The sequence below is a fragment of the Leucothrix pacifica genome (assembly GCF_003172875.1).
Taxonomy (GTDB): Bacteria; Pseudomonadota; Gammaproteobacteria; order Thiotrichales; family Thiotrichaceae; genus Leucothrix; species Leucothrix pacifica.
Map to the genome: position 1 here is coordinate 1 of NZ_QGKM01000029.1, position 51,739 is coordinate 51,739.

Consider the following 51,739-nt stretch of genomic DNA (forward strand, 5'->3'; position numbering starts at 1 on the left):
TTTTTTGTCGTGTACAGAGATCTTTACCTAACAACAACTCATCCACGCATACCAAATGACAAGGAAGCAATTTGCATTATTCTTTATGGCATGGGGGTGGTTAAAGCCCACAGTAATGACTTTTTAGCTGACGATATATTTGCGAGTTTAAGTCATAACATAGAAATTAGTGAAGCACTTGATATAGCAACTGCTATTAGCCAGACAAGACAACCATTTGATCGGCATGAATTAGCTTATGGCGGTTTAATTAAAAGCAAGTTTGATTGGCAAACACTAGATGGCTCCTACCACTCCATATCTCACTACCCTAGCTCTAGAATTTATGGCCACTATGGACTTTCATCACTCCTTTCATTCGCCTTCAAGACTCAACCTAAATTAGTACTCCAATGGTTGGAGAACAAGCCAGAGAATACAAACGCTGTGATGCCCATAGAGCTTATAACCCAAACTCTGGCATTTAAACAAGAGTTGCCGCTAATTTGCTTATTACTGGAAAGCAGGAATAGCTATCTTCAACTTTTGGGGGCAGCAGGTTTAATCTACAAGCTTCAGGAAAATGATTTATGTACTGATAAAGCTTTTAGTATTCTAAATGAATCACTAATTGATAAAGCTGATATTGCTTGGATAATAGCTCGATATTACAAAGAACTTACCCATAGCTCGCATCGTTTATCATCGCGCATTGAAGCCGAAGCCAAACGTTTAGCTAATATTTCACTCTACCCTGAAACTTCATGGGGAGGTGAGGAGTACGCTGCCCAAGAAAAAAAGCGTTTAGAAGAGTCGCTAACCAATAGCAAGGATAGTCTTAAAGCTAACACTGAAAAAGCAGACAAGTTTATCAATGCTTGGAGCGAGTCAATTTCTTCCACTGCGATTAATGATAAGCAATTTCAATTTCTAGTACAGAACCTAGTAAACTCAGGAGAGCATTGTCACAAACTAGCCAATGGTCTTCCCAGAAGTAATACACTTCGAACTAAGCTGCTTCAAGAAAATATTACTGCCGTAAAAAAACTGATGGGTAGTGATGATATCAACTTATTTTCAGACCATACTGAAACGATGAAATGGGGTGTAATGTCATTCATTGCATTAAATGATAACAAAGACTTAGGCAAAAAAATTGGTCAGTTTGTCAGTCCTTATGATAAGAAGTTGAGTACACAGGTTGCTGCCCCCTATCTCCATGTTTTATCATCAACTGAGTGGCGAGATCATGTTGCTCAATTAGCTTTCACAAACTTATTTCCACTATTGTCTATCGACTACTCAGACAAAGATCGACATGATTTATCTCTGCTAGCGAATTACAGCATTGATGGAGTTAGGGGTGTTTTATTACTAGCACAAAATAATTGGGCAGCTCCCCATGACACTAGAAACTTACTTGATACCCTTCTAGGGCAGCTGATATGGCTCTCTTGGAGTTTTAGCGAGAAATTAAAACTTAAGGACTTCAGAACCGAGTGGCTTAAAAACCCTCACCTTCCTTGTCATGTAAAAGCACTTACTATATGGAGTTCGGCAAGACATGTTTTAAAAAATACTAACCATGCCACCTCTCTGTTGCAAGAGTTAGCAGAGATACCATTAAATGACTCATTGGAAACACAGCAGCTCAACAGGATCTTGACTGTTATTGATGTAGGTATTGCTAGTGCCTTCAAAGAAAATGAATTAAGAGTTCTCCCTCTTTTGCATGATTTTTGGCAAAAAATTACAGTCACATGGGGGAATAAGCTGCCAGTATATCTACTGAAGGTAACTCACGACCTAGTCGAGTCCATTGAGAAAAAAGACACCAATCACGGCATCCTATCCGAAGATGGATTTAGAGAATCCTACAGCCTCGCTTACCTCAGAGAATATTCTGGTTGACTCTGCCTAGAATCGTAAATACAATTTTAAAAAAACGTATTTACGGGAAAACCATGAAATCACCTACCAACTTTAGACTAGAAGAAACGACGCTCTCACTATTGGCTCAACTAGCGAATCAACTACACACCACCCGAACAGATATCGTGGAGCAAGCAATTGCGAATTATGCAAAGTTAAAAATGGCGAAACATAATCGCCTGATGGCTCTAGCTGGCTCATATGATGAAGAAACAGCAGATAATATGCTGGATGACATCAAGCAGTCACGACGCAACAAAGACCGGGACTTTGCAGAATGAGTTATGTAATTGATACAGATATATTAATCTACTTTCTCAAGAACAATTCAAATGTTGTCGAGCAGTTTTCAAAACACTCATTATCTGTATTAGCGACAACTCGCATCAATGCTACAGAGTTGCTTTTCGGTGCTCACAACTCGAACAATCCGCAACGAAGTCTAATGGTTCATCGGAGTTTATTAGCCGAACTAGACATTTATGAATTTGGTGAAAGCGCCTCAGAGATTTACGCGTCTGAAAAGGCATGGCTGCGGCAACAAGGCAATATGATGGATGATATGGACTTATTGATTGCCAGCATTTGCTTGGCGGAATCAAAAACGCTGGTTACAAATAACACAAAGCACTTTCAGCGGGTTCGTGGTCTAAACTTGGAAAATTGGGCACAAGTTGCAAAATGAATAAATTATCGAAAGCCGGAGTTATGCCTCGTGATCAATTCCAAAAGCGTATCCTTGACATTGCAGCTGGACGAATCACATTAGATAAGAATGACCCTAAAACCTGGTTCAGCTCTGAGCAGTCACTAAGAAAATCGCGAAGGCGAGGCAAAAATGAGTTCAACTTTGATAAATAACCTGTAGAGACAAGCTCAAGCCCAAGCTTTCCAACACAACCTCTGCCGCTAAATCACTGTAAACATGCAACAACCATTCGTCCTGTCCAACTCGGTGGAAATGCTCAACCAGTATCGCAGAAGGGTCAACCAGCAAATAATCTTGTAGTCCCGCAATCGAACGATAATGCGCGAACTTCCCACCCCGATCATAATCCCGAGTACTCGGAGAAAGCACCTCAATAATCAGGATTGGATTCAGCAATGTCGTGTCATTATCCCCTAGCTGAGGATCACCACAATAAACCGAAATATCGGGGTATGTGTCTAGGCCAGAAGGTGTGTGTACACGCATATCACTATTCATAGGTTGACAAGGCTTACCTTTCAACGCCTGTCGTAACTCTCCATACACATCGCCAGCCACTTGAGCATGTTTGAAAGTGCCTCCCGCCATAGCAAATATCTGGCCTTCAAAAAACTCCAGTTTAGTTTCGCTCTGGGCATCTTGTATCAGATAGTCATCGCGACTCGTTTCAACATTTGGCTGGGGCATGTTAACCGCCTTCTAGTAGAATACTTTTAATGATTATGCCTATATTGCCATAAATGCTACCCCATGATTTAAAACATTTTTACGCGCATAAAAATGTAGTTTTTCACACTTTATTGCGCATAAAAGTGTGGGAGGTATAATAAAACCAATCATATGCTGCAAGCCCATACCCATGAAGCGACTATTACTCGACAAGCTTTTACTCTGGAAAGACAAACCAACTCGCAAACCCATGCTTATCGATGGCGCCCGACAAACTGGCAAAACCTACCTGCTAACAGAGCTGCTAGGCAGCGAGTTCGAGAATGTACTGCGTCTGGATTTCCTCGAAAACCCAGAGCTTGCCGATGCGTTTGAGGGCTCACTAAGCCCGGCTGATGTACTCTCAAACATTGAGTTACTCACCGGTCAGGTTTTTAATGCAGAATCAGATCTGCTAATCCTCGACGAGATTGGCGAATGCCCAAGAGCGGTCACCGCCCTAAAGTACTTCGCCGAGAAGTCTCCACATATGTTTGTCGCGGCCAGCGGATCAAATATTAGGCTATTAAACGCCTTCCCTGTTGGCAAAGTTGAGCAACATAATTTAAGGCCCCTCACCTTCCACGAATTCTTATGGGCATCTGAAGAACCTGCGTTAATAAAAGCGTTTGAAGGTCAAGTCAACTCAGCTGCAGCGCATACCAAACTATTTGATAAGCTCACCGATTACTACTTCACTGGCGGAATGCCAGAGGCCGTTTCTAGTTGGTTTGATGATTCTCAGGATAGTATTTTAGATCGCGTTGCAACTGTTACTGAAGTGCAAGCGAATTTGGTCGAAGGCTATAAACGCGATTTTGGTAAATACTCCGGAAAGTTAGATGCTCAGCTCATTGAGTCTATATTTAATAACATACCTTCTCAGCTATCATCGGTTTTTGATGATTCAGTGAAGCGCTTTAAATTCAAAGGTGTATTTGAACGAAGGTCTCGTTATGCAGATTTTGAAAGCGCTATTTCATGGCTTCATCGCTGTCGTCTGGTTCTGAAGAATTACCCTGTCGAAGGTACACCAAGATCACCATTAGCCGCTTATCAAAAAGACAGTCGAGTGAAGTTATTCTTATTCGATGTCGGTTTGCTAAATCACATGCTTGGAACAGGCTATAAGGAAACCAAACAGCAAGCCTATGAATATAAAGGCTATATCGCAGAGAACTTTGTGCAGCAAGAGTTCGCATCAATGGGCATCGAACCCAGTTTTTCATGGGGTGATGCACGCGCTGAAATCGAATTTATTATTGCGAATAATGAAGGCTTCATTGTGCCAGTAGAGGTCAAAAGTGGGAACCGTACTCGCGCCAAGTCTTTGCGGTCTTATATGACAAAGTGCTCGCCTCACAAAACCATCAAACTTACCGGGACTCGTGGCTCATCTGCCTTGGAAAAGGAGCATATCGTTTTACCACTTTACTATGCTGAATATGTACCAAAGCTAATAGATCAAATATAGCACCTACGGCGCCAGCCAGTTCTTTCGATGAAGGCCCTGCAGGTGGTGTGTTAAACTGTACCCCAACAACCTAACAGCGGATTGCCCACATGCTATCTCCCAAGCAATTGGATCAGTTTAAAGTCGACGGCTACACCACCATTCCAAACGCCTTATCCCCAGACCAACTCGCCCAGCTAAAAACCCGCGCCAGCGAGATCGTCGCAGACTGGAAAGACGATAGCCAAAACCCTATTTTCACCACCAAAGACAACGACCGCACCGGCGACAGTTATTTCCTAAACTCCGCTGAAAAAGTCTGCTGCTTTTACGAGGAGGAAGCCTTTGATAGCGATGGCAATCTGGTACAAGCGCGCGAGGAGAGTATTAACAAAATTGGCCATGCCCTGCACGAGTTAGATCCAGTATTTTCTGAGGTCAGCCGCTCACAGTTGTTTGGTGAAATCGCCAAAGATCTTGGCATCGCGCAGCCTGAAATCCGCCAATCCATGTACATCTTCAAACAACCTCGTATAGGCGGAGAAGTGAAATGGCATCAGGATGCGACCTTCTTTTATACCGAACCATTAAGCGTGGTGACGTACTGGTTTGCGATCGAGGATGCAACTCTGGAAAATGGTTGCCTTTGGGTAGAGCCAGCTGGCCATGCTGGCCCGCTTCGTGAACGATTCAAGCGTGCGAGTGATATCATCACAATGGAAACACTGGATGAAACACCGTGGCCTGACAGCAATAGTGGCATCCCGCTTGAAGTAGCTGCTGGCACTTTAGTGTGTTTTCAGGGAAAGCTACCACATTACAGCGCGCCTAATCGTTCAGATAAATCACGTCAGGCATTCACACTGCATGTCACCGATGGTAAAACTGACTATGCTCAGTCCAATTGGCTTCAAAGCAATGAGTTACCACTACGCGGGTTTAATAAAGCTAGTTATACAATTATGTAACGACAAAACGATGAATTTATCGGTAGAATTCAGCGCCTTCTACCCGTAAATCCGGAGCAGGATAATGAGCAAAAAGAATCAAAATATCGTGATACTAACCGGTGCTGGCATCTCAGCAGAATCGGGTATTCAGACATTCCGCGCCAGTGACGGCCTATGGCACGATCACCGGATTGAAGATGTCGCGACACCGGAGGGTTTTGCAGCCAACCCAAGCTTAGTACACAACTTTTATAACGAACGACGTAAACAGCTGCATGATCCATCCGTTCAACCAAACCCTGCACATCACGCCTTAGCCAGACTAGAGCGTGAGCACGATGGCAATGTGTTACTGGTAACGCAAAATGTCGATAACCTGCACGAGCGTGCTGGCAGTAAAAACCTCATCCACATGCACGGCGAGCTGAATAAAGTACGCTGTGAAAACAGCGATAATGCCTTCACGTGGCTAGACAACCTCGGCACTGACACGGTGTGCGAATGTTGTGGCGTATCCGGCAACTTACGGCCACACATCGTGTGGTTCGGTGAAATGCCCTTCGCTATGGACGAAATTCAGCACACGCTGGATCAATGCGACTTATTCATTTCAATCGGTACTTCTGGACAGGTTTATCCTGCCGCAGGCTTTGCACAACATGCCAAAATCCAAGGTGCAAAAACGGTCGAACTAAACCTTGATCCAACCATGGCCAACGACACATTTAACGAATCAATACATGGCCCGGCCAGTGTCGTGGTGCCGGAATTTGTTGAGCGGATTCTAAGCGGTGAGCACTAAACAAAAATTGATTTTTTTTATTACCGATAATTCATATAACACCTGAGCATGCTAATGCTAAGATTTGATCGTACTTAGTATCCCTTCAATAACAACAGATCCGAGGTCGATATGATCATTTCAAAGAAAACCGCATTTGTTTCAACAGCAACATTTTGTGTCGCGATTGCTGCCAGCACTATTGCATTTGCAGCAAGTCACAGCGATGGCAAAGCACAAGAGGACGCCGCTGAATACCGTCAAAGCACTTTTAAAATGGTAGGTCAGCATATGGGTGTAATGGCCGCCATGATGAAAGGCAAAGTGGACTTTAGTGTCGAGTCATTTGCTAAAAATGCAGAAGCAGTTGCAATGTTAAGCCAACTTGCACCTAATGGCTTTGAAGTGGAAGGTCTGTCTGACGACACTGATGCTAAAGAAGAAATCTGGAAGGATAAAGACGCGTTCAACGAGAAAATGAGTGACTTCCAAACAACTGCTGCAGCTCTTGCTGAAGCAACTAAGTCGGGTGAAGAAGGAAAGATCAAAGCAGCATTCGGCCCATTCGCTAAGACATGCAAAGGTTGTCACACTGACTACCGTGAGAAATAATCAAACGCTATAATGTTTGAACGAAGCTCACCTTCACGGGTGGGCTTTTTTTAATTGAGGGGAAACAGAAATGACAACTGCAGTAATTTGGTTTCGGCAAGATTTACGTTTAAGTGATAACCCAGCCCTGCTTGCTGCCAGTGATGACTACGACCATCTGATTCCTGTCTATATTGATGATACAACCGCAAAATCCCAACTTGGTGAAGCCAGCCGCGCATGGCTACATCACAGTCTAAGCCAGCTTAACCAGCAACTATCCGCTCACGACAGCGCATTACTTCTATTTCAAGGTGATCCTGCGAGCATTATTAACGAACTATGCAATAAACTAGAGGTGGATGCGGTCTTATGGAACCGTTGCTACGACCCCGAATCAATCGCGCGTGACAGCCAACTTAAAACCTCTCTCAAGTCAGACGGTATCTACGCAAATAGCTACAACGCATCCCTGCTGTATGAGCCTTGGCAAGTGCTTAAAAAAGATGGCACACCCTATCGCGTGTTCACACCATATTGGAAAGAGGTTTGTCGTATCGGTTTAGTACTGCCGCCCTCACCGGCTCCTGAATCTATTCCTGCTTTACCCGACACCTCAGCTATAGCGCACCTTTCATTGGATGATTTGTCACTGCTTGCAGATAAACCATGGCCCTCTAAGATGTTGTCACACTGGCAAGTTGGCGAGCTATTGGCACAACAATCACTGAATGAATACCTTGATCATTCAGGACCGGAAGATTACCAAAAAACACGTGATTTTCCCGGTACTGCAGGCACTTCACGCATGTCACCCCACCTGCATTTCGGTGAAATTAGCCCGAAGCAAATCGTTTGGCAGACTCTGTCAGAACGACCACTAACCGAAATCGACAACGGCACAATCACCTTTGTCAAAGAAGTGGTGTGGCGTGAATTTGCTTATTACATTATGTATCACTTTCCTGAAACGCAAACTCAGGCAATGTACCCACAGTTCAGAGATTTTCCCTGGCGCACTGACGTGGCCGAGCCTCTTAAACGCTGGCAAAAAGGACAAACCGGCTTCCCGATTATTGACGCGGGGATGCGTGAGTTATGGGCAACAGGCTGGATGCATAACCGTGTGCGGATGATTGTCGCCTCTTTTTTAACCAAGAATTTATTAATCAATTGGCAAGATGGTGAGGCATGGTTTCGCGATACTTTAGTCGATGCAGACTTGGCCAGTAACATAATGGGCTGGCAATGGGCATCGGGTTGTGGCGCTGACGCTGCGCCCTATTTCCGGGTATTTAACCCTCTCCTGCAGTCAGAGAAGTTTGATAAGCAAGGGGACTACATTAGACACTGGGTACCAGAGCTAGCGTCTCTGGATAATAAACTGATCCACAAGCCGTGGACAGCTCCGGAAGCAATCAAAGCAAAGCTAGACTACCCGGAACCGATGGTTGATTTATCAGCCAGTCGGCAAAGAGCCTTAGATGCTTATGCCAAAATCAAAAAGTCAGCGAGTGATGACTGATCAGGTCTAACCATGGCAAAGTGCTAAATGTCTGGCGATTGTTTTGACCAGACATTCAACAATGGGCACTGCAATATTAAATGACTCAGTGCTGACTTAGGCGGCCAACAAAGGTAAGCCAAAGTACAACGCCAGATAACACACCACCATCAACACGACGCCATAAACAGCAGGAACGATTTTGATCTCAGACTGCTTAGCCTCTGGAAATTCCGCATCGCCAGTAATCATGGGTTTGACCAGATTCTGTTTTTTATACACACGATAAAAGATGATCGCCAAAATATGCAGCACTACCAGTGGAATCAGTATTTCGGAGCTGGAATGATGCAGGCCTGTTAGCCAATCTGCCGTGTCTGAGTCCACCAGCTCATATAATGGCCCTTCAACCAGAATCTCATCTGTTGAAAATAATCCGGTTACACCCTGAAACAGCAAGACAGCTAGCATCGCGAAAACCATTAAACCACCTACAGGATTGTGCCCCACATGCCGGTCTGAATCTCGCTTAAACAAGGTTTTGGCGTAAGCAATAACTTTTGATGGCGAATAGAAAAAGTCACTAAAACGTGCAGTGCTGCTTCCAAAAAATCCCCACACAAGCCTGTAAAGCACTAGCGCAAGTACGATAATTCCAGCGGTTTGATGCCAATCAAAGAGGTTACCCGTTTTACCGCTAAACACCAAAAAGGCAATACACAGCACTAACAACCAATGGAACAGTCGAGTCGGCAAATCCCAAATCTTTATCTTCATTATGCGATACCTGCTTCACTAAAAGTATGAGCAGTGATTATGACATGACAGACTCAGAAAGGCCTTGCGTTTGTGCGTACTTCTGACGCCTTTGCTGTATTTGAGGGCTTAGTTTATTTAACAACTCAGTCAACTCATCCAGAATCAGAGGCTTACTCAGCCTGCTATTCATTCCACATAAAATACACTCAGTGAAATTGAATAACGACTCATGCCCTGTGAGCGCAATGATAGGGATATTGAAGTTGGCATGCTCACGCGGCAAGTTACGAATTGCTTTGGTTGCCTCAAAACCATTCATAACAGGCATCTGGCAGTCCATAAAAATTATGTCATAGCGTTTAACAGCAGCTTCTTCAGCAACTTCCTGACCATTTGAAGCAACCGTCACAGTATGACCTAGATTCTTAAGTATCTGAGACCCGACGATTTGATTGACACGATTATCGTCAGCGAGAATACATTTCATTATTACTTCCTACCGGAGGGGCTGTTGTATGCTTGCGCATACGTCAGAGGGCTAGTCCGGGGTAGATTATTATGGCTTACAATAAGAGGGGGATCTTATGTAAAGCGCTTATTTTTTATATCTACCAATAATAATGATTTTAGGTGGCTACGCCAGCTGTTTCAGACTAGCTGACAGTGCGTTAAAGACATCTTCCGACTCTTTTAAGCGTTTGATATTTTGAAATAATGTCGCGGCTTCCGGGTAGGCCCTCTGCAAAAACACCAACCACTGCTTTGAACGATTACTGACAAACTTAGGGTGCTGACTCTCCGAACGCTCCAGATAGTGAATGAGTATCTCCAGCACTTCTGGCCAACTACGCCAGACAAAACGGCTGTCCGCATTATTATCTGCTTTGATGGCAGCCGCTAAATCAGGACGTGTCAGCGCGCTACGGCCTAACATGATATCGCTACAACCACTTTCTGCGCGTGCTCGATGTGCGTCTGCTACGGTCCAGATCTCGCCATTGATAATCACAGGAATGCTGCTTTGCTCTGAAACCTGTTTGACAGCAGACCAATAAGCGGGTGGTTTGTACCCATCTTCTTTAGTTCTGGCGTGAATGCACACTTCACTTGCCCCAGCCTCTTCAATATTACCAGCGACTTCTGCCAGAAAATCATGATGACTGAAACCCAGACGTATTTTAGCCGTCACCGGAATGGCTGGATCTACCGAGTCACGTACTGACTTGACTATGTCGCCAATGCGGTGCGGTTCTTTTAGTAAAACCGACCCACCATCACTCTTATTGACCGTTTTAGAGGGGCAACCAAAGTTAATATCGATACCGGGTGGTTCAAGTTTCTGGGCCCGCGCTGCATTAATACCCATGTATTTTGCGCTGCCGCCTAGTAACTGGAGGTACACAGGCACTCCGGATGGCGTTGTTCCTCCCTGCTCAAGTTCGGGATTAAATCTCAGGAAGACACGATTAGGAAGTAGCTGGTCAGTGACTCGGACGAACTCGGTCACACAGCGATCATAACCACCAATCTGGGTGAGTAAAGCGCGCATCTCATAATCGACGACGCCCTCCATGGGAGCGAGTAATATTCGCATAGTGCTGCAGACAACGATAAAGGGTGCGCATTGTAACAGTGATTGTCAGAGAATACACAAGCCATCAGTTAGTTCAGGTCGCAACTTTAAGTCATGAACAAATATTACAAATCCGTCATCAAGAAATACACAATATCCGCTTTATTAACGCTAAAAGTCGTTAAAATAAATCTGTTAAAACGGGCAAAACAATTCATTCAGAGGAGTAAAGCATTATGTGTAATTTAGATGGTTGCGGTAATCAACAGGACTTACCTGAAATCAAGATAGATCCGGAACAACGTCGCTTATTTATGAAGGGCATGGCAACACTACCACTGGCCTCAGTTCTGGCGTTTCCTGAGCTGGCAAGTGCAGCAGCAGGTGGCTTACAGGATGTCACGATTAAAACAGCGAGCGGTAATAGTGTAACAGCATCTGTTGCGATGCCTAAAACTGATGAAAAAGCACCGACCATTATACTGATTCATGAGTGGTGGGGACTGAATGACCAAATCAAAGCCGTTGCTGCTGAGTTTGCCAAGTTGGGTTATATCGCCGTTGCGGTTGATATGTACGGCGGTGAAGTTGCGACCGACGCACCGGGCGCGATGAGCCTGATGAAAACGGTCACACCAGAATCCGGCACTGAGATATTGAGTGCCTGGGTCGATTGGCTAAAGAACCATGATGACAGTAATGGAAAAGTCGCCACACTTGGCTGGTGCTTTGGTGGAGGCTGGTCTCTGAATGCTTCACTGGCAACATCAGTTGATGCAACGGTTATTTATTATGGCCGTGTGAATAAAACACCGGAGCAGCTAGCGACATTGAATAGTCCTGTACTGGGACACTTCGGTACTTTGGATAAGAGCATAAACAAAGAGATGGTTAATGGATTCCTTGAGTCTGCTAAAACAGCCGGTAAAGATGAGCAGATCCTGACGTATTGGTATAACGCAGATCATGCGTTTGCAAATCCAACCGGTTCTCGTTATGACGCGGATGATGCGTCGTTAGCCTGGGAGCGTACGCTGAAGTTCTTGAGTGCTCATCTAAGTTAATGTTCTTGATTTAGTGATGAGTTCAATGGTGAGTCCGGGTCTGCCCTGCTCACCATTTTATCGTCAGAATGAGCAATGATGATTAGCTCATTTATATTGATAAGCTCCAACCTGCAGCTTGTCCGCTCATGATTTGAAGGTTAGCTGATCTTTATTTTCTGAGTAACGCAAACAGTAATATTCCCAAACCAGATCCTCCTAGCATAAGGCTCAGAAAACCCAAATCTGTACCCTGATTCAAACCATTATTCACAACTCCAGCAATTAACAAAGCGGATCCCACGATACTACTTACTACTCGCTGATTAGAGCGCTGCACAGTTTGTTGTAGTTGCAAAGCGTGTTGATGATCCACTGATGACTTTTGACGATACTCCGAATGCATCTGGGTGATCAATTCATTCACAGTGACTGGCATTGCAGGAAGTTGTTCGACAAACTTAGGGAAGTTTTTCATCGCCCCGTTAACTAAAGAACGGAAACCAACCTGCTCATCCATCCAACGCTCTATAAAAGGTTTGGCCGTGACCCACAAATCCAGATCCGGATAAACATCCCGCCCCATCCCTTCGATGTTAAGCAAGGTTTTTTGTAGCAACACTAACTGAGGCTGTACTTCCATATCAAAACGCTGCGCTGTTTGAAACAACCTTAACAACAATTTGCCATAGGAAATATCTTTAAATGTCAGCTGGAAGATTGGCTCACAGACCGTGCGAATCGCAGCTTCAAATTCCACCACACTGGTTTCAGGCGGTACCCAACCTGATTCGATATGGACCTCAGCCACGCGTTTATAGTCACGGTTGAAAAAAGCATGCAGGTTTTCGGCAAGGTAGCGCTGGTCCAGCAAACTCAGGGAGCCAACAATCCCGAAATCAACCGAGATATAGCTCGGGTCTTTCGGATTGGTGATATCCACAAACACATTACCGGGATGCATGTCGGCATGGAAAAAGTTGTGCTTGAAGACTTGAGTAAAGAATATATCGACGCCGCGCTCCGCCAAAATTTTCATATCTGTGCCAGCTGCTTTTAATGCAGCAATATCACCACCAGTAATGCCGTATATACGCTCCATAACCATGACATTGGGACGACAGTGATCCCAGTAGATTTTGGGTATATAAAGGTCTGGTGAGTCTTCAAAATTCCGTCTGAGTTGGTTGGCATTGGCTGCTTCACGTTGCAGGTCAAGTTCATCAAAAATAGTCTTTTCATATTCAGCAACGACCTCAACAGGACGCAAGCGTTTTCCTGTATGACTCAAACGGCTCAGCAGTTTCGCCATCAGGTACATAAGATTGATATCTTGCTGTATGACGTTTTCAATCTCAGGCCGGACGACTTTAACAATCACCTCCTGACCATTATGCAAACTGGCCGAATAAACCTGTGCAATTGAGGCTGCCGCTAGTGGCTCCCGGTCAAAGCGCTTAAATACATCATCAACGGGCTGCTCTAAGCTTTCCTCGATAATGGCGATAGCCTGATCACTGGGGAATGGTGGTACTTTATCCTGCAGTTTCGCCAATTCATTGGCGTACTCTTCTGGCAGCATGTCGCGACGTGTTGATAGCACCTGACCAAATTTGACAAATACGGGACCCAAGTCTTCCAGTGCGGAACGTATGCCGATAGCAGGTTCCGGTATCTCACGCTTAGCCCACTTCCATGGCATGAGTTTGTAAACAAACCTGACCGAGTGCAGTGAAGGGACTGATAACAACAGCTCATCTAATCCATAGCGAATCATCACGCGAGCGATAAGCACCAAGCGTTTTGCCTGAGGAAATAACTTCATTGAGGCTGGCTTTCCTTATCCTGTCGGTGTTGGAGTGCATTAATTCTGGCTTCAAGACGATCAGCCGCCATTCGCAATTCATCCACATCATCAATGAACTCATCGAGCTCTGCTTCTGCTACCACAAGACGACTCTCTTCACTGAGATATTCCGAGGTATTAAGCTTCATGGACTCAGCGCTTTCTTTGACCCATTCATTACCTGATCGTACAAAATTGCCCACCTGATGTGCAGGGATATCACCGACCACCCGCGACAACATCTCTTCCCAGTCAATCGACGCTTCCGACAGGAATCGACTAAATGCTTGTGCGACCTGTAATTCACCTTTGATCTCAACGTCACTCTCAAGCATTGCGCTGGCACTGTCTTCGCTTTGATTGAGTCTTATCAAACTACCAATAGATCCGGAAATCGTTGCATCAGGCTCACCGCCATACTCACTCATTACCTGAATATCTTCCGCACCGGCCAGACAATATAAAGTCCAATCCAGATTCTTTATATGTAAGGCAATGATCTTTCCCTGCAATGACTGACTTCGGCTAAACGCTTCGCCGTCCAGTCGCAGGTAAGCATTTAACGACCGCTCCAGTAATGCTAATAAAAGCACCGGCAGTTTCATTAGAATTTGTATCCTGTATGTAGGGCTACGATACCACCCGTCATATTGTGATAGCTCACTTTCTCAAAGCCTGCTTCTTCTATCATACCCTTTAGTGTTTCCTGATCAGGATGCATGCGGATGGACTCAGCAAGATAGCGGTAGCTATCGGCATCATTCGCAACAATCTTGCCAACAACTGGTAACACTTTAAATGAGTAATGGTCATAAACCGTGTTCAGACCTGGTACGACCGGTTTGGAGAATTCCAGCACCATCAACTTACCGCCCGGCTTGATCGTACGGAAAATTGAGCGCAAGGCTTTATCTTTATCTGTCACATTTCTCAGACCAAATGCCATCGTAACCAAATCAAAACTATTGTCTTCAAAGGGTAATTCTTCGGCATTAGCCTCTACATATTCGATGTTACCGGCAATGCCCATATTGGTCAGCCGTTCACGTCCCTGCTCCAACATAGATGGATTAATATCCGACAGTACGACCTTCCCTTCAGGACCAACAATACGTGTAAATTTAGCGGCTAAATCACCAGTTCCACCTGCTAAATCAAGAACTTTGTCGCCTTTTTTTACACCCGCAGCGTTGATTGTGTACCTCTTCCACAAGCGGTGGACGCCCCCCGACATAAGGTCGTTCATAATGTCGTATTTATTAGCAACCGAGTGGAAAACTTCAGCAACTCTGGTAGCCTTATCTTCAACGGCAACATTTTCGTAGCCGAAGTGAGTGGTTTGATTTTTGTCTGACATATTGTTACCTGATAGTCACTGGGACCATTCAAAAGTGAAAAATGCAAAGGCGGGTTGTTTATGCACCAACCGTACGCAAAGCAAAACCGCATTGTAGCAACCAACGTCACTGTTTTGCCATTAGGCTTAGCAAACTTCAACAATAATCGTACGGAAACGTCACTATGAAGAAATTAAGTACATCTCTGATATTCACCCTAATGGCTGTGTTTGCAAATTCAGCTTATGCATGGCCAGAAGTCGACCACATGAATATGTGTGGTGCAGCCTCTAAAGTCATTCGCGACTATAAAGGCAATCCTCAAGCCTGGAACAATCGTGACATGTATACAGAGTCACGCAAAGCTACCTTATATTTTCAGGCTAACTGTCCGGAAACCAAAGCTGGCAAGATCGAAAAGGCCGTTGTAAAGCGCGTAGCATCCAATGTCTATGTGCAGCCACAAGCACAAAATCAGCAGCCTCGGCCTCAAGCTCGTCCGGCTAGCTGCAAGGATTGCTTTGATGCTGGCTACAAGAAAGGCTTTAAAGATGGTAAGTCTGTAGGTATTCATAATAACCCTGCGACTAGCAGCAGTGTTACTACTCCGCCAAGCTATCGTCAACCTCAACCACAGGTCGCACAAACGCAGGTGCACACAGCACGTCCACACGCGCATGTTCAGACAGCTAAACCTCAGCATTCACCTGTGATGATTCAACACGGTGACCATCAGCACCACAGTGCTGTTGAAAAGGCAGACTGCGAGCTTACAGATGCTCTAAATCGCCGTGCGGGCCCAGTGGTGACTGTTATTAAGCGTCGCCACCACCACTAATACATATTTCGGTTTGTGGTCAGGCGCTTCGCCTGACTGCAAATCAGTAGATGTTCGCCAGCAACCTTTCATATCTTCACTAACTCGCTACAACTCCTATTCAGATAGATCTTTTCAAATACTCCCTGTTTCCTGTTTGTGCCAGCGCGTCACTTGAATAACTTCAGTATCAACCGCCTTCACATAATTTTAGTTCAGTGACTACGCTTTATCGAATCTGAACGACGAAATCTTGTTATACTTAGCAATCAACGATAAGTTATTTCAGGTCAAAAGATTATGGGTCAAGACTCTAACAAAGTTACTCAGGGCGTCATGCTTCGTGGTGCAGAAAAAGTTGCACGTATTCCCGTGAAGGTTGTTCCGAGTACTGAAATCAAACGTAAGCCATCATGGATTCGTGCCAAGGCACCGACGACCAATGAAGTGAAACGTTTGAAAAGTATCTTACGTGATCAAAAGCTAAACACTGTATGCGAGGAAGCAGCTTGCCCTAACCTTGGTGAGTGTTTTACTAAAGGTACTGCGACCTTTATGATCATGGGCGCTATCTGTACACGCCGTTGTCCTTTCTGTGATGTAGCTCATGGTCGACCTAATCCATTAGATCCTGAAGAGCCAAAAAACATGGCTGAGACCATCAAGGCGATGGGACTCAAGTACGTTGTGATTACATCCGTTGACCGTGATGATTTACGTGACGGTGGCGCTGGCCACTTCGTTGAGTGTATTAAAGTCACGCGTGAAATGAATCCCGGGATTAATATTGAAATCTTAACGCCAGACTTCCGTGGACGCATGGATATTGCTCTGGAGATTATGAGTGATTCACCGCCAGACGTTTTCAATCACAATCTTGAAACGGTGCCACGCTTATATAAAAAAGCACGACCGGGTTCAGACTACCAATGGTCATTAGATCTGATTAAGCGCTTTAAAGGTATGTATCCAGACGTTCCGACTAAGTCCGGTATTATGTTGGGCTTGGGCGAAGAAGTGGATGAAGTCCATCAGGTGATGCAGGATTTACTGGATCACGGCTGCAACATGCTCACACTTGGTCAATACCTCCAGCCTAGTTTGGATCATTTGGCGGTTGAGCGATTTGTGACACCTGAAGAATTTAAAGAGCTGGAAATAAAAGGCTATGAAATGGGCTTTACGCACGTTGCCAGTGGCCCGATGGTGCGTTCTTCATACCATGCAGACCTTCAGGCAGACGGACTAGTTAGTTCGCTGTAACAACTCGCTATCTAATTGAGATAAGCGCTCAGGTGTTCCGATGTCCTGCCATTCTCCAGTATGGTATTCGCCGGAAACCTGTCCTGAATACATAGCTCTTCTTAAAATTGGCGCCAGCGGTTGGGCGCCTTTTTTTATTCCTTCAAATAACGCGGGATGGAGATAGGACAATCCACTAAAAGTAAGTTTTCCCTCCCCCTCGGAATGGACACGTGAAGCACTATCCAAACGAAAATCACCTTTGAGATTATGAGCTGGATTATCCACCAACACTAAATGTGCAAGGTCTTGTAAAGCAATAGGTGAGACGGAACTGAACTCATAGTCACACCATATATCCCCGTTTACCACCAAAAACGGCTCATCGCCCAACAATGGCAGTGCTTTAAATATACCGCCGCCAGTCTCTAAAGCAGTCTCATCACGTTCATCTGAATACCGGATAGATAAGCCAAATTGCTCACCATCCCCTAAAGCTTCAGGAATCATACCGCCCAACCACGCAATATTGATGACAATATCCGTAAAGCCACACTGCTTTAGTTTTTCCAAATGCCATACAATTAACGGCTTCCCCCCGACTGACAACAAAGGCTTCGGCATATGATCCGTCAGTGGGCGCATTCGAGTGCCTAAACCTGCCGCTAAAATCATCGCTTTCATTGAGAGATCTCTACTGTACCGATAGATTTTGGAATATCGTATTTCTGGAAGATATCGACCAAGGGCTTCATTTCAGGATAATTGGCGGCAACATTCATGACATAACTGAGTGTAAGCGGTAAGTCATTTAAATAGTGCGCCTTGCCATCTCTGTGGTTTAAGCGAGCGAATATCCCTAAGACTTTGATATGGCGCTGCAACCCCATCCAATCAAACCATTGCTGAAACAGCTCATCATCAACTTCAGGGATAATACCCTGCTGTTGTGACAATACACGATATTCCGTCACCCATTGTCGAACTTGTTGTACAGGCCAGGCGATATAACAATCTCTCAGTAACGATACTAAGTCATAACAAACTGGGCCAAGTACCGCATCCTGATAATCGATCACACCGGGATTCTTAGATGTGGTGACCATTAAGTTTCGGGAATGATAATCACGGTGAACAAACACTTGTGGTTGATCCAAAGCCGTCTTTATTAAAAGCTCAAATACTGACTGTAGGTCACTTTGCTCTTGGTTTGATAAGGAGAGGCCCAAGTGTTTGGATAAAAACCACTCTGGCATCAAATTCATTTCCTGCTGGAGCAAGGCTTCATCATACACAGGAAGATTACTGGTGTCGGCAGTTTGTATCTGCAGCAAAGCCTTGAACGCATCCCCATAGAGAGCATCTGCTTGCTTGTCATTTAGGGCTGATAAATACGGTGTATCGCCTAAATCCCCAAGCAGAAGAAAACCTTGCTCAAGTGATTGCTGGTAAATTTTTGGTGCATTAACAGAGGCTTGAATGAGTCGCTCTGTGATATCAATAAAAGGCTCGAGAGTCTCTTTTTCAGGAGGGGCATCCATAGCGATCCAGCTATTAGAACCCTCTGTGACACGAAAATATCGGCGGAAGCTTGCATCAGCTGATGCTACCTGAAGATTAGCGTGGGGGCGTTCTGACTGAACCCAGTCAGTGAGTTGCTGTAAGCGTAGATCGGTAGGCATAATGACTCTTAATTTTAATTAGTCAGAGTATTATGCCCACCTGTTATACATAAAAAAAGCTTGTTAAAGCTCCATCTCTTTTAAAGCCGCACGGAAACGCTCACCAATACCCGGATGGCGCAGACCATATTCAACATTAGCCATCATATAGCTTAGCTTTGAACCACAGTCATGACTCTTACCAGTGATATTAAATGCATTAACAGGCTCTTGTTTCATCAGCATCGCTATGGCATCAGTCAACTGAATCTCATCGCCCGCACCAACAGGCGTATGCTTTAGTAGATCCCAGGTTTTTCCAGACAGCACGTAACGACCAACAACAGCCAAATTTGACGGTGCTTCATCAATGGGTGGCTTTTCAACGATTTTAACAATCGGTGCGCTCTTGCCAGCAGTTAATGTATGACCATTCACATCCGCAACGCCATAGCCAGATACAAGCTCCATTGGAACAGGTTCTACCATGATTTGACTGACACCTGTCTCGTTGAATAAGCTAATCATCTCAGCCAAGTTATCTTTATCAAGATCACTGTGATGCTCATCAATGATCACATCCGGCAGTACGACAACAAAAGGCTCTTTACCAATTAACGGCTCAGCACACAAAACAGCGTGACCAAGGCCTTTAGCAACACCTTGACGAACATGCATTATCGTAACATCTTCAGGGCAGATCGAGCGAACTTCATCAAGTAGCTGTCGTTTAACACGCTTTTCTAGTGTTGACTCCAACTCATAACTGGTATCGAAGTGGTTTTCAATGGCATTTTTACTAGAATGTGTTACCAGAACAATCTCTTTGATGCCCGCAGCAATACACTCATTAACAATGTATTGAATCATTGGTTTGTCGACAACAGGGAGCATTTCTTTAGGAATGGCCTTAGTAGCAGGTAGCATACGTGTACCCAGACCAGCGACGGGAATTACGGCTTTGCGAATTTTATTATTGCTCATTTTCACTCTCGTTCGTATTATTTGTGGGGGCTTATCTTATTATTGTTATAGTGTTGCCTTATGCATAGCCCAACTCATGAGACGTTGATACAATTATTACACACTCCTATCAACACAACAAAGCTCGCTCATCCATAAGACACAACCGTTAGTATACATAACCACACGGTTTGTGTGAAAAACCTATGGCTTTATCGCTTTTTCTAATCAGGATTCTCTAGCTATTATTTGAGGCCAGCGACGTAGCGAACACTTTTAGTTAGCGCCTTGTTTACCGTTGACCAGTAGGCACTCTTGACACGCCACTGCTGCAAAGGCTTCCCATCGACGGGCAAGCCGGCTATCTCCAATAGTGGATCTTTTTGGGCCTCACTCACCACATCAGCCACAATCGGAAGAATCAGCGGGGGCGTTCCCTTTATCGAAGCCAGATAGGCTCTGAATACTTGATTTGCCTCTGATGCAAAGAAGTCATCACTGATTAGCACAACCAGAATATCTGGTAGCACAATTTCCTGATGATCAAAGAAAACATTATCCACTTGAAGATTGATATGTTGGCGCATTTTCTGCTGTATGTCAGTGAGAAGGCCGACCACTTGGTTGTGGCAGTTCGCCTGGAAAAAGGAACTGACCGCAACACGCACTTCCCTTGGGAAGTCGGGTGATTTCTCCAAACTGTGTACCGAAGGTTGTATCTCTAATGGGTTCTGATAAAGCTGCTTCAGACCGAGCCCTACTCTCTCATTATCCTTATCAATGTCGATAATCACACAGCGGATAGGCATCCCAGCTCTGAAGTTGACTAAGTTATTCTTAGAATTAGAAAACCAGGATAGATTTGAAAAATGCAGTAGGCCGTTAAAGTTCTCAGCTATCTCGACAAACAAACCGAAATCGGTTCGTGAACGAATCACACCTGTAACGATATCGCCAACCTGATATTCAGAAAACACGATTTCTACCGGGTCCGGTTGCATTGCTTTTAAGCTAAAGGAAACGCGCTGTTTTTCAAAGTCCAGATCACTGACTTTAACCTCCAACACATCACCTTTACTGTAGGTCATGACACTTTGCTTGCTGCGTGGTTTCCAGCTGATTTCAGACCAATGCAGTATTCCGGACAACTGATTTTCATATGTCACGAAATACCCGAACTCCGTTACATTCGTTACACGAACAGTTACTACACTGCCTACATCATGCTCATCGACGAACGCCTGCCAACACGTGTTATCTAACTGTTTCAAACTAGCGGTCAAATACGCTTTGCCCGGCACCACTTTTAGCAGTTTTACACTGACCTGATCGCCAACTTCAAGTAGCTCTGAGGGGTGGTTGAATGGCTGCCAACTGATCTCTGATTGAGATATCAAACAAGTAATTCCGCCAACGTCTATAGTAACCAGTGTGTCCATCACTGAGCTAACCACACCTTGAACAATTTGATTTTTACTTAATGATTCCAGTAAGTCTGTATGAATTTCAGCGACTGCGTCCAGGCGTGAGACAACCAGGTGATCATTATCTTCATCCAAACTAAGTATTTTGAAAGGGAGCGGTTTATCGATAAAAATATCTGGCACTAAATCATAATCACAGAGATCGAAACGGTACCTCGGCGCAAAACCAAGAATATCGCCAAAACGAATCATGTAACCACGCTCTACTTTATGGTCTACATAACCAAATACGATAGTTTCATTATCACAGGCCTCTAATAACGCATCCCAGTCCTGAGCCAGGTTAACGCCCTCAATGCTTGTTGTCTTGTTCACTATGTTTTGCAGCAAATTAACAACAGGATCCAGAAACATACATTAAGCCATTTAGATTAAAAAAACCCGTAAACTACCGAGTATCACTGTGAGAAAGCGACCAATAAATCACCGTATAATAGCATTATTTTGAACATAAATTATACATGAAAAATATTATTTTTGCCGTATCACAATCTTGGTCTTATCTATCAACAGAGTTGACAGAATCGATAAGAACACTGGTCACATCAACGTAATGCGTAGTAATTAATACAGTCGCTAACCCCATTACTAACCAAAGCAGTAAGTACTTTTCATCTTGAACCGAAAATACTTTTGATATCGAAATCACAATGGGTATTAGGAAAACAACACCATACGCAATACTCATCAGCACTGCATTTTCATAAGGGAAGCTGACAAATCTTGGAGAGAATATAATCACCATCCCCACCAACCAGGTAGAACAAATAAAAACAGCTGCTAACTTACTGCCTAATGGAATGTCGTGACTACTGCCATGACTCTTATAAAACCAATAGCTGGTTATACCAGCGAATATAGCCGTGAATTGTGTCCACTGTAACTTATACGGTGTAGCACTCATTCCAAAATAAGACACGAGACTAACCACGATGATAAGCAGTAAAATCAGAAACTCTTTAAATACCAAAGTTTGATTAGACAAGACACGTTTTAACAGTAGCGCGGATGACAACGTTAAACAGAAAAGCCCCACGACACCAAGCGGATCACCACTAGCAATTGAAAAGTTCAGAAACGTCACCATGACGGAACCTGTTATGCCGAATAACAGTAGTGATTCTGAGCGGTTTCGCCACTCTTTTGCCTGATAAGCCAACCATGGCAAAGTAGACAGTGACGCTGAAGCAAAGGCATAGAATAACAGCTGCGGCGACCCCATCTGCATTCCTTTCAGATACTTCAAGGGATACCAGCTAATTGCGAATCCCACTGCTATGAGAAACCAACCGATAAATATTATTCTATTAGTCATTTAGCAATTTGATTTATTTGGGGGTTTAGTGTTCATTGGGTGTGGTTTTGGACAGCATTAATGACCATTTTTTACACAAACAATGATGAATTAAAATTAGTCAGCAATCAATGGTTTTTTTATTAATTTTTGAACACTAATATCGTCAACCCCGAGCTAGTAGGTAACCAACAGGCACAAAAAAGCCCGACTAATGTCAGGCTTTAAATGTATTCAATGGTGGGCCCAGAAGGACTCGAACCTTCGACCAACGGATTATGAGTCCGCTGCTCTAACCAACTGAGCTATGGGCCCTAACTCGATTAATTAACGAGGGGTATCGTTATCTAATTCAAGAAAGCTGCGTAGCATATCCGATCTGCTCGGATGACGCAATTTTCTTAACGCCTTCGCTTCAATTTGTCTAATTCGCTCACGAGTCACATCGAACTGCTTACCAACTTCTTCCAAAGTATGGTCGGTATTCATATCAATACCAAAGCGCATTCTCAGTACTTTCGCTTCACGAGGCGTCAATGAACTTAGCACCTCTCGTGTACTCTCACCGAGGCTGGATGCTGTTGCATTATCCATTGGAGACTGTACATTACCGTCTTCGATGAAATCACCTAGGTGCGAATCTTCATCGTCACCGATCGGCGTTTCCATTGAGATTGGCTCTTTAGCAATCTTCATCACCTTACGGACTTTGTCTTCAGGCATGTCCATGGCTTCTGCCAACTCTTCTGGCGTCCCTTCACGCCCTTTTTCCTGAAGTAACTTACGAGAGATACGATTCAACTTATTGATCGTTTCAATCATATGCACCGGAATACGGATAGTACGTGCCTGATCTGCGATAGAACGTGTAATTGCCTGTCGAATCCACCAGGTTGCATAAGTCGAGAACTTATAACCGCGTCGATATTCAAACTTATCCACGGCCTTCATCAAACCGATATTACCTTCCTGAATCAAATCCAAGAATTGCAAACCACGGTTAGTGTATTTCTTAGCGATTGAGATAACCAAGCGTAGGTTAGCTTCAACCATTTCTTTCTTAGCACGACGTGCCTTAGCTTCACCCACAGAGACACTACGACTAATGTCTTTGATCTGCTGGATAGACAGACGGGTTTCATTCTCGATACGAATCAATTGATCCTGTAGCTTAAGAATGTCATCAGTGTAGAAGCTCATCTCATCAGCCAACTCAGGCTTAGAGGCCAATAGATTAGGAACCCAGTCCTTATTGGTTTCATTCTGAGGGAAGCTACGCACGAAGTCTTTTCGCGACATACCCGCTTTATCAATACACAAGCGCATGATCTTGCGCTCATAACCACGAATCTGAGCGATGATTTCACTTAACTGACCACCGATTTGATCGATGACCGGCTGAGTAAACTTAAACTCAAGAAGCTTATGGGCTTGCTTAGCACGAAGCTCAGCGTATGCTGCCATATCGTCAGCATCACGTGCTTCGCGGGCACGTTCATACAACTCTTTTAGTTGTAAGAATTTTTCACGCGCTTCTTCAGGGTCAGGACCAGTATCGATCTCTTCCTCTTCTTCGTCGTCATCATCGTCCGCCTCGCTGTCACCATCAACTACGGCTGTTTCATCAGCGTCACTGTCCGCCTCTTCTTTTTCCTCAACCGCTTCAGGCGTTACCGCTGCTGCAGGCTCAGGAATAGCATGACGATCCGCATCAGGATCAACAAAGGAATTCACAACATCAGTCAGACGGACTTCTTCCAACTCAATGCGCTCGAACTTATCCAGAACGAACTCAGTGGATGCAGGAAACTCTGCCAGTGATGTCAGGACTTCATATAAGCCTTCTTCGATTCGAATCGCAATCTGGATCTCGCCTTCACGAGTCAATAGCTCAACCGTACCCATTTCGCGCATGTACATGCGGACAGGGTCAGTCGTACGACCAAAGTCAGTATCAACACTACTCAGTGCTGCGGCTGCCTCTTCTGCAGCATCGTCATCAGCATCAACGGCTTCATCACCCATGTTGATACTGTCTTCATCAGGCGCTTTCTCAAAAACCTTTATACCCATGTCATTGATCATGCGTACGATGTCTTCAATCTGCTCCGGATCTACGATTGTGTCAGGCAGGTGATCGTTGACTTCCGCATAAGTAAGGTAGCCCTGTTCCTTACCTTTGGAAATCAACAATTTTAAGCTGGATTTCTGCTTCTCTTGTCCACTCATGTAACTGAGTTCCCGAAAAAAAGTTAATCGGCCATGATAACACACCGTAGTATGTTTCATGCAACAAATCCCTTCCAATTATCTAAAACTGAAGGGAATCTTGTTGATAGTATTTTATTGTTTACACAGTTGCCTGTTCAGAAAGATCTCGTCACTTCGTTCTTGCTCCGACAAACCACTCGTGCTTTCTTTATGAAGCAGCCGTTCCAGATGATACTTTCTTGATTGTTTATCAATTGAAACAAGGCATCCCTTAAATTCACGGGCCTGTATTTCTTCATCATCACTTGCGGGCTGCCATTTCATTAGTTCTAATAATTGCGGCTCTAACTCTGTATAGCGCCATCTTTCCAGAAGAGTCACCGCATTAATATGTGGACTCTCCTCTATAGATTCAATAAGTGTAGCTAATAAATCTGTACCCGGTAGGTTCGTATAAGCAATTCTTTCAGGGTTTTTGACAAACTCAATCAGCGAAGGTTTGTTCAATAGCAAAATACAAGCATATCGAATAGGTGGATGAGTCACCGAATGCTGGTAGGTCTTAGCCCTTGCTGCACCACGCATTGGTTCCTGCTGATCGCTATTAACCTCCTGCCTTTTAAGTATGTTTGCCTTCTCTACACCTGTTAGCTTCGAAATATCCTGAATCAATTGATCTTTCAACAAGCTTTCAGGAACAACCTTCAGTAACTTATTAGCCTCATTAACATAACGCGCCTTACCCTCGTTATTACTGACATTAAATTGTTCACCTAAGGCCTTCAGAAAATACGAACTCAGCGAAATAGCATCACTCAACTCTTGTTCAAACGCCTCTTTACCAATACTCCTAACTAAGCTATCCGGATCCTCACCCTGAGGTAAAAATAAAAAACTGATTGCTTTATCATCACGCAATACAGGCAATGTGTTTTCCAATGCACGCCAAGCCGCTTCTTTTCCTGCCCGATCCCCATCAAAACAAAAAACAATCTCAGGCACTGTGCGGTACAAAGTTTCAATATGTTGCTGTGTCGTCGCAGTTCCTAGCGTCGCAACCGCATAAGTAATGCCAAACTGAGCCAGAGAAATGACATCCATATAGCCCTCAACCACGACGATACGCTCTAATTTGCGTGTAGCATTACGTGCTTCGTACAAGCCATAGAGTTCATTACCTTTATGAAATAAGGGGGTCTCCGGTGAGTTGATGTATTTAGGCGTATCATCGCCCATTACCCGGCCACCAAAACCAATCACCTGCCCCTTACGATTACGAATTGGGAACATAATCCGGTCACGATAGCGGTCGTAACTCCCACCGTTATCTTTAGCAATTGCTAAACCTGACTCGACAATTTGCTCAGGCCGATAACGCGCGGATAGGTGCTTAATCACCGCATCCCACGACTGCTGCGAATACCCCAGACCATACGATTGTGCAATTTCACCACTCAAGCCACGATTCTTTAAATATTCCACCGCAGCAGCGTTTGCTCTTAACTGACCTTGATAATAATTACTCGCCTCTTCCATTAACTCGATGAGGCCTTTATTACGAATCTGCCGTTGCGGATTTCGCTTCTTACCCTCCTCCCGCGGCACCTCCAAACCCAGTGAACTCGCCAGAGACTCAATCGCCTCCACAAAATCAAGGTGCTCATACTCCATCAAGAAACTAATAGCAGAACCGTTCACGCCGCAACCAAAACAATGATAGAACTGCTTATTTGGGCTCACCGTAAATGACGGCGTCTTCTCATTATGAAACGGACAACACGCCTGATACTCACGCCCATGCTTTTTCAAAGGCACGCGCGCGTTTATGACGTCAACGATATCGCATCGCGCCAACAATTGATCAATAAACTCTCGTGGAATCATTCCAGCCATAAAAATTCTGATTCTTATTTAGGCATTTTATTTATGCCAATCTATACGATGCCGTAATTAAGTGCTCTGGGTATTTGCGGCGGAAATGTTCACACCGCAGGTGATATTTCCATAGCAAATACCCAGAGCACTTAATGGCTTTACGAAACCAATAAAAAAGCCCGTAGAAGATCTCTCATTCTACAGGCTTTTTTCAAAGTACGAGAAAATTTAGCGCGGTAGCACTGTTCTTCCCATCAAATACTCATCAATAGAACGCGCACATTGACGACCTTCACGAATCGCCCAAACAACCAGAGACTGTCCACGACGCATATCACCTGCTGCAAACACCTTATCCAAAGACGTGTAATAAGCCCTGCGACCTTCTGTATCACCTTTGACATTACCACGGCCATCAAGCTCGACGCCCAAATCTGTCAACATATTCTCGTGTACAGGGTGAACAAAGCCCATCGCCAGAGTAACGATATCCGCTGGTAACTCAAACTCTGAGCCTTCAACTTCATTGAGTTGCCACTGACCATTGTCATCCTTCGTCCACTCGACCTCAACACAAATGATTGCTTTGACATTGCCATTGCCGTCATCAACAAATGATTTCGTGGAGACAGAGAACTTACGAACCGCGCCCTCTTCCTGAGAGGTTGAGGTACGGAATTTATTCGGCCACTCAGGCCAAACCAACTGCTTATCTTCCTTCTCAGGCGGCTTCGGCATAATCTCCAACTGAGTCACCGACAACGCTCCATTACGCGTTGAGGTACCAATACAGTCAGACCCAGTATCACCACCACCAATCACTACAACGTGCTTACCTTCAGCAGATATCACGTTCTCTTTGCCGTGAACACCTTGAATGTACTTGGTATTCGCCTTCAGGTAATCCATCGCAAAGTGAATTCCATTCAACTCACGACCCGGAATCGGCAAATCACGCGGCTTCTCAGAACCACCGGTCAATGCAATCGCATCAAACTCTGACAATAATTCATCGGTCGTGATATCAACACCAACATTCACATTCGTGCGGAACTCAACACCTTCCTCAGCCATCTGCTCCATACGACGATTCAGTAGTGACTTATCTAACTTAAAGTCAGGGATACCAAAGCGCATCAAGCCACCCACTAAAGGCTCTTTCTCAAACAATACAACTTCGTGACCAGCACGTGCCAATTGCTGTGAAGCAGCCATACCCGCAGGGCCTGATCCCACAACCGCAACGCGCTTGCCAGTTTTGATTTGAGCAATTTCTGGTTTAACCCAGCCATTCTCAAAACCCTTATCAACGATTGCGCACTCGATTGACTTAATCGTTACTGGCTCGTCTGTCAGGTTTAGCGTGCAAGACTCCTGACAAGGCGCAGGACAAATACGGCCTGTTACCTCAGGGAAGTTATTCGTACTGTGAAGTACGTCAACCGCCTCTTTCCACTTGTTGTTGTAAACCAAGTCGTTCCAGTCAGGTATCAGGTTATTCACCGGACAACCGTTATGGCAGAACGGAATACCGCAATCCATGCAGCGAGCACCTTGATCTCTTAAGTCCTCGTCACTTAGTGGAATGACGAACTCTTTGAAGTTGACCACACGTGTTTCGACAGGCGCATAGCTTCGGTCTTTGCGTGCAATCTCTTTAAATCCTGTAACTTTTCCCATTGCAAATTCCTCTCTTAAGCTGCTGCTCTACGCTTTTTCAAAACTTCCAAAGCGTGGCGATAATCCGTCGGTGTAACCTTCACAAACTTCGTCAGGTAGCTATCCCAGTTACCCAGAATTTCTTCTGCTAACTCAGACCCTGTGTAGGAATAATGATTCGCGATTAACTGCTTCAAGCGCGCCTCATCTGCCTGCATTGGATCATTGATATCTTCCTGTGATTGATCCGTATCCACCGTCTCAAGTTCAACCATCTGAGTATTACAGTTCGCGCTAAAGCTACTGTCGCGATCCAATACGTACGCAATACCGCCCGACATACCTGCCGCGAAGTTACGTCCGGTTCCACCAAGACAAACAACAACACCACCCGTCATGTACTCACAGCCATGATCACCCACACCTTCAACCACCGCTGAAGCGCCTGAGTTACGCACCGCAAAACGCTCACCTGCGACACCACGCAGGTAGGCTTCACCGCTGATCGCACCGTACAACAGCGTGTTACCTGCAATAATATTCTGGTCAGCACGGCCGATTGCCGCATCAGCTGTCGGGTAAATCACAATACGACCACCTGACAAACCTTTACCGACATAGTCATTTCCTTCACCAGACAACTCAACAGTTACGCCTTTCGCTAACCACGCGCCAAAAGACTGACCAGCCGTACCGGTTGCTTTAATGTGGATAGTGTCATCAGGTAATCCGGCATGTCCGTATTTCTCAGCAACACGTCCTGACAACATCGTCCCGAAAGTACGGTTGTGGTTACGGATGTCGATATTGATCTCAACCTTCTGACCATTCTCAAGCGCAGGAGCAGCCTCTTCAATGAGCTGATTATCCAGTGCTGCATCCAGTCCATGATCTTGCTTTTCAGTCCAGTAAATATCACCGGCAGCGTCTGCTTCTGGCTTCTTCAGCAGACGACTGTAATCTAATCCCTGAGTTTTCCAGTGCTCAACCGCATTGCGCATATCCAATCGATCAGATTGACCAACCATTTCATCAACCGTGCGGAAGCCTAGCTGAGCCATTAGCTCACGCATTTCTTCAGCCACGTAGAAGAAGTAATTTACGACGTGCTCTGGCTTACCAGTAAAGCGCTTACGCAAATCAGGATCTTGTGTAGCCACACCTACCGGACAAGTATTCAAGTGACACTTACGCATCATGATACAGCCTTCAGCAATCAATGGAGCCGTTGCAAAGCCGAACTCATCAGCACCTAACAATGCGGCAATCACGACATCGCGACCAGTACGCAAACCACCATCGGCCTGCACACAGATACGACTACGCAGTTTGTTCAACACCAATGTTTGGTGTGTTTCCGCCAAGCCTAGCTCCCAAGGAGAACCAGCGTGTTTGATCGACGTAATTGGCGATGCACCAGTACCACCTTCATAACCAGAAATCGTAACGTGATCAGCATGTGCTTTGGACACACCCGCTGCAACCGTTCCAACACCAATTTCAGAAACCAGCTTTACAGAGACATCAGCTGATGGATTCACATTCTTGAGGTCGTGAATCAACTGCGCCAAATCTTCAATCGAGTAGATATCATGATGTGGCGGCGGTGAAATCAGACCAACACCTTCCGTTGAATGACGTACTCGCGCGATTCGCTCATCAACCTTGTGGCCTGGCAACTGTCCGCCCTCTCCCGGCTTCGCACCCTGTGCCATTTTGATCTGGATCATATCTGAATTAACCAGATACTCGGCTGTCACACCAAAACGCCCCGAAGCAACCTGCTTAATCGCAGAACGCATTGGGTTCATTTTGCCATCAGGCATTGGCGCGTAACGTTCCGGCTCTTCACCACCCTCACCCGTGTTCGACTTACCACCAATCTGGTTCATCGCGACCGCTAGTGTAGAGTGTGCCTCGTGCGAGATACTACCGAACGACATCGCACCAGTAGCAAAACGCTTTACAATTTCCTTGGCAGGCTCTACCTCGTCCAGCGGAATGGCGGTATTGGCAAACTTGAACTTCATCAAACCACGCAGAGTTAGCAGCTTTTCAGATTGCTCATCAACCAGCTTACAGAACTCTTTAAATGTTTTTGGATCATTACCGCGCACTGAGTGCTGTAATTTTGAAATCGTGTCTGGCGTCCATACGTGGCTCTCACCACGTGTACGATAAGCATAATCACCACCGATATCCAGATGCTTGGCAAAACGCATGCGATTACCAAAGCCTTGGTCGTGGAGTGTTGCCGCCTCTCTGGCTACGCCATCCAAACCGATACCTTCAACTGTTGTTTTGGTGCCGGTAAAGAACTCATTCAAGAACTCAGTTGACAAACCAACCGCATCAAAGATCTGTGCGCCACAGTAAGACTGATAGGTAGAGATACCCATCTTAGACATGACTTTTTTAAGGCCCTTACCAATCGCTTTGATATAGTTTTGCTGCGCCTTTTCAGACGTCATGCCCGGTGCAATATCATTAAGGTTGTGATCAATGGTTTCGAAGGCTAACCATGGGTTGATCGCCTCTGCACCATAACCGGCCAATGTCGCCATGTGGTGAATTTCAAGAGCCGCACCCGTTTCAACAACCAGACCTGTTTCAGTTCTTAAACCTTCCTGAATCAAGTATTGATGAACTGCTGATGTGGCTAACAATGCCGGAATTGCCAGACGCTGAGCACTCACCGCGCGGTCAGACAGAATCAGGATATTGAAGTGACCTTCTACGGCACGCTTTGCAGCTGCACATAAATCATAAATCGCTTCGCGCATGCCATCACGGCCTTTAGAAGCGTAATATGTAATATCCAGTGTTGCAGTCTGGAACGCATCTCCCGCATGATCATGGATATGACGAATACGGTACAGGTCTTCATTGCTCAGGATCGGCTGAGATGATTCAAGACGCATGTGCGTACCTGCATTCTCATGACCCAGCAGATTAGGACGGGGTCCAATCAATGAGATCAGGGACATCACCACTTCTTCACGAATCGGATCGATCGGCGGGTTAGTAACCTGCGCAAAGTTCTGCTTGAAGTAGTTCGACAAATGACGCGAACGATCTGACAATACGGCAACAGGACTATCTGTTCCCATTGACGCCAAACCTTCTTCACCGTTATTCACCATTGGTGTTAACAGGAACTTCACATCTTCTTGCGTATAACCGAATGATTGCTGACGCTTTAATAAGTCAGCAGGTGCAAGTGGATCAGGAGGGTTCGCTTTACCGCTTAGCTCAGAAAGCTCAATCTGTCCCTTATCCAGCCACTCCTGGTACGGGTGCGCATTACCCAGATCAGCTTTGATTTCTTTATCCGTAATGATACGGCCTTGTTCCATGTCGATCAGGAACATTTTACCCGGCTGTAAACGCCACTTTTTAACAATCTTGTCTTGTGGAATATCCAGAACACCCATTTCAGAGGCCATCACAACCAAATCATCGTTGGTAATCAGGTAACGCGCAGGCCGTAAACCATTACGGTCAAGCATTGCTCCAACCTGACGACCGTCAGTGAAAGCGACTGCAGCAGGACCATCCCATGGCTCCATCAATGCAGCATTGTACTCATAATAAGCGCGACGCTTAGGCTCCATGGTGCTGGAACTATGGCTCCAAGCTTCAGGAATCAACATCGTCATTGCTTCAACTAAGCTATAACCACCGGCAACCAGTAGCTCTAAAGCATTATCGAAGCAAGCGGTGTCTGACTGACCCTCAGGAATCACAGGCCAGATTTTCTTTAGATCGTCACCCAAAATCTCTGACTTCATAGAATGACGACGTGCTGCCATCCAGTTCACATTACCGCGATTCGTATTGATCTCGCCGTTGTGAGCAATCATGCGGAATGGATGCGCCAAGTCCCAGGTAGGGAATGTGTTTGTGGAGAAACGCTGATGTACCAGTGCCAGTGCAGACACGACGCGCTCATCTAACAGATCAAGGAAGTACTCACCAACCTGCTCCGCCAACAACATACCCTTGTAGACGATGGTACGTGTAGACATTGAGTTGATATAGAAGTCTTGGTAGCCCTCAAGCTTATTGTTAGCAATTTGTGAACTCGCCATTTTGTGAATCACAAATAACTTACGCTCCAAAGCATCCTGATCCGGCGCATTTTCACCCGCAGCAATGAACACCTGACGTGTGCATGGCTCAGTAGGCTTAACACTTTCACCAAGATCCGAGTTATCAACAGGGACTGTTCTCCAGCCTATAACACTCTGACCTTCTGATTTGATAGCCTCAGTCACCGCTTGCTCAATCGCTTCACGGTTTGCATCGTCCTTTGGCAGGAACAACATACCGACGCCGTATTTGCCCTCTTCAGGCAGTGTGAAGTCTACAGAGTCACGGAAAAACGCATCGGGAATTTGCATCAACAAGCCAGCTCCATCCCCTGCCTTAGGGTCTGCGCCAACTGCACCGCGATGAACGATTCGTTTAAGGATGGTAAGCCCTTGCTCTACAATGCTGTGGCTTTTCTCACCCTTAATGTGGGCAACAAATCCCACACCACACGCGTCATGCTCATTGGCCGGGTCGTACAAACCCTGCTTTTCAGGCAATGATCCTAAATGCATACAGTCCTCGCTAGATTGTTGAATCGTATGAAAAAAGCTCCCCTCTCAACACGATCCCTTGAAAAATTGGCCGGTAAGTATACCAGCATTTACGCAATCCACGCCAATACCCTAATAATCCCAATACATATTATTGGCTAAATTATTTAGTTTGCCGCACTGCAATAAACACACAGAAAATAGCACACTGAGCACTAAAACTGGAACCATTAATTTCAGAGCTCTGGTACCAGATCAGAAATTATGCAGAGCTTTCAAACCCTAAGCTGACGCTTACACCTCGAGTAGGCGAGGCATTATTTCGACCAAATTGCAGGGCCGAGTTCGATAATCTAACTGAGCTGAAATTAATTTTGTCCAGCCATCTTTACAAGCACCGGTTGATCCCGGTAAGCAGAAAATAAAAGTGCCATTCGCGACCCCTGCCACTGCACGGGACTGCAGGGTTGAAGTACCAATCAGATCATAAGACAACACACGGAACATCTCACCGAAGCCGTCAATCACCTTGTCAAACAAAGGCGCAATCGCCTCAGGCGTACCATCCCTACCGGTTAAGCCAGTGCCACCCGTGGTGACAATCGCCTGAATATCCGGATCAGCAATCCATTTTGAGACCATCACCCTTATTTCATAACGGTCGTCTCTGACAATCTGCTTATCAGCCGCGTGATGGCCATCTTTTTCAAGCAGTGATACCAGTGTTTGGCCAGACTTATCATCCGCCTCTGTACGGGAGTCCGAAACCGTCAAAACAGCTAAATTTAGCGGAATAAATTCTCTCTTATTAGACTCCATCACACTCACTCCCAGAAATAATACCAAGCAGGTCGTGCCGGATATTTACGAAAAAAATGTTCCCACTGCAGGTGGCATTTTTGCAGTAAATATCCGGCATGACCGACATTTTAATCTTTCTCTTCAATCCATGTCATTTGAATGGCTTCGAGAATCTTCTCATTGGAGCGCTCAGGATCATCATTAAACCCCTCTAACTCAGTCACCCAACGATGCAGATCCGTAAAACGAATATACTGCGGGTCCACATCAGGATGCGCTTCATCCAACTCGATGGCAATATCGAGTGTATCAGTCCACTTCAGTTCCATGTTATTTCCTCAGTGATGCTCTGAAACCATGTTAATGGTGTATTTAGGAATTTCAATCACTAAATCTTCATCCGCAACCTTAGCCTGACAGCTCAAACGTGAGTCAGGATCAACGCCCCAGGCCTTATCCAGATAATCTTCTTCCAGATCAGTCGCCTCTTCCAGCGAGTCAAAACCTTCACGAACATGCACGTGGCATGTCGTGCAAGCGCAAGACTTCTCACAGGCGTGCTCTATATGGATACCCTGCTTCAACGCTGCATCACAAAGACTGATTCCAGTTTCTGCTTCAATCACCGCGCCCTCAGGACATAACTCTTCATGAGGTAAAAATATAATCTGTGGCATAAGGTTAACTCTCAAACTCTGTAATATTGTGTCCCGACATGGCAGCTTGAATATTGCTGTCCATACGGCGGGCGACGTAGGTCTCTGCAGTTTTTTCCATGTGCTTAATTGCTGACTTCACAACATCAGCATCATCACTTTCACGCGCCTTCACTAATGCCTCACGTGCATCCAGCAAAGCCTGTTTTTCTGTTTCATTGAGTAGCTCATCAGCATCCTTAGCCATTGCACTATCCAAAGCCTCCAGAGAGCGATCAGCTTCAACTAACTGCTCACGCAAACGGCGCATGCTGACATCTTGCTTCGCGTTATCCATGGACGAGCGAATCATTGATTCTATTTCACCATCCGATAAACCGTATGAAGGTTTTACTTCGACACTGGTTTTAATACCCGTCGATTCTTCCTCAGCAAATACACTCAACAAGCCATCCGCATCAACCTGAAAGGTGACTTTGATACGTGCAGCGCCTGCCACCATAGGAGGAATCCCCCTTAGCGCAAACTTTGCCAGCGAACGACTCTCTTCAACGGTTTCGCGTTCACCTTGAAGTACATGTACGGTCATCGCCGTCTGACTATTTTTAAAGGTGGTAAATTCTTGCGCCCGGGTAATCGGAATAGTGGTATTACGTGGAATGATCTTTTCCACCAAGCCACCGTAAGTTTCTAAACCAAGCGACAGAGGCGTCACATCCAGCAATAACATGTCGCTGTCAGGCTTATTCCCCGCTAACAAATCAGCTTGGATGGCAGCGCCAATCGCCACAACTTTATCAGGATCGATATCCACTAGTGGCGGTTTATCAAAAAATTCGCCCACACGCTGTCTCACATAAGGCACGCGCGTAGAGCCGCCTACCATAACCACATCTGCGATCTGCTCTTTTTCAACACCCGCATCACGCACGGCACGTCGACAAACCAACAAGGTCTTTTTAACCAGCGGCTCTGCTAAAGCATTAAACTCAGCAACAGCAAGCGAGCCTGTCCATTCACCTAAGCAAACATCGACTGATTCAGCATCACTAAGTGCCTCTTTCGCACGACGTGCTTCAATCATTGCAGCACGCAACACATGAGCATCATCGGTAGACTGCTGGCCACTTTGAGCAAGTAGCCACTCTGCTATCACATGATCGAAGTCGTCCCCGCCCAGTGCTGAATCACCTCCGGTCGACATAACCTCAAAGACACCTCTATTCAACTTCAGCAAAGAAACATCGAATGTCCCACCGCCCAAGTCATAAATAGCGATGATTTTATTATCAGCATCTGCCTGTTGATCTAAACCATAAGCAACGGCAGCAGCGGTTGGCTCATTGAGTAGGCGGTAGACATTTAATCCTGCCAGACGCGCAGCATCTTTCGTTGCTTGTCGCTGGGCATCATCAAAGTAAGCCGGTACTGTTATTACAGTCCCCACTAACTCACCACCGAGTGTTGACTCCGCACGATCTTTTAATGCCTTAAGGATTTCAGACGAGACTTCTATCGCCGTCACTTTACCCGCACGGGTTTCAATCTGCGGCACATTACCTTCAGATTCATCAAAGCGGTACGGTAACTGCCCGGCTAGTGTCTTAATTTCACTAACAGCGCGTCCTAACAAGCGCTTGGCTGAAGCGATGGTATTTTCTAAGTCCGACCCCAAAGCCTTTTTAGCTTCAGTGCCGACAACAACACCACCATCTTCTAAGTACCGAACCACTGACGGCAACAGGTGATCGCCCTGTTCATCAGCCAGTGTACTAGCTTCACCGCTTCTGACCGAAGCAACTAATGAATTAGTAGTCCCTAAATCAATCCCCACAGCCAAACGGTGCTCGTGTGGCGCCGTTGACATACCCGGTTCTGATATTTGTAATAAAGCCATGCATTAACCTTTAAATTGCGTCATCTTCCAGGCGTTCTTCTTGCTGCTTGATCTCTCCCATCAAACGCTCGAAGAATTTTAATTTCAGTACTATCTGCTTAGCTTCATCGAATTGCCCCGCCTCAAACGCCTCAGCAAACGATTGCTGTAGTTCGAAGTTCTCTTTTTTCACATCACGGGATAACTCATCAATAGCATCCAGAGGATCACTGGCCTGAGCGACTTGCTCTAAGGCCTCGCGACGCTCCATTTGTGACATCAAAAAAGACATATCACTAGTGGTGTCACGCTCATCATCAAAATCAACACCATTAAGTGATAGTAAGTATCGCGCCCTAAGACGTGGACTTTGCAGAGTCTCCTGAGCTGTATTAATGAAACTAGTGACTTGTTGCGCGATTCGTTTAGCCTCATCCGTGCCGGAGGCAAAGCGGTCAGGGTGATGTTCAGTTTGTAGCTTGCGAAATGCAGCCGCTAAGGCATTGTCATCCAACACATACTGCACAGGTAAACCGAACAGTTCAAAGTAACTTTGTTTAAGATCTATCGACATGATGTTTTGACACTAGGCAGAGAGCAGAAACACAATGAGCCGATAATAACCGGCTCATTGCTTGATACGAGCAGAGGAGGAATCAGACAGTAAAGCTCTCACCACAGCCGCAAGCACCAGACTCATTCGGGTTGGTAAATTTAAATCCCTCATTGAGTCCTTCTTTGGTGTAATCCATGACCGTGCCGTCTAAATAAACGAGACTCTTGGCATCGACAATCAGGTTCACACCGTGATCTTCAAACACAGTATCGTGCTCATCAATCTCATCTGCAAACTCCATCACATACGCCATACCAGAACAGCCATGTGTTTTTACACCCAAACGTAAACCAACGCCTTTGCCACGTTTTTCTAAAAACGTCGTAACGCGATCTGCTGCTGTTTGTGTTAGTGAAATTGCCATGTTAATACCCTCATCACGCTATCGTTGTTCGCGAGATTACTGCTTGCTTTGGTAGTCGTCAATCGCTGCTTTAATTGCATCTTCAGCCAATACTGAACAGTGAACTTTTACAGGCGGCAACTCTAACTCTTCCGCGATGTCCGTGTTCTTGATTTCTTTAGCCTGATCTAAAGTTTTGCCTTTAACCCATTCTGTCAGAAGGCTTGAAGAAGCGATTGCCGAACCACAGCCGTATGTCTTGAATTTTGCGTCTGTAATCACGCCGCCGTCACCAACTTTGATTTGTAGGCGCATTACGTCACCACAAGCCGGTGCACCCACCATACCTGTACCGATTTCTGCGTCTTTTGCATCAAAAGAACCCACGTTACGAGGGTTGTCGTAGTGATCCATTACTTTTTTGCCGTATGCCATATCTATATCCTAAATCTTTAATTACCGAATCAATCGACTATTCTTAGTGTTCAGCCCAGACCACACTATCCAGATCTATACCGTCCTTATACATATCCCATAATGGGGACAGGTCACGTAGCTTTTCAACTGCCGCACGCGTTTGGCTAATTGCCAGGTCAACATCTTCAGTCGTTGTGAAACGACCGATAGTGAAACGTAAAGAGCTGTGTGCCAACTCATCGCTGCGACCCAAGGCACGTAACACATAACTTGGCTCCAGACTTGCACTGGTACAAGCAGAACCTGAAGATACCGCCACATCACTAAGTGACATCATCAGGCTTTCGCCTTCGACAAAGTTGAAGCTGATATTCAGATTGCCTGCAATACGATGATCAAAATCACCATTTACGTAAACTTCTTCCATATCTTTAAAGCCGTCGTACAGACGATCACGTAACATGCGGATGCGTTCGTTTTCAGTCGCCATTTCTTCTCTGGCAATCTTAAATGCTTCACCCATACCCACAATCTGGTGAGTCGGTAATGTCCCGGAGCGCATACCACGTTCATGACCACCACCGTGCATTTGTGCCTCAATTCTGACGCGAGGCTTACGACGTACAAACAACGCACCGATACCCTTAGGGCCGTATGCCTTATGAGCAGAGAAACTCATCAAATCAACTTTCATCGCCTCGACATCGACGGGCACTTTACCCGCGCTCTGCGCTGCATCCACGTGGAATACAATCTTGCGATCACGACAGATTTCACCGATTGCAGCGATATCCTGAATCACACCTGTTTCGTTGTTTACATGCATGATTGACACGACAGTCGTGTCATCACGAAGTGCATCTTCAAAGACTTTCAGATCCAACAAGCCGTTGGACATTGGGTCCAAATAAGTGACTTCATAACCTTCACGCTCTAGCTGACGACACGTATCCAACACAGCTTTGTGTTCAGTCTTCATAGTCACAATGTGCTTACCACGTCGCTCGTTGAAGTGTGCGGCACCTTTGATCGCCAGGTTGTTAGATTCAGTTGCGCCACTCGTCCAAACAATCTCACGAGAGTCTGCATTGATTAGCTTGGCTACTTCTTCGCGTGCTTCTTTGACTAAGTCCTCAGCGGCCCAGCCATGTGCGTGACTTCGCGATGCAGGGTTACCGAACACACCATCTAATGTCAGGCAGTTCATCATTTTCTCTGCGACGCGAGGATCGACTGGCGTTGTTGCCGAGTAATCCATATAAACCGGGGTTTTACCTTCACTCATCAGTATTACCTGCTTTCAATTCTTTAAATTCGAAATCAACCGTTAAGGTTGTGCAAGGTTGCCTCTTCAACAACCTTTTTGTTCTGACGCTCTGCAACTTCAATAACTTCTTTGCGCTTCATCATGTCTTCCAGTGTAATATCATCCAGAAAACTTTGAATTCGTCCACTCAGGTCAGCCCACAAATCATGCGTTAAACAACGCTTTGACTGCTGACAACCTTCGCTGCTATTTCCACAATTCGTGACATCGACGTTTTCATCAACCGCCAGAATAATACTCGACATAGCAATCTCAGCAGGCGAACGACTCAAGCTATAACCACCACCCGGGCCACGCATGCTCACGACAAGTCCGCGCTTGCGTAACTTTGAGAACAGCTGCTCCAGGTATGACAATGAAATATCTTGCCGGTCAGAAATATCTGCCAACGAAACAGGGCCATCTTGACTATGTAATGACAAATCCAACATTGCTGTCACAGCATATCGGCCTTTAGTTGTCAGTTTCATGATTGGTGCTCCACTCTGAATCCTGCATTTTGGCGCATACTAAAATACTTGACGGTTTTAATCAAGTATTCACAGAATCTTTGAGAGATTTAATCGGGGCACTGCATCGAGCAGCTGCTTGGTGTAAGTTTGGTGAGGGTTTTGACACACATCTGCAGTACTTCCCTGCTCCACAATCTTACCTGCTTTCATCACCACGACTTCATCACTGAGGTATTCAACCACTGCGATATTATGTGTGATAAACAACAGAGTCAGGTCGCGCTGTTGGCGTATCTCCAGCAGTAATTGTAACACTTCTGCCTGTACGGATACATCCAGCGCACTGGTAATTTCATCACACACAATAAACTCAGGATTTAAAACCAATGCACGCGCCAAACCGATACGTTGGCGTTGACCTCCGGAAAACTCATGAGGATAACGCCACAGGTGATCGGCACTTAACTGGACTTGCTCCAGCACCTTAGCCGCTCTTTCAATCCGATCCTCACGGCTCTCGCCAATACCATGAGCGGCCATTGGCTCAGTCAAGGTCGTCATAACCTTCAAACGAGGATTCAATGATGAGTGCGGATCCTGAAACGCAATCTGCATGCGTGGTCGTACCGGGCGTAATGCCTCTGCACTCAAACCAGTTAGCTCCTGCCCTGTCAACTTGACACTACCGGATGTTGGCTTCTCTAACTGAAGGATTGCCCGACCGAGTGTTGTCTTACCGCAGCCAGATTCGCCAACCAATGCCATGATGCTACCTTTCCTGATATCCAGATCAATACCATCAACCGCTTTAACATGATCTACAACCCGACGAAATAATCCTTTTTTAATCGGAAACCAGACATTCAAATCCCTTACTTCCACAAGTGAGGCTGCCACATCACTGGAAACAGGCGAAACTGCATCTATATCAAGTCCAGACGAGTTGTATTGCTCAGACGCCGGCTTATTGCTTATCGAGCCTGAACCAGCGATAACTGAATCCGGGCGCTTCAGGTTTTCCGGCACAGAAGCTAATAACTGCTGAGTGTAAGGATGCTGCGGATTCGCCAAAACCTCTTTGGTCGTACCCTCTTCAACCAACTTACCGTATTGCATCACACCGACGCGATGCGCCATCTGGGCAACCACACCAAAATCATGTGTAATAAATAAAAGAGCCATACCTTTATCGAGCTGCAACTCTCTCATCAGCTCAAGAATTTCAGCCTGCACGGTGACATCTAACGCGGTGGTTGGCTCATCTGCAATCAACAAGTCTGGCTTACACGCCAAAGCCATCGCGATCATCACTCGCTGACGCTGTCCACCCGACAACATATGTGGATAGTCATCAATGCGTGACTCAGGCGACTTAATTTGCACCTGTTCAAGCGCCTCTATTGCCTGCTGGCGTGCCTCCGTATCTGATAACCCCGTATTATGCAGTTGCAAGGCTTCAACAATCTGCTCGCCGATACTAAACACCGGATTGAGCGAGGTCATTGGCTCCTGAAAGATCATCGCGATACGCGCACCACGAATCTTCCGCATTGAAGGCTCAGCCAGACTCAATAAATCCACTTGCTCTACTGAACCAGCATCATTTCGCCAGTCAAACTGAATAGAGCCGGATGGGTGTGATGCAATACCCGCAGGCAACAACTGCATTACAGATAAGGCACAAATCGACTTACCACTACCTGACTCACCCACCAGACAGAATGTTTCACCTTTGGCTATTTTAAAACTGACGCCATCGACGGCTTTTACCGTTTTACCACCGCTATTCAGGTGAGTATGTAAATCGCTGACTTCCAATAAACTCATGAGACCACCCCGGCTTTGCGGGCCAACTGAGGATCTACCGCATCACGCAGCGCCTCACCCATCAGGTTATAGGAAAACACGGTCAAAAAGATTGCACCACCGGGAAATGCCGCCATCCACCAATTAAATACAGATGACTTAACGGCTTCATTCAACATACCACCCCAAGAGGGTGCTTCCACTGGCCCTAACCCCAGAAAACTTAAGGTCGCTTCAGTCAGAATAGCTGCCGCCACACCAAAGCTTGCGACTACCAACACTGGTGCAATGCCGTTTGGCAACATGTGTCTGAACAGAATAGATCTCAGTGGCAAACCACTGGCTATAGCAGCTTGCACATAATCCTGCTTACGTAATTTAAGGAACTCAGCACGCACGTATCGGGCATACCCCGACCACCCTGTGACACCAATAATGATCATAATGATGTAAATGCTACGCCCGAAGAATGCGACGAAGGCAAGTATTAGAAATAGCACCGGAATCGCTTCAAAAATCTCTACCAGACGCATCCCCAGCATGTCAAAACGGCCTGCGAAATAGCCCATCTGTCCACCAATAATCACACCAATCACCATGGAGATACCGGTAGCAATAAAGCCAATACTCAGTGCAACACGCGATGCATGAATCATTCGACTCGCTACATCAGAGCCGGTTGAGTCTGTTCCCATATAATGCGGGGCCACACCGGTAAAAGTAGGCGCCTGTAAGATCGTATTGCTAAAGTCACGCAGGTAATCACTTGGTGAAAATGGAATCATCGGCATGACTTGCCAGTCGTATAAGCCATTGGCGATATTCTCACGGAACTGTTCGTAGACAATCGTTTTGGGAGGTGACAATGACGTCAACCCAACCACAAGACTAATCAATACCGCAGCGGCTAAAATCCATAGTTTGGTTGAAAAGGCAATCGGCAGCTTCCACAACAGTACGCCGACAATAAACACTACCATCAGCACCAAATCTTCAGTACTCAGATAACGAATGATCGGTGCCGAAACGACGCCATTCTCACTCACTAATAGCGGCATACTATTTGCTAATAACGGGGCGAAACAGGCAAAGAACGCCAACACCAGCACCCAAAACAACCCTATTCTGGCACCCCAACCAGAAAAAGCGGTACGTGTAATTTGCTTGGTATACGATTCACCGATATGAGTTTGCTCAATCATATTGCACCCTCGGATCAGCTAGTGTGTACATGAGATCAGAGATCAAATATCCCACCAGAGTCAACAAACCAGAAATTAGTGTTATGGACAAAACCAACTCGCGATCACGCGCCTGAACCGCTTCAATGACTAACTTACCCATGCCATCGATAGAAAAGATCTGCTCAACAATAACGGAGCCAGCCAATAAACCCGGCAACAGCCCAGCCAATATTGTAATTAGCGGTAATAGGCTGTTTCTGAAGACATGTTGCCAGAGCACGTCTTCTTCTGCGACGCCTTTCGCTCTGGCCGTGCGCGCATAGTCTGCATTTAAATTTTCCAGAATTGAGGTGCGCATGATTTTTGCCAGAGAAGCAAACCCTGCATAGGATAGGACAATCGTCGGTAGCACCAAGTGCCACAACCTATCCAGCAAGAAACCGCGTGCAAAATCACCACTTAACCATTGCATCGCTAATAACCACGCCAAACCAAAACCGATAAAAGCGAATACGCAGACTCTGAGAATCGCTGACTCACTGCGGCCAATCAAATACATAAATGCAGCAAGCAGAATTGGCCAAATAACCCAATTAGCCAATATATAGTCAGGATGTGCGATTGCCATCCAGACACCTGCCGCCAAGCCTAGTCCTGCCGCCAGCATTGCCCGAAGATTCCGAGAAGGCAGACGAGCCAACATGACCGCACAAAACACCGTGACCAACCCAATGACGAGTAACTTTATAATATCGATAAGTGATGACCAATGCGGAAGGAATGGCATTTGGTAGGCTTCACTTGAACTCAGTCCACTCGTGGGAAACCACTGCCAATGTTGAATGCTGGCAAAAAAGCCAATCAACAAAACACCCACAAGCATTGAAGGCAAAGACCACAGCGCGAGCATAATGACATTGGAACTGACATCGAAGCGCCCTCCCCGATCACGGGCGGCATTCATCCCTACGACAATCGCAACCAAATAAATCAGTGGTACAGTGATGACATTTAATAGCAGCGTAATTGGCAAACGCTCCTTAATTAGTGCAATCACGGATTGACCAAAGAAAACACTCTCACCCAAGTCAGAACCTTTGCTAAATGAGAATTGTTTATTCTCACGATTCTCATCGTAGACAAAACCGATCGGCGATACGTTGTTAAGCCACCTCAGATATTGCAAGGGAGCAGGATCATCCAGACCATAACGCTTGTTGTAGTAATCAATTTTGGCCTGCTTTTGCTCGGGTTTGAGGTCAGCACCACCAACTAGCATAGCGCCTGTCAAACCACCCGGTGACATAGCCATAATAGTGAAGACTACGATAGTGATTCCAAACAACGTTGGAATCATGAGCAGCAGACGACGCAGTAAATAAGTCAGCATATTGAGATCACCTCAATCACTGGTATTTTTGCGAGGCTTTTGGCACATAAACCTCAGTAGGCTGAAGGCTTAAATTCAACCCAATATTAGTCAGCTCCAGATTTTGTATACGTTTATCAATAAACACTAACGATTTGCGACGACTCAGGAAGGTATAAGGCTGCTCATCATAAAACACGCCTTCCGCCTGCTGCCAGATTGGCATGCGTTTTGACTCATCCACCACCACACGCGCTTGCTCGATCAACTTATCCAGCTTCTCACTTTTATAATTAATGAAATTATTCCCATTGGTCTTGGTTTGCGAGCTGTGGAACATTTGATAGACATCAGTCTCCAATCCACTCGTCCAACCCAAAATTGTGGCATCAAAATTCTTTTGATCCAGTCGCTCCAACATAACGGACCACTCAGTAGGCTCCGGTTCAAGCTGCACACCGGCACGGGCATACATGTCTTTCAACATTAAGACCAGACGCTTGGTATCTTCACTACTTTGTGCGTACATTAACTTGAAGCTAAATGGCTTTCCTTCAGCGTCTTCCAAAACACCGTCGTTATCGCGGTCTTCGTAACCCGCTTCTTTTAACAGGGATTTTGCCTTGCCGACATCTGCAACTCTAGGTTTCAGATTGGGATCATGCTGTTTACTACGCGGACTAAATGGGCTGATTGCAGGCTCTGCATAACCTAGATATACATCTTTAATAATTTTGTCGCGATCTGTCAGATACGTCATCGCCTGACGCACACGCTTATCTGCGAAACGTGTTTTATCTTCACCAGACTGCTGATTCCAGCCAATATAGCTATAACCTGCTACCGGACTCATATATTCGAAGTTTTGGCTTTTTTCAGTCAGAGCATCATCTTTCAGCAGTTTTTGGTACTCAATGGGACGCGCACTATAAACATCGATATCACCATTACGATAAGTGGTTAATCGCGCACTATCGTTCTGAATAATCTTCCACACTAGCTTATCGAAACTCGGCTGTACTGCTCCCCAATAACGCGGGTTGCGAATCAACTCAATTGTTCCCTGATCTGAAGTCCATGACTTTGGATCAGCTAAACGGTACGGACCTGACCCGATAAGCAAGCCTTTGGATTCATTGAATGTTTCTGCTTTATCAGCATATTCTTCGTAGAAATGTTTTGCCAAAATCGGCATACCGCCTGCTGCACCCAATGCTTCAAAGTAAGGCTCTTTGAAAACAAAGACGACCTCATAAGGGGCTTTTGCAGTCACACTTTTTATTTTTTCATAATAAGCACGCTCACCTGGTGCCTTGATCGCCTCATTCATAATAAATGAAAACGTGAACGCAACATCTTCAGCAGTCAGTGGCTTACCATCAGAGAAAATGACGTTTTCGTTGAGCTTAAAAGTGATCGTCAGTCCGTCATCACTGATCTTCCAACTTTTCGCAACTACGCCCGACCAATCTAATGTATCCGGGTTGCGGGTGATCAGAGACTCCAGCACATTCTCCTGAATATCACTGGCATACGCGTCACTGGACACAAGCGGGGTAATGGTCTTGACCGTGCTACTAAACGTCTGAACCTTCCAGTCGCCTTGTGCATAGTCGGGTTTCTGGCTAGCGACATATGCACGATTAAACGCTTCAGGAACTGCGGGCTGAATGGCAACAGATGAAGCAGCTTGTGAAGCCTGAGTAGCTGATGTCTCTGAGTCAGACGCTACATTTTGCGTTCCCGCAGGTTTTGCAGCGATTTGTTGAACGATTAAACCTTCGCTCCAGGAACGTTGTAGCTTACCCACCGAGGAACGAACATCCTGTACATCTTTAGCCTGCTCAGACACAGAAATTTGCATTTCATTGAGCTTATTCCATTGCCGATCTACCTGGTACATAACCAGAATTAACAACACAACAACCAAGGTGAGTAAAACGTAGAGAATGATATCGCGAGTGGTGAGTCTTTTCTGCATAGTAAGCAATTACATATCTGTTGATGTAATCACACTATAACTAGCTTGTGTGAATTATTCCAGCAAGGCAGGTAAACGGGCCTACCAGTTTAACCGCACGCCGATTGAATTTGTCTGCGAGCCTTCACTGTCACTCTCGAAAGGCGCTAATAGCGAGTCTGTATCGAATGATTTTTGAGTGTGATTGACGTAGATAGATGTTGAATTCGTGATGTTATAACCCGCTTCAAATGACAAGGCATTATAGTCACGACTCAACTCATCACCTTCGCCAGAGATACTATCCAGATCAAAGCCGACTGATCCATATTGCCCGACCACATAAGCTCTGGGCGTCATATTATATTTAGCACCCACCATAAATGATGTTGAGTTTGCACTGGCTTCATCATCTTTAGCATCACCAACAGCAAACTTCTCCGCAACAACATCAACACGTATTCTGCTGTTATTTCTGCTTTTGTAGGTAACCCGCCCCTTGATGGCACTACTGTTTTCCGGCGTGCGACGATAAGCGATAGCCGCTTCATAAGGGCCTTTTTTGGTATTTAAAACCACCCCGATAGAATCACCACCCTCACCGGAGTCATCCTCGGCGAACTGAGCACCCACGGCAAAAGCGCCAGATTTTTTCAGATACGTCATGGAGTTCGGCAACACATCGTCACCACGCATGATTAAATCGTACGCTCCGTCAATCTTGTGTTGATCTGCATCAACTGTCGCCATACGGTCTATTGAATCATGTCGACCAACTCGTATCTGACCTTGCCTGGAAGTCACACCTACCCAAGCATTGCGCTGCTCATCAGAATCTTGATCAAACAGGTCATAACTGGTTATAGGGTTACTGTCTTTTAAGCTAAATCCCACATCGTAGCGACCGATGAATCCTACGGACGAAGAAGCACCCGAGCCAGATATTCCAAGATCATACAGGGAGTTTTCAGACAAATCAGAGTTGTCAGCCGTTACCACAGATGCTGATGTGAAAGATATAAAGAACAAAATTGGTGTTATTATTTTTGTCATTTGTATTCCTTGCTGGCCCGACAAGTAAACGTAATTAGTGTTACGTAGGATTCATACTATATTTAGTGTTGTTTAAAAGCAACATCGTTCATACAAACGGCCATAAACAAAAAAGGAGCTGCAAAATAAATTGCAACTCCTCTTTGTGTTGTGTCGTGCAGTTGTTGCTTAACGCTTAGAGAACTGAGTCGCCTTACGTGCTTTGTGCAAACCAACTTTCTTACGCTCAACTTTACGTGCATCACGTGTCAGGAAGCCACTACGCTTCAGAACATCACGATGACCTTCGTTGAACTCAAGCAATGCTCTGGCAATACCTAAACGGATTGCGCCTGCCTGCCCGCTATCACCGCCACCTTTTACAGTCACGTTGATATCGAATGTTTCTACTGACTCAGTCGCATCTAAAGGCTGACGAACAACCATGCGAGAAGTCTCACGTCCGAAATAATCTTCAATCGCCAACTTGTTGATAGTGATGTTTCCAGACCCGCTTTTCATGAAAACGCGTGCTGAAGAAGACTTTCGACGACCTGTTCCGTAATACTGTGTATCAGCCATTGCTCTGATTCTCTAAATCTTATTAATCTTAAACTTCTAAAGGTTGAGGCTGTTGAGCATGATGATTATGCTCCGGACCTGCGTACACTTTAAGTTTGCGATACATATCACGACCTAGAGGACCTTTAGGTAACATACCTTTAACCGCTAGTTCGATAATGCGCTCAGGTGCTTTAGCCTGAAGCTTCTCAAAACTGATGGACTTCAGATTACCAACGTAGCCAGTATGTCTGTAGTACATCTTGTCAGTAAACTTTTTGCCAGTTACTGCCACTTTTTCTGCGTTGATCACAACGATGTAATCACCTGTGTCGATGTGTGGCGTGTAGATTGGCTTGTGCTTACCACGTAGACGTGATGCAATCTCGCTGGCCAAACGACCAAGTGCTTTGCCCTCGGCATCTACGACAAACCAGTCGCGCTTAACCTCTGCCGGCTTTGCACTGTATGTTCCCATGTCAATTCTCCAGGAAATGAAGCTAATTCTGTTTGGTATTGAATGCTTGACCAGAAAATCTAATCAAATTCAAAGAACGCAGCATTCTAGGTGAATCACCCCTTAGACTCAAGCGCTTTTTTATGCTTTTTTTAAATTGCTTGAGCAGAAATTTGCAACCGCAGAGCCAAGGATGAGTCTAAACTCTGATTGCTACCGTTTATAGTGTCAGAGATCATGATCGCATAACAATCATAATGTCGGAGGATTACTTCATGTTCAGTCGTTTACAAAATCTGATCTGGGATAAAATCGTCGCTTGGCTCAACGCTATACCTGAAGCCAATAAGAACATGGACGCAATCAACAATCAGGAAAAGCTGCTATCTGAGCTACAACCTGCTGACGTTATTCTGTTTGAAGGCAAGTCACGCGTTGGTGACATTATAAAGCTAATCACTCTTTCTCCCTGGATTCACTCCGCACTTTATATCGGTCGCCTCAGCGAGATACAGGACAAAGTCGCCCGTGACCGAATCCGCAAGTTTTATGATGGTGATGAGAACGATCAATTAGTGATTGAATCATTATTAGGTTACGGAACCGTCGTCCACCCTATGAAGAAGTATCTGGATGACAACCTGCGAGTTTGCCGTCCCAGCCACCTCAGGAGGAATGATCAAAGCCGCGTTGTATGTTTTGCGGCTGAGCACTTAGGTCTAGCTTACGACGTTCGGCAGCTTTTAGATCTCGCACGCTTTTTCTTCCCTTACGGACTGATGCCCAAACATTGGCGCTCCAGCATATTCCAACACAACGCTGGCAAACCGACGCATGTAGTTTGCTCTGGTATGATCGCCAGATGTTTTCAAAGTGTTAACTACCCTATACTCCCTGTGGTCGTAACCAGCGATAATGAACACAAGAAAATCTACAAACGCAATTTCAGACTCTTTGTACCTGCAGACTTTGACTATTCGCCATATTTTGAAATTGTTAAGTTTCCCGAACTGGATTTAACCAACACACACAGTCATAGTTATTTACCATGGGAAGACCCGGTTGGTGATGATTTACCGATGATTATTGCCCGTCCAGAGACCGAACCAGAACTAGCAAAGCGTAGTGCATTAACAGGAGGCTCATCATGACATCGTCACTTATAGCTCTACTCAGCCTTATTGCCCTCTTATTATTGATTGGCTATTTAAGACTGCCATCCCGCAAAGGTTCTGGCCTTATTCTGACCTGGTTGGTTGGAGTCCTGATTACCGGCAGCTGGGGAAATGGGATTTGGATACTCGCAGCATTAGCGACCGTAATTCTATTAGTCATTAATATCCCTGCTCTGAGGCATTCATTAGTGAGCAAGCCATCACTTAAGCTGCTGAAAAAGAACCTACCACAAATATCAGAAACTGAGCAGCAAGCACTGGAAGCGGGTAACACATGGTGGGATGCGGAACTATTCTCTGGCAAGCCTGACTGGAAGCATCTCCGTGACCTATCCAGCAGCAGCCTCACTACCGAAGAACAGGCGTTTATCAATGGTCCGGTTGAAGATATCTGCCAACAACTTGATGACTGGAAAATCACCCATGAGGATTTGGACTTACCTTCTGCGATTTGGCAGCAGCTAAAACAACAAGGCTTCTTTGGCATGATTATCCCGAAACAATACGGTGGTCTTGGCTTTTCAGCGATTGCGCACTCTGAAGTCGTGATGAAAATTGCCTCTCGCAGCATTACCGCTGGGGTCACCGTCATGGTGCCTAACTCATTAGGGCCTGGTGAATTACTCCACCGATATGGTACGGATGAGCAGAAAAATCACTTCCTGCCGCGTTTGGCAAAAGGTGAAGAGATACCCTGTTTCGCATTGACCGGCCCGGAAGCTGGTAGTGATGCCAGTGCGATTCCGGACACAGGCATAGTTTGCAAACAGGATTTTGATGGCAAGAAAGACGTACTCGGTATTCGGCTGAATTGGGAGAAACGCTATATCACACTGGCGCCTGTCGCTACATTACTAGGATTGGCTTTCCAGTTGCAAGACCCTGATCACTTACTGGGTGATGAAACGAATGTCGGCATCACACTCGCCTTGATTCCAACAGACACACAGGGTGTGCGCATTGGTAAACGTCACTTCCCCTTAAATATTCCATTTCAAAATGGCCCGATCTGGGGCGATGATGTGTTCATCCCAATGGATTGGTTAATCGGCGGTGTAGCCCAAGCTGGCAATGGCTGGCAGATGCTAGTGGAGTGTCTTGGTGAAGGTCGGGGCATATCACTACCGGCACTTGCTACAGGAGCCGGAAAGTTACTAAGCCACACCACCGGTGCTTACGCTGGTGTCAGAAAGCAATTTGGAACGGCCATCGGCAAGTTTGAAGGTATAGAAGAACCACTCGCGGAAATCCTAGCGACAACCTATATCATGGATGCCGGACGCCGCCTCACTGCCACCGCAATTGATCAGGACCAAAAGCCAGCGGTTATTACGGCATTATTGAAATATCAGTTAACTGAGCGTATGCGTGTCATCGTCAATCATGCGATGGATATTCAAGGAGGATCAGGAGTTTGTCTCGGACCAGATAATTATTTGGGTCGCTTGTATCAGGCCGTGCCTATCGGTATCACCGTGGAAGGTGCCAATATTCTGACACGCAGTTTAATCGTTTTTGGACAAGGCGCGATACGCTGTCACCCTTACCTGCTGGACGAAATCAAGGCAGCTCAAGATGACGACCTTGCACAATTAGATAAGACGCTGTTTGCGCATTTCGGCTTTGTGTTTAGCAACTTAAGTCGTAGTATCTGGTTCGGCTTCACCAATGCCTTTTTTGAATCGCCGGGCACACCAATGACCCGCAAATACTACCGCAGGCTAATTCGCCTCAGCGCAGGGTTTGCACTACTCACTGATTACGCCCTACTCACTCTGGGAGGCACCTTAAAGCGGCGTGAACGTTTGTCAGGTCGCTTTGCTGATATTCTGGCAAACCTGTACTTATGCTCAGCTGTTCTGAAACACTTTGAAGATCAGGGTGAACCTTATGCTGACCAGCCTTTGCTGGACTACAGCTGCCAAAGCTTAATACATGATGCTCAACAGGCTATGTTAGCAGTATTTTATAATCTACCCTTACCATGGGCAGGTAAAGTCTTACGCTTCTTTATGTTTCCGTTTGGAAAGCCTTACTCACCACCACCAGACAAGTTGATTCATGCCACGGCCCAACTAGCCATTAAACCAAGTGCTACACGTAAACGTCTTTGCGCGGGGATTTACCTCAGCGACTCTCCTGACGATCTAACCGGACGGATTGAATATGCATTCCAGCTGGCACATCAAGCTAAAGCCGCTGAGACTCGTCTGAAACGACTAGTAAAAGACGGTCGACTGACCTCAATGACAGAGGAGTCCCGCATTCAGGAAGCTTTAGAGAAATCACTGATCAATCAAGATGATGCGGATCTGCTGCTTAAAGCCAGAGAGGCAATGTTAAATGCAATCAAAGTTAATTCGTTTGAGCCTGAAACTTTAAAATCAAGCGGCTTTTAAAGCTTTACACTCTGCTGATGCAATCTCTTTCGTCTTTAAAAGAGATTGCTGGCAGCATTTGTTTACTTCACAACAGATGTGAGGACACTATGAGCTGATCTATCTGTAATACGTTAGTGAGTAATCCAGAAAGCGACTCTACACAACAGCCAACTGTCTGACTACTAAAACTATTTCGCTTGCAGCACTTCCCATGAAACCTCTACCTCACCAGCATCACCAGCAATGTATGCCGAATCACCGGTAATGGTGACGGATAAGTCCATGGTGCGTTTCACTAAACCCGCCAAGGCTTCCACACTTTCCCATGGGAACCGGTAGAATGAAGCATTCAACCTAAAATCCTCAGTT

Annotated in this window: 46 protein-coding genes and 1 tRNA gene; 13 read left to right on the top strand and 34 right to left on the bottom strand. The window is 45.6% G+C overall.

Going from position 1 to position 51,739, the window contains the following annotated elements:
• The 3 genes from DKW60_RS23680 to DKW60_RS11360 all read left to right on the top strand — a co-directional run.
• Window positions 1-1,890, top strand: a 1,890-nt coding sequence (locus DKW60_RS23680) for a hypothetical protein (RefSeq protein ID WP_181389670.1), incomplete at its 5' end; no start/stop codon positions are given.
• A gap of 53 nt (window positions 1,891-1,943) precedes the next feature.
• On the top strand, window positions 1,944-2,192 hold the full coding sequence (locus DKW60_RS11355; protein ID WP_109837776.1) for a ribbon-helix-helix protein, CopG family: 249 nt from the start codon (window positions 1,944-1,946) through the stop codon (window positions 2,190-2,192).
• Window positions 2,189-2,596: a PIN domain-containing protein gene (locus DKW60_RS11360; protein ID WP_109837777.1), complete on the top strand. Its 408-nt coding sequence runs from the start codon at window positions 2,189-2,191 to the stop codon at window positions 2,594-2,596. Before DKW60_RS11355 ends, DKW60_RS11360 begins: the two co-directional genes overlap by 4 nt.
• A 159-nt stretch (window positions 2,597-2,755) precedes the next feature.
• Here DKW60_RS11360 and DKW60_RS11370 read toward each other — a convergent pair whose 3' ends face one another.
• Window positions 2,756-3,307, bottom strand: a complete 552-nt coding sequence (locus tag DKW60_RS11370) for a Uma2 family endonuclease (RefSeq protein ID WP_109837779.1) — start codon at window positions 3,305-3,307, stop codon at window positions 2,756-2,758.
• Between the two features lie 172 nt (window positions 3,308-3,479).
• On the opposite strand from DKW60_RS11370, the gene DKW60_RS11375 reads away from it, so the two are divergent.
• From DKW60_RS11375 to DKW60_RS11395, 5 genes are all read left to right on the top strand, one after another.
• On the top strand, window positions 3,480-4,802 hold the full coding sequence (locus DKW60_RS11375) for an ATP-binding protein (protein ID WP_109837780.1): 1,323 nt from the start codon (window positions 3,480-3,482) through the stop codon (window positions 4,800-4,802).
• A gap of 89 nt (window positions 4,803-4,891) precedes the next feature.
• A complete protein-coding gene (locus DKW60_RS11380; protein ID WP_109837781.1) occupies window positions 4,892-5,749 on the top strand; it encodes a phytanoyl-CoA dioxygenase family protein in 858 nt (285 codons plus the stop codon).
• Between the two features lie 64 nt (window positions 5,750-5,813).
• Window positions 5,814-6,533, top strand: coding sequence for a Sir2 family NAD+-dependent deacetylase (gene cobB, locus DKW60_RS11385; protein ID WP_109837782.1), 720 nt, complete (start codon window positions 5,814-5,816; stop codon window positions 6,531-6,533).
• 111 nt (window positions 6,534-6,644) lie between these two features.
• Window positions 6,645-7,124, top strand: coding sequence for a c-type cytochrome (locus DKW60_RS11390; RefSeq protein ID WP_109837783.1), 480 nt, complete (start codon window positions 6,645-6,647; stop codon window positions 7,122-7,124).
• 70 nt (window positions 7,125-7,194) lie between these two features.
• Window positions 7,195-8,628, top strand: coding sequence for a cryptochrome/photolyase family protein (locus DKW60_RS11395; protein WP_109837784.1), 1,434 nt, complete (start codon window positions 7,195-7,197; stop codon window positions 8,626-8,628).
• 96 nt (window positions 8,629-8,724) lie between these two features.
• Here the strand turns inward: DKW60_RS11395 and DKW60_RS11400 are convergent, their stop codons facing one another.
• The 3 genes from DKW60_RS11400 to DKW60_RS11410 all read right to left on the bottom strand — a co-directional run bounded on the left by DKW60_RS11400 (window position 8,725) and on the right by DKW60_RS11410 (window position 10,960).
• Complete coding sequence (locus DKW60_RS11400) at window positions 8,725-9,384, bottom strand: cytochrome b/b6 domain-containing protein (RefSeq protein ID WP_109837785.1); 660 nt, start codon at window positions 9,382-9,384, stop codon at window positions 8,725-8,727.
• A gap of 37 nt (window positions 9,385-9,421) precedes the next feature.
• Window positions 9,422-9,853, bottom strand: a complete 432-nt coding sequence (locus DKW60_RS11405; RefSeq protein ID WP_109837786.1) for a response regulator — start codon at window positions 9,851-9,853, stop codon at window positions 9,422-9,424.
• Window positions 9,854-10,000: 147 nt separating this feature from the next.
• Window positions 10,001-10,960, bottom strand: a complete 960-nt coding sequence (locus DKW60_RS11410) for a tRNA dihydrouridine synthase (protein WP_109837787.1) — start codon at window positions 10,958-10,960, stop codon at window positions 10,001-10,003.
• 215 nt (window positions 10,961-11,175) lie between these two features.
• Between DKW60_RS11410 and DKW60_RS11415 the strand changes: the two genes are divergently transcribed.
• Window positions 11,176-12,003 carry a dienelactone hydrolase family protein gene (locus DKW60_RS11415; protein WP_109837788.1) on the top strand — a complete coding sequence of 276 codons (828 nt, stop codon included), beginning with the start codon at window positions 11,176-11,178 and terminating at the stop codon, window positions 12,001-12,003.
• Window positions 12,004-12,154: 151 nt separating this feature from the next.
• On the opposite strand, the gene ubiB is transcribed toward DKW60_RS11415, so the two are convergent.
• The 3 genes from ubiB to ubiE are packed head-to-tail and all read right to left on the bottom strand — an operon-like array spanning window position 12,155 to window position 15,185.
• On the bottom strand, window positions 12,155-13,807 hold the full coding sequence (ubiB, locus tag DKW60_RS11420; protein WP_109837789.1) for a ubiquinone biosynthesis regulatory protein kinase UbiB: 1,653 nt from the start codon (window positions 13,805-13,807) through the stop codon (window positions 12,155-12,157).
• Window positions 13,804-14,433, bottom strand: coding sequence for a ubiquinone biosynthesis accessory factor UbiJ (locus tag DKW60_RS11425; protein WP_109837790.1), 630 nt, complete (start codon window positions 14,431-14,433; stop codon window positions 13,804-13,806). The genes ubiB and DKW60_RS11425 overlap by 4 nt, the downstream gene beginning before the upstream one ends.
• The gene (gene ubiE / locus DKW60_RS11430) at window positions 14,433-15,185 is read right to left on the bottom strand and encodes a bifunctional demethylmenaquinone methyltransferase/2-methoxy-6-polyprenyl-1,4-benzoquinol methylase UbiE (RefSeq protein ID WP_109837791.1); all 753 of its coding nucleotides are present in this window, start codon (window positions 15,183-15,185) and stop codon (window positions 14,433-14,435) included. Before ubiE ends, DKW60_RS11425 begins: the two co-directional genes overlap by 1 nt.
• Before the next feature lie 164 nt (window positions 15,186-15,349).
• On the opposite strand from ubiE, the gene DKW60_RS11435 reads away from it, so the two are divergent.
• A complete protein-coding gene (locus DKW60_RS11435; protein WP_109837792.1) occupies window positions 15,350-16,003 on the top strand; it encodes a hypothetical protein in 654 nt (217 codons plus the stop codon).
• A 279-nt stretch (window positions 16,004-16,282) separates the two neighbouring features.
• Entirely contained in the window at window positions 16,283-17,245 is a 963-nt protein-coding gene (lipA, locus tag DKW60_RS11440) for a lipoyl synthase (RefSeq protein ID WP_109837793.1), read from the top strand.
• On the opposite strand, the gene murU is transcribed toward lipA, so the two are convergent.
• The 26 genes from murU to rplM form a co-directional block, all read right to left on the bottom strand.
• A complete protein-coding gene (murU, locus tag DKW60_RS11445; protein WP_109837794.1) occupies window positions 17,228-17,908 on the bottom strand; it encodes an N-acetylmuramate alpha-1-phosphate uridylyltransferase MurU in 681 nt (226 codons plus the stop codon). The genes lipA and murU overlap by 18 nt on opposite strands.
• The gene (locus DKW60_RS11450; protein ID WP_109837795.1) at window positions 17,905-18,906 is read right to left on the bottom strand and encodes an aminoglycoside phosphotransferase family protein; all 1,002 of its coding nucleotides are present in this window, start codon (window positions 18,904-18,906) and stop codon (window positions 17,905-17,907) included. Before DKW60_RS11450 ends, murU begins: the two co-directional genes overlap by 4 nt.
• Window positions 18,907-18,969: 63 nt before the next feature.
• Window positions 18,970-19,869, bottom strand: a complete 900-nt coding sequence (gene galU, locus DKW60_RS11455; protein WP_109837796.1) for a UTP--glucose-1-phosphate uridylyltransferase GalU — start codon at window positions 19,867-19,869, stop codon at window positions 18,970-18,972.
• A 224-nt stretch (window positions 19,870-20,093) separates the two neighbouring features.
• Window positions 20,094-21,647 carry a S1 RNA-binding domain-containing protein gene (locus tag DKW60_RS11460; RefSeq protein ID WP_181389671.1) on the bottom strand — a complete coding sequence of 518 codons (1,554 nt, stop codon included), beginning with the start codon at window positions 21,645-21,647 and terminating at the stop codon, window positions 20,094-20,096.
• Window positions 21,648-21,831: 184 nt separating this feature from the next.
• Window positions 21,832-22,554 carry a hypothetical protein gene (locus tag DKW60_RS11465; protein WP_109837798.1) on the bottom strand — a complete coding sequence of 241 codons (723 nt, stop codon included), beginning with the start codon at window positions 22,552-22,554 and terminating at the stop codon, window positions 21,832-21,834.
• 310 nt (window positions 22,555-22,864) lie between these two features.
• A tRNA-Ile gene (locus DKW60_RS11470) sits at window positions 22,865-22,941 on the bottom strand.
• A 12-nt stretch (window positions 22,942-22,953) separates the two neighbouring features.
• Complete coding sequence (gene rpoD, locus DKW60_RS11475) at window positions 22,954-24,855, bottom strand: RNA polymerase sigma factor RpoD (protein WP_109837799.1); 1,902 nt, start codon at window positions 24,853-24,855, stop codon at window positions 22,954-22,956.
• A gap of 114 nt (window positions 24,856-24,969) precedes the next feature.
• On the bottom strand, window positions 24,970-26,730 hold the full coding sequence (gene dnaG, locus DKW60_RS11480; RefSeq protein ID WP_109837800.1) for a DNA primase: 1,761 nt from the start codon (window positions 26,728-26,730) through the stop codon (window positions 24,970-24,972).
• A 210-nt stretch (window positions 26,731-26,940) separates the two neighbouring features.
• Window positions 26,941-28,392, bottom strand: a complete 1,452-nt coding sequence (locus tag DKW60_RS11485; RefSeq protein WP_109837801.1) for a glutamate synthase subunit beta — start codon at window positions 28,390-28,392, stop codon at window positions 26,941-26,943.
• A gap of 14 nt (window positions 28,393-28,406) precedes the next feature.
• Window positions 28,407-32,978, bottom strand: a complete 4,572-nt coding sequence (gene gltB, locus DKW60_RS11490; protein ID WP_109837802.1) for a glutamate synthase large subunit — start codon at window positions 32,976-32,978, stop codon at window positions 28,407-28,409.
• Between the two features lie 273 nt (window positions 32,979-33,251).
• On the bottom strand, window positions 33,252-33,776 hold the full coding sequence (gene moaB, locus DKW60_RS11495) for a molybdenum cofactor biosynthesis protein B (RefSeq protein WP_109837803.1): 525 nt from the start codon (window positions 33,774-33,776) through the stop codon (window positions 33,252-33,254).
• Between the two features lie 110 nt (window positions 33,777-33,886).
• Window positions 33,887-34,087: a Fe-S cluster assembly protein IscX gene (iscX, locus tag DKW60_RS11500; protein ID WP_109837804.1), complete on the bottom strand. Its 201-nt coding sequence runs from the start codon at window positions 34,085-34,087 to the stop codon at window positions 33,887-33,889.
• Window positions 34,088-34,096: 9 nt separating this feature from the next.
• Window positions 34,097-34,435 (bottom strand): ISC system 2Fe-2S type ferredoxin, encoded by a 339-nt coding sequence (gene fdx, locus DKW60_RS11505; protein ID WP_109837805.1) that lies wholly within the window; start codon window positions 34,433-34,435, stop codon window positions 34,097-34,099.
• Window positions 34,436-34,439: 4 nt separating this feature from the next.
• A complete protein-coding gene (hscA, locus tag DKW60_RS11510; protein WP_109837806.1) occupies window positions 34,440-36,311 on the bottom strand; it encodes a Fe-S protein assembly chaperone HscA in 1,872 nt (623 codons plus the stop codon).
• Between the two features lie 10 nt (window positions 36,312-36,321).
• Window positions 36,322-36,864: a Fe-S protein assembly co-chaperone HscB gene (hscB, locus tag DKW60_RS11515; protein WP_181389672.1), complete on the bottom strand. Its 543-nt coding sequence runs from the start codon at window positions 36,862-36,864 to the stop codon at window positions 36,322-36,324.
• 82 nt (window positions 36,865-36,946) lie between these two features.
• Window positions 36,947-37,270 (bottom strand): iron-sulfur cluster assembly protein IscA, encoded by a 324-nt coding sequence (gene iscA / locus DKW60_RS11520; protein ID WP_109837808.1) that lies wholly within the window; start codon window positions 37,268-37,270, stop codon window positions 36,947-36,949.
• Between the two features lie 36 nt (window positions 37,271-37,306).
• Window positions 37,307-37,684: a Fe-S cluster assembly scaffold IscU gene (gene iscU / locus DKW60_RS11525; protein WP_109837809.1), complete on the bottom strand. Its 378-nt coding sequence runs from the start codon at window positions 37,682-37,684 to the stop codon at window positions 37,307-37,309.
• A 43-nt stretch (window positions 37,685-37,727) separates the two neighbouring features.
• A complete protein-coding gene (locus tag DKW60_RS11530; protein ID WP_109837810.1) occupies window positions 37,728-38,951 on the bottom strand; it encodes an IscS subfamily cysteine desulfurase in 1,224 nt (407 codons plus the stop codon).
• 35 nt (window positions 38,952-38,986) lie between these two features.
• Window positions 38,987-39,463: an Rrf2 family transcriptional regulator gene (locus tag DKW60_RS11535; RefSeq protein WP_109837811.1), complete on the bottom strand. Its 477-nt coding sequence runs from the start codon at window positions 39,461-39,463 to the stop codon at window positions 38,987-38,989.
• A 69-nt stretch (window positions 39,464-39,532) separates the two neighbouring features.
• Entirely contained in the window at window positions 39,533-41,272 is a 1,740-nt protein-coding gene (locus DKW60_RS11540) for an ABC transporter ATP-binding protein (RefSeq protein ID WP_109837812.1), read from the bottom strand.
• A complete protein-coding gene (locus tag DKW60_RS11545) occupies window positions 41,269-42,453 on the bottom strand; it encodes an ABC transporter permease (RefSeq protein ID WP_109837813.1) in 1,185 nt (394 codons plus the stop codon). Before DKW60_RS11545 ends, DKW60_RS11540 begins: the two co-directional genes overlap by 4 nt.
• Window positions 42,446-43,825 carry an ABC transporter permease gene (locus DKW60_RS11550; RefSeq protein ID WP_109837814.1) on the bottom strand — a complete coding sequence of 460 codons (1,380 nt, stop codon included), beginning with the start codon at window positions 43,823-43,825 and terminating at the stop codon, window positions 42,446-42,448. Before DKW60_RS11550 ends, DKW60_RS11545 begins: the two co-directional genes overlap by 8 nt.
• A 16-nt stretch (window positions 43,826-43,841) precedes the next feature.
• Window positions 43,842-45,785, bottom strand: a complete 1,944-nt coding sequence (locus DKW60_RS11555; protein WP_109837815.1) for a peptide-binding protein — start codon at window positions 45,783-45,785, stop codon at window positions 43,842-43,844.
• 81 nt (window positions 45,786-45,866) lie between these two features.
• Window positions 45,867-46,817: a porin gene (locus DKW60_RS11560; RefSeq protein WP_109837816.1), complete on the bottom strand. Its 951-nt coding sequence runs from the start codon at window positions 46,815-46,817 to the stop codon at window positions 45,867-45,869.
• A 168-nt stretch (window positions 46,818-46,985) separates the two neighbouring features.
• The gene (gene rpsI / locus DKW60_RS11565) at window positions 46,986-47,378 is read right to left on the bottom strand and encodes a 30S ribosomal protein S9 (protein WP_109837817.1); all 393 of its coding nucleotides are present in this window, start codon (window positions 47,376-47,378) and stop codon (window positions 46,986-46,988) included.
• A gap of 28 nt (window positions 47,379-47,406) precedes the next feature.
• Window positions 47,407-47,835: a 50S ribosomal protein L13 gene (gene rplM / locus DKW60_RS11570; RefSeq protein ID WP_109837818.1), complete on the bottom strand. Its 429-nt coding sequence runs from the start codon at window positions 47,833-47,835 to the stop codon at window positions 47,407-47,409.
• A gap of 254 nt (window positions 47,836-48,089) precedes the next feature.
• Here rplM and DKW60_RS11575 point away from each other — a divergent pair, with 254 nt between their 5' ends.
• On the top strand, window positions 48,090-48,965 hold the full coding sequence (locus DKW60_RS11575) for a YiiX/YebB-like N1pC/P60 family cysteine hydrolase (RefSeq protein WP_245929692.1): 876 nt from the start codon (window positions 48,090-48,092) through the stop codon (window positions 48,963-48,965).
• Window positions 48,962-51,388 (top strand): acyl-CoA dehydrogenase, encoded by a 2,427-nt coding sequence (locus tag DKW60_RS11580; protein WP_109837820.1) that lies wholly within the window; start codon window positions 48,962-48,964, stop codon window positions 51,386-51,388. The genes DKW60_RS11575 and DKW60_RS11580 overlap by 4 nt, the downstream gene beginning before the upstream one ends.
• Window positions 51,389-51,558: 170 nt before the next feature.
• On the opposite strand, the gene DKW60_RS11585 is transcribed toward DKW60_RS11580, so the two are convergent.
• On the bottom strand, window positions 51,559-51,739 hold a 181-nt coding region (locus DKW60_RS11585; protein WP_146203474.1), incomplete at its 5' end, for a YaeQ family protein.

What these genes read in the sequence shown, in the direction of transcription:
- DKW60_RS11560 (WP_109837816.1), bottom strand. Translation starts at nt 46,817, where the DNA reads ATGACAAAAATAATAACACCAATTTTGTTCTTTATATCTTTCACATCA.
- DKW60_RS11535 (WP_109837811.1), bottom strand. Translation starts at nt 39,463, where the DNA reads ATGAAACTGACAACTAAAGGCCGATATGCTGTGACAGCAATGTTGGAT.
- DKW60_RS11555 (WP_109837815.1), bottom strand. Translation starts at nt 45,785, where the DNA reads ATGCAGAAAAGACTCACCACTCGCGATATCATTCTCTACGTTTTACTC.
- DKW60_RS11580 (WP_109837820.1), top strand. Translation starts at nt 48,962, where the DNA reads ATGACATCGTCACTTATAGCTCTACTCAGCCTTATTGCCCTCTTATTA.
- ubiE (WP_109837791.1), bottom strand. Translation starts at nt 15,185, where the DNA reads ATGTCAGACAAAAATCAAACCACTCACTTCGGCTACGAAAATGTTGCC.
- DKW60_RS11575 (WP_245929692.1), top strand. Translation starts at nt 48,090, where the DNA reads ATGTTCAGTCGTTTACAAAATCTGATCTGGGATAAAATCGTCGCTTGG.
- DKW60_RS11540 (WP_109837812.1), bottom strand. Translation starts at nt 41,272, where the DNA reads ATGAGTTTATTGGAAGTCAGCGATTTACATACTCACCTGAATAGCGGT.
- iscU (WP_109837809.1), bottom strand. Translation starts at nt 37,684, where the DNA reads ATGGCATACGGCAAAAAAGTAATGGATCACTACGACAACCCTCGTAAC.
- DKW60_RS11395 (WP_109837784.1), top strand. Translation starts at nt 7,195, where the DNA reads ATGACAACTGCAGTAATTTGGTTTCGGCAAGATTTACGTTTAAGTGAT.
- hscA (WP_109837806.1), bottom strand. Translation starts at nt 36,311, where the DNA reads ATGGCTTTATTACAAATATCAGAACCGGGTATGTCAACGGCGCCACAC.
- DKW60_RS11355 (WP_109837776.1), top strand. Translation starts at nt 1,944, where the DNA reads ATGAAATCACCTACCAACTTTAGACTAGAAGAAACGACGCTCTCACTA.
- galU (WP_109837796.1), bottom strand. Translation starts at nt 19,869, where the DNA reads ATGAGCAATAATAAAATTCGCAAAGCCGTAATTCCCGTCGCTGGTCTG.
- iscX (WP_109837804.1), bottom strand. Translation starts at nt 34,087, where the DNA reads ATGGAACTGAAGTGGACTGATACACTCGATATTGCCATCGAGTTGGAT.
- DKW60_RS11425 (WP_109837790.1), bottom strand. Translation starts at nt 14,433, where the DNA reads ATGAAACTGCCGGTGCTTTTATTAGCATTACTGGAGCGGTCGTTAAAT.
- DKW60_RS11400 (WP_109837785.1), bottom strand. Translation starts at nt 9,384, where the DNA reads ATGAAGATAAAGATTTGGGATTTGCCGACTCGACTGTTCCATTGGTTG.
- DKW60_RS11550 (WP_109837814.1), bottom strand. Translation starts at nt 43,825, where the DNA reads ATGCTGACTTATTTACTGCGTCGTCTGCTGCTCATGATTCCAACGTTG.
- rplM (WP_109837818.1), bottom strand. Translation starts at nt 47,835, where the DNA reads ATGGGAACATACAGTGCAAAGCCGGCAGAGGTTAAGCGCGACTGGTTT.
- ubiB (WP_109837789.1), bottom strand. Translation starts at nt 13,807, where the DNA reads ATGAAGTTATTTCCTCAGGCAAAACGCTTGGTGCTTATCGCTCGCGTG.
- gltB (WP_109837802.1), bottom strand. Translation starts at nt 32,978, where the DNA reads ATGCATTTAGGATCATTGCCTGAAAAGCAGGGTTTGTACGACCCGGCC.
- rpoD (WP_109837799.1), bottom strand. Translation starts at nt 24,855, where the DNA reads ATGAGTGGACAAGAGAAGCAGAAATCCAGCTTAAAATTGTTGATTTCC.
- DKW60_RS11415 (WP_109837788.1), top strand. Translation starts at nt 11,176, where the DNA reads ATGTGTAATTTAGATGGTTGCGGTAATCAACAGGACTTACCTGAAATC.
- DKW60_RS11360 (WP_109837777.1), top strand. Translation starts at nt 2,189, where the DNA reads ATGAGTTATGTAATTGATACAGATATATTAATCTACTTTCTCAAGAAC.
- DKW60_RS11380 (WP_109837781.1), top strand. Translation starts at nt 4,892, where the DNA reads ATGCTATCTCCCAAGCAATTGGATCAGTTTAAAGTCGACGGCTACACC.
- moaB (WP_109837803.1), bottom strand. Translation starts at nt 33,776, where the DNA reads ATGGAGTCTAATAAGAGAGAATTTATTCCGCTAAATTTAGCTGTTTTG.
- fdx (WP_109837805.1), bottom strand. Translation starts at nt 34,435, where the DNA reads ATGCCACAGATTATATTTTTACCTCATGAAGAGTTATGTCCTGAGGGC.
- DKW60_RS11405 (WP_109837786.1), bottom strand. Translation starts at nt 9,853, where the DNA reads ATGAAATGTATTCTCGCTGACGATAATCGTGTCAATCAAATCGTCGGG.
- iscA (WP_109837808.1), bottom strand. Translation starts at nt 37,270, where the DNA reads ATGGCAATTTCACTAACACAAACAGCAGCAGATCGCGTTACGACGTTT.
- DKW60_RS11530 (WP_109837810.1), bottom strand. Translation starts at nt 38,951, where the DNA reads ATGAGTGAAGGTAAAACCCCGGTTTATATGGATTACTCGGCAACAACG.
- DKW60_RS11410 (WP_109837787.1), bottom strand. Translation starts at nt 10,960, where the DNA reads ATGCGAATATTACTCGCTCCCATGGAGGGCGTCGTCGATTATGAGATG.
- murU (WP_109837794.1), bottom strand. Translation starts at nt 17,908, where the DNA reads ATGAAAGCGATGATTTTAGCGGCAGGTTTAGGCACTCGAATGCGCCCA.
- cobB (WP_109837782.1), top strand. Translation starts at nt 5,814, where the DNA reads ATGAGCAAAAAGAATCAAAATATCGTGATACTAACCGGTGCTGGCATC.
- DKW60_RS11370 (WP_109837779.1), bottom strand. Translation starts at nt 3,307, where the DNA reads ATGCCCCAGCCAAATGTTGAAACGAGTCGCGATGACTATCTGATACAA.
- DKW60_RS11485 (WP_109837801.1), bottom strand. Translation starts at nt 28,392, where the DNA reads ATGGGAAAAGTTACAGGATTTAAAGAGATTGCACGCAAAGACCGAAGC.
- dnaG (WP_109837800.1), bottom strand. Translation starts at nt 26,730, where the DNA reads ATGGCTGGAATGATTCCACGAGAGTTTATTGATCAATTGTTGGCGCGA.
- DKW60_RS11390 (WP_109837783.1), top strand. Translation starts at nt 6,645, where the DNA reads ATGATCATTTCAAAGAAAACCGCATTTGTTTCAACAGCAACATTTTGT.
- lipA (WP_109837793.1), top strand. Translation starts at nt 16,283, where the DNA reads ATGGGTCAAGACTCTAACAAAGTTACTCAGGGCGTCATGCTTCGTGGT.
- rpsI (WP_109837817.1), bottom strand. Translation starts at nt 47,378, where the DNA reads ATGGCTGATACACAGTATTACGGAACAGGTCGTCGAAAGTCTTCTTCA.
- DKW60_RS11435 (WP_109837792.1), top strand. Translation starts at nt 15,350, where the DNA reads ATGAAGAAATTAAGTACATCTCTGATATTCACCCTAATGGCTGTGTTT.
- DKW60_RS11465 (WP_109837798.1), bottom strand. Translation starts at nt 22,554, where the DNA reads ATGGGGTCGCCGCAGCTGTTATTCTATGCCTTTGCTTCAGCGTCACTG.
- DKW60_RS11375 (WP_109837780.1), top strand. Translation starts at nt 3,480, where the DNA reads ATGAAGCGACTATTACTCGACAAGCTTTTACTCTGGAAAGACAAACCA.
- DKW60_RS11450 (WP_109837795.1), bottom strand. Translation starts at nt 18,906, where the DNA reads ATGCCTACCGATCTACGCTTACAGCAACTCACTGACTGGGTTCAGTCA.
- DKW60_RS11545 (WP_109837813.1), bottom strand. Translation starts at nt 42,453, where the DNA reads ATGATTGAGCAAACTCATATCGGTGAATCGTATACCAAGCAAATTACA.
- hscB (WP_181389672.1), bottom strand. Translation starts at nt 36,864, where the DNA reads ATGTCGATAGATCTTAAACAAAGTTACTTTGAACTGTTCGGTTTACCT.